Source organism: Microbulbifer agarilyticus, assembly GCF_001999945.1.
Classification (GTDB): domain Bacteria; phylum Pseudomonadota; class Gammaproteobacteria; order Pseudomonadales; family Cellvibrionaceae; genus Microbulbifer; species Microbulbifer agarilyticus_A.
Map to the genome: position 1 here is coordinate 1557127 of NZ_CP019650.1, position 56776 is coordinate 1613902.

53 protein-coding genes, 1 tRNA gene and 2 pseudogenes (2 of these 56 running past the window's edge) are annotated in these 56776 nt (G+C 54.9%); 37 read left to right on the forward strand and 19 right to left on the reverse strand.

The window, feature by feature from the left end:
• The 3 genes in view from Mag101_RS06115 to Mag101_RS06125 are tightly spaced (at most 33 nt apart) and all read left to right on the forward strand, a layout consistent with a single transcriptional unit that may run on beyond the window.
• Positions 1–600: the 3' portion of an SH3 domain-containing protein gene (locus Mag101_RS06115; RefSeq protein ID WP_077402232.1), read on the forward strand. Its footprint begins 858 nt before the window's first position; only the last 600 of its 1458 coding nucleotides appear in the window; the start codon falls outside the window, past its left edge; its stop codon occupies positions 598–600.
• Positions 601–611: 11 nt separating this feature from the next.
• Positions 612–1706, forward strand: a complete 1095-nt coding sequence (locus tag Mag101_RS06120; protein WP_077408108.1) for a dipeptide epimerase — start codon at positions 612–614, stop codon at positions 1704–1706.
• Between the two features lie 33 nt (positions 1707–1739).
• Entirely contained in the window at positions 1740–2525 is a 786-nt protein-coding gene (locus Mag101_RS06125) for a MurR/RpiR family transcriptional regulator (protein ID WP_077402235.1), read from the forward strand.
• 164 nt (positions 2526–2689) lie between these two features.
• Here the strand turns inward: Mag101_RS06125 and Mag101_RS06130 are convergent, their stop codons facing one another.
• Complete coding sequence (locus Mag101_RS06130; protein ID WP_232325162.1) at positions 2690–4180, reverse strand: transglutaminase-like domain-containing protein; 1491 nt, start codon at positions 4178–4180, stop codon at positions 2690–2692.
• Between the two features lie 150 nt (positions 4181–4330).
• On the opposite strand from Mag101_RS06130, the gene Mag101_RS06135 reads away from it, so the two are divergent.
• The 11 genes and pseudogenes from Mag101_RS06135 (at position 4331) to glcF (ending at position 17676) form a co-directional block, all read left to right on the forward strand.
• On the forward strand, positions 4331–5947 hold the full coding sequence (locus Mag101_RS06135) for a serine hydrolase (protein ID WP_077402237.1): 1617 nt from the start codon (positions 4331–4333) through the stop codon (positions 5945–5947).
• A 47-nt stretch (positions 5948–5994) separates the two neighbouring features.
• A complete protein-coding gene (locus Mag101_RS06140) occupies positions 5995–7071 on the forward strand; it encodes a S66 peptidase family protein (RefSeq protein ID WP_077402240.1) in 1077 nt (358 codons plus the stop codon).
• A gap of 169 nt (positions 7072–7240) precedes the next feature.
• Positions 7241–8635 carry a Na+/H+ antiporter NhaC family protein gene (locus Mag101_RS06145; RefSeq protein WP_077402242.1) on the forward strand — a complete coding sequence of 465 codons (1395 nt, stop codon included), beginning with the start codon at positions 7241–7243 and terminating at the stop codon, positions 8633–8635.
• Positions 8636–8708: 73 nt separating this feature from the next.
• On the forward strand, positions 8709–10787 hold the full coding sequence (locus Mag101_RS06150; protein ID WP_077402245.1) for an aminotransferase class I/II-fold pyridoxal phosphate-dependent enzyme: 2079 nt from the start codon (positions 8709–8711) through the stop codon (positions 10785–10787).
• A 155-nt stretch (positions 10788–10942) separates the two neighbouring features.
• Positions 10943–11491: pseudogene (locus Mag101_RS18295) on the forward strand (M15 family metallopeptidase); the annotation flags it as partial.
• Positions 11492–11644: 153 nt separating this feature from the next.
• Positions 11645–12118 (forward strand): annotated as a pseudogene (locus Mag101_RS18300) (exo-beta-N-acetylmuramidase NamZ domain-containing protein); the annotation flags it as partial.
• A 15-nt stretch (positions 12119–12133) separates the two neighbouring features.
• Complete coding sequence (locus Mag101_RS18305; protein ID WP_418287763.1) at positions 12134–12625, forward strand: hypothetical protein; 492 nt, start codon at positions 12134–12136, stop codon at positions 12623–12625.
• Between the two features lie 3 nt (positions 12626–12628).
• A complete protein-coding gene (locus tag Mag101_RS06160; RefSeq protein ID WP_077402250.1) occupies positions 12629–13816 on the forward strand; it encodes an acyltransferase family protein in 1188 nt (395 codons plus the stop codon).
• Positions 13817–13875: 59 nt separating this feature from the next.
• On the forward strand, positions 13876–15294 hold the full coding sequence (locus tag Mag101_RS06165; RefSeq protein WP_077408112.1) for an FAD-linked oxidase C-terminal domain-containing protein: 1419 nt from the start codon (positions 13876–13878) through the stop codon (positions 15292–15294).
• Positions 15287–16366 (forward strand): FAD-binding protein, encoded by a 1080-nt coding sequence (locus Mag101_RS06170; RefSeq protein ID WP_077402253.1) that lies wholly within the window; start codon positions 15287–15289, stop codon positions 16364–16366. The genes Mag101_RS06165 and Mag101_RS06170 overlap by 8 nt, the downstream gene beginning before the upstream one ends.
• Positions 16366–17676, forward strand: coding sequence for a glycolate oxidase subunit GlcF (gene glcF / locus Mag101_RS06175; RefSeq protein WP_077402256.1), 1311 nt, complete (start codon positions 16366–16368; stop codon positions 17674–17676). The genes Mag101_RS06170 and glcF overlap by 1 nt, the downstream gene beginning before the upstream one ends.
• 154 nt (positions 17677–17830) lie before the next feature.
• On the opposite strand, the gene murQ is transcribed toward glcF, so the two are convergent.
• Genes murQ through Mag101_RS06190 form a run of 3 tightly spaced genes read right to left on the reverse strand, consistent with a single transcriptional unit; the run spans position 17831 to position 21369 of the window.
• Positions 17831–18805, reverse strand: coding sequence for an N-acetylmuramic acid 6-phosphate etherase (gene murQ / locus Mag101_RS06180; protein ID WP_077402259.1), 975 nt, complete (start codon positions 18803–18805; stop codon positions 17831–17833).
• A 48-nt stretch (positions 18806–18853) separates the two neighbouring features.
• Positions 18854–19762: a BadF/BadG/BcrA/BcrD ATPase family protein gene (locus Mag101_RS06185; protein WP_077402264.1), complete on the reverse strand. Its 909-nt coding sequence runs from the start codon at positions 19760–19762 to the stop codon at positions 18854–18856.
• On the reverse strand, positions 19759–21369 hold the full coding sequence (locus Mag101_RS06190) for a sodium:solute symporter (protein ID WP_077402267.1): 1611 nt from the start codon (positions 21367–21369) through the stop codon (positions 19759–19761). The genes Mag101_RS06185 and Mag101_RS06190 overlap by 4 nt, the downstream gene beginning before the upstream one ends.
• A gap of 230 nt (positions 21370–21599) precedes the next feature.
• Here Mag101_RS06190 and Mag101_RS06195 point away from each other — a divergent pair, with 230 nt between their 5' ends.
• A complete protein-coding gene (locus tag Mag101_RS06195; RefSeq protein WP_077402269.1) occupies positions 21600–22451 on the forward strand; it encodes a MurR/RpiR family transcriptional regulator in 852 nt (283 codons plus the stop codon).
• Positions 22452–22733: 282 nt separating this feature from the next.
• Here Mag101_RS06195 and ppnN read toward each other — a convergent pair whose 3' ends face one another.
• The 3 genes from ppnN to Mag101_RS06210 all read right to left on the reverse strand — a co-directional run bounded on the left by ppnN (position 22734) and on the right by Mag101_RS06210 (position 25692).
• Positions 22734–24116 carry a nucleotide 5'-monophosphate nucleosidase PpnN gene (gene ppnN / locus Mag101_RS06200; protein ID WP_077402272.1) on the reverse strand — a complete coding sequence of 461 codons (1383 nt, stop codon included), beginning with the start codon at positions 24114–24116 and terminating at the stop codon, positions 22734–22736.
• Positions 24117–24333: 217 nt separating this feature from the next.
• Positions 24334–24410, reverse strand: a tRNA-Arg gene (locus Mag101_RS06205).
• A gap of 238 nt (positions 24411–24648) precedes the next feature.
• Positions 24649–25692, reverse strand: a complete 1044-nt coding sequence (locus Mag101_RS06210; protein WP_077402275.1) for a tRNA dihydrouridine synthase — start codon at positions 25690–25692, stop codon at positions 24649–24651.
• 304 nt (positions 25693–25996) lie between these two features.
• Between Mag101_RS06210 and Mag101_RS06220 the strand changes: the two genes are divergently transcribed.
• From Mag101_RS06220 to Mag101_RS06255, 8 genes are all read left to right on the forward strand, one after another.
• On the forward strand, positions 25997–26245 hold the full coding sequence (locus Mag101_RS06220; protein WP_232325163.1) for an OadG family protein: 249 nt from the start codon (positions 25997–25999) through the stop codon (positions 26243–26245).
• Positions 26246–26334: 89 nt separating this feature from the next.
• Positions 26335–28143, forward strand: a complete 1809-nt coding sequence (oadA, locus tag Mag101_RS06225) for a sodium-extruding oxaloacetate decarboxylase subunit alpha (protein WP_077402285.1) — start codon at positions 26335–26337, stop codon at positions 28141–28143.
• An 11-nt stretch (positions 28144–28154) separates the two neighbouring features.
• The gene (locus tag Mag101_RS06230; protein ID WP_077402288.1) at positions 28155–29468 is read left to right on the forward strand and encodes a sodium ion-translocating decarboxylase subunit beta; all 1314 of its coding nucleotides are present in this window, start codon (positions 28155–28157) and stop codon (positions 29466–29468) included.
• Between the two features lie 188 nt (positions 29469–29656).
• Positions 29657–30445, forward strand: coding sequence for a co-chaperone DjlA (djlA, locus tag Mag101_RS06235; RefSeq protein WP_077402291.1), 789 nt, complete (start codon positions 29657–29659; stop codon positions 30443–30445).
• 36 nt (positions 30446–30481) lie between these two features.
• Positions 30482–30787 carry a BolA family protein gene (locus tag Mag101_RS06240; protein ID WP_077402294.1) on the forward strand — a complete coding sequence of 102 codons (306 nt, stop codon included), beginning with the start codon at positions 30482–30484 and terminating at the stop codon, positions 30785–30787.
• A gap of 413 nt (positions 30788–31200) precedes the next feature.
• Positions 31201–31974 carry an OmpW/AlkL family protein gene (locus Mag101_RS06245; protein ID WP_198040114.1) on the forward strand — a complete coding sequence of 258 codons (774 nt, stop codon included), beginning with the start codon at positions 31201–31203 and terminating at the stop codon, positions 31972–31974.
• A 102-nt stretch (positions 31975–32076) separates the two neighbouring features.
• Positions 32077–33069, forward strand: coding sequence for a DnaJ C-terminal domain-containing protein (locus Mag101_RS06250; protein WP_077402300.1), 993 nt, complete (start codon positions 32077–32079; stop codon positions 33067–33069).
• A 14-nt stretch (positions 33070–33083) separates the two neighbouring features.
• Entirely contained in the window at positions 33084–33398 is a 315-nt protein-coding gene (locus Mag101_RS06255; RefSeq protein ID WP_077402303.1) for a chaperone modulator CbpM, read from the forward strand.
• Between the two features lie 21 nt (positions 33399–33419).
• Here Mag101_RS06255 and Mag101_RS06260 read toward each other — a convergent pair whose 3' ends face one another.
• Entirely contained in the window at positions 33420–34406 is a 987-nt protein-coding gene (locus tag Mag101_RS06260) for a calcium/sodium antiporter (protein WP_077402305.1), read from the reverse strand.
• Between the two features lie 213 nt (positions 34407–34619).
• Between Mag101_RS06260 and Mag101_RS18245 the strand changes: the two genes are divergently transcribed.
• The gene (locus Mag101_RS18245) at positions 34620–35549 is read left to right on the forward strand and encodes a DUF533 domain-containing protein (RefSeq protein ID WP_077402308.1); all 930 of its coding nucleotides are present in this window, start codon (positions 34620–34622) and stop codon (positions 35547–35549) included.
• Between the two features lie 30 nt (positions 35550–35579).
• On the opposite strand, the gene Mag101_RS06270 is transcribed toward Mag101_RS18245, so the two are convergent.
• On the reverse strand, positions 35580–36932 hold the full coding sequence (locus Mag101_RS06270; RefSeq protein WP_077402311.1) for a serine hydrolase domain-containing protein: 1353 nt from the start codon (positions 36930–36932) through the stop codon (positions 35580–35582).
• An 84-nt stretch (positions 36933–37016) separates the two neighbouring features.
• On the reverse strand, positions 37017–38876 hold the full coding sequence (gene recQ / locus Mag101_RS06275; RefSeq protein ID WP_077402314.1) for a DNA helicase RecQ: 1860 nt from the start codon (positions 38874–38876) through the stop codon (positions 37017–37019).
• A gap of 162 nt (positions 38877–39038) precedes the next feature.
• Between recQ and Mag101_RS06280 the strand changes: the two genes are divergently transcribed.
• Positions 39039–39503 carry a hypothetical protein gene (locus tag Mag101_RS06280; RefSeq protein ID WP_077402317.1) on the forward strand — a complete coding sequence of 155 codons (465 nt, stop codon included), beginning with the start codon at positions 39039–39041 and terminating at the stop codon, positions 39501–39503.
• Positions 39504–39577: 74 nt separating this feature from the next.
• Here the strand turns inward: Mag101_RS06280 and Mag101_RS06285 are convergent, their stop codons facing one another.
• Entirely contained in the window at positions 39578–40381 is an 804-nt protein-coding gene (locus tag Mag101_RS06285) for a glutaminyl-peptide cyclotransferase (protein WP_077402320.1), read from the reverse strand.
• Positions 40382–40452: 71 nt separating this feature from the next.
• On the opposite strand from Mag101_RS06285, the gene Mag101_RS06290 reads away from it, so the two are divergent.
• Positions 40453–41082 (forward strand): DUF502 domain-containing protein, encoded by a 630-nt coding sequence (locus tag Mag101_RS06290; RefSeq protein ID WP_077408114.1) that lies wholly within the window; start codon positions 40453–40455, stop codon positions 41080–41082.
• Here the strand turns inward: Mag101_RS06290 and mnmC are convergent.
• The 4 genes from mnmC to Mag101_RS06310 all read right to left on the reverse strand — a co-directional run bounded on the left by mnmC (position 41079) and on the right by Mag101_RS06310 (position 44935).
• The gene (gene mnmC, locus Mag101_RS06295) at positions 41079–43166 is read right to left on the reverse strand and encodes a bifunctional tRNA (5-methylaminomethyl-2-thiouridine)(34)-methyltransferase MnmD/FAD-dependent 5-carboxymethylaminomethyl-2-thiouridine(34) oxidoreductase MnmC (protein ID WP_077402323.1); all 2088 of its coding nucleotides are present in this window, start codon (positions 43164–43166) and stop codon (positions 41079–41081) included. The two genes, Mag101_RS06290 and mnmC, sit on opposite strands and share 4 nt — an antisense overlap.
• 52 nt (positions 43167–43218) lie before the next feature.
• Positions 43219–43758, reverse strand: coding sequence for a flavodoxin FldB (gene fldB, locus Mag101_RS06300; protein ID WP_077402325.1), 540 nt, complete (start codon positions 43756–43758; stop codon positions 43219–43221).
• A 3-nt stretch (positions 43759–43761) separates the two neighbouring features.
• Positions 43762–44226 carry a tRNA (uridine(34)/cytosine(34)/5-carboxymethylaminomethyluridine(34)-2'-O)-methyltransferase TrmL gene (trmL, locus tag Mag101_RS06305; RefSeq protein ID WP_077402328.1) on the reverse strand — a complete coding sequence of 155 codons (465 nt, stop codon included), beginning with the start codon at positions 44224–44226 and terminating at the stop codon, positions 43762–43764.
• 178 nt (positions 44227–44404) lie between these two features.
• The gene (locus Mag101_RS06310) at positions 44405–44935 is read right to left on the reverse strand and encodes a glycine cleavage system protein R (protein ID WP_077402331.1); all 531 of its coding nucleotides are present in this window, start codon (positions 44933–44935) and stop codon (positions 44405–44407) included.
• Positions 44936–45141: 206 nt separating this feature from the next.
• Here Mag101_RS06310 and Mag101_RS06315 point away from each other — a divergent pair, with 206 nt between their 5' ends.
• The 3 genes from Mag101_RS06315 to Mag101_RS06325 all read left to right on the forward strand — a co-directional run bounded on the left by Mag101_RS06315 (position 45142) and on the right by Mag101_RS06325 (position 46999).
• On the forward strand, positions 45142–45948 hold the full coding sequence (locus tag Mag101_RS06315; protein ID WP_077402334.1) for a class I SAM-dependent methyltransferase: 807 nt from the start codon (positions 45142–45144) through the stop codon (positions 45946–45948).
• A 164-nt stretch (positions 45949–46112) separates the two neighbouring features.
• Positions 46113–46343, forward strand: a complete 231-nt coding sequence (locus Mag101_RS06320) for a YheU family protein (RefSeq protein WP_077402337.1) — start codon at positions 46113–46115, stop codon at positions 46341–46343.
• A complete protein-coding gene (locus tag Mag101_RS06325; protein WP_077402340.1) occupies positions 46343–46999 on the forward strand; it encodes an alpha/beta family hydrolase in 657 nt (218 codons plus the stop codon). Before Mag101_RS06320 ends, Mag101_RS06325 begins: the two co-directional genes overlap by 1 nt.
• On the opposite strand, the gene Mag101_RS06330 is transcribed toward Mag101_RS06325, so the two are convergent.
• Entirely contained in the window at positions 46929–47261 is a 333-nt protein-coding gene (locus Mag101_RS06330; protein WP_077402343.1) for an antibiotic biosynthesis monooxygenase family protein, read from the reverse strand. The two genes, Mag101_RS06325 and Mag101_RS06330, sit on opposite strands and share 71 nt — an antisense overlap.
• 216 nt (positions 47262–47477) lie before the next feature.
• Here Mag101_RS06330 and tusA point away from each other — a divergent pair, with 216 nt between their 5' ends.
• Positions 47478–47711 carry a sulfurtransferase TusA gene (gene tusA / locus Mag101_RS06335; RefSeq protein WP_077402345.1) on the forward strand — a complete coding sequence of 78 codons (234 nt, stop codon included), beginning with the start codon at positions 47478–47480 and terminating at the stop codon, positions 47709–47711.
• Positions 47712–47798: 87 nt separating this feature from the next.
• Here tusA and Mag101_RS06340 read toward each other — a convergent pair whose 3' ends face one another.
• Positions 47799–48485 (reverse strand): hypothetical protein, encoded by a 687-nt coding sequence (locus Mag101_RS06340; protein WP_077402348.1) that lies wholly within the window; start codon positions 48483–48485, stop codon positions 47799–47801.
• A gap of 599 nt (positions 48486–49084) precedes the next feature.
• On the opposite strand from Mag101_RS06340, the gene Mag101_RS06345 reads away from it, so the two are divergent.
• From Mag101_RS06345 to Mag101_RS06365, 5 genes are read left to right on the forward strand one after another with little or no spacing between them, the layout of a single operon-like run.
• On the forward strand, positions 49085–49621 hold the full coding sequence (locus tag Mag101_RS06345) for an elongation factor P hydroxylase (RefSeq protein ID WP_232325164.1): 537 nt from the start codon (positions 49085–49087) through the stop codon (positions 49619–49621).
• Positions 49618–50523: a 5'-3' exonuclease gene (locus tag Mag101_RS06350; RefSeq protein WP_077402351.1), complete on the forward strand. Its 906-nt coding sequence runs from the start codon at positions 49618–49620 to the stop codon at positions 50521–50523. Before Mag101_RS06345 ends, Mag101_RS06350 begins: the two co-directional genes overlap by 4 nt.
• A gap of 44 nt (positions 50524–50567) precedes the next feature.
• The gene (locus Mag101_RS06355; RefSeq protein WP_077402354.1) at positions 50568–51737 is read left to right on the forward strand and encodes a 4-phosphoerythronate dehydrogenase; all 1170 of its coding nucleotides are present in this window, start codon (positions 50568–50570) and stop codon (positions 51735–51737) included.
• Entirely contained in the window at positions 51734–52933 is a 1200-nt protein-coding gene (locus Mag101_RS06360) for an ATP-NAD kinase family protein (protein ID WP_077402357.1), read from the forward strand. The genes Mag101_RS06355 and Mag101_RS06360 overlap by 4 nt, the downstream gene beginning before the upstream one ends.
• Positions 52934–52965: 32 nt before the next feature.
• Positions 52966–53910, forward strand: a complete 945-nt coding sequence (locus Mag101_RS06365; protein ID WP_077402360.1) for a class I SAM-dependent methyltransferase — start codon at positions 52966–52968, stop codon at positions 53908–53910.
• On the opposite strand, the gene Mag101_RS06370 is transcribed toward Mag101_RS06365, so the two are convergent.
• Both Mag101_RS06370 and Mag101_RS06375 read right to left on the reverse strand, forming a co-directional pair.
• Complete coding sequence (locus tag Mag101_RS06370) at positions 53901–54290, reverse strand: hypothetical protein (RefSeq protein WP_077402363.1); 390 nt, start codon at positions 54288–54290, stop codon at positions 53901–53903. The genes Mag101_RS06365 and Mag101_RS06370 overlap by 10 nt on opposite strands.
• A 44-nt stretch (positions 54291–54334) precedes the next feature.
• The gene (locus Mag101_RS06375; protein ID WP_077402366.1) at positions 54335–55549 is read right to left on the reverse strand and encodes a pyridoxal phosphate-dependent aminotransferase; all 1215 of its coding nucleotides are present in this window, start codon (positions 55547–55549) and stop codon (positions 54335–54337) included.
• Between the two features lie 280 nt (positions 55550–55829).
• On the opposite strand from Mag101_RS06375, the gene msrB reads away from it, so the two are divergent.
• Positions 55830–56237 carry a peptide-methionine (R)-S-oxide reductase MsrB gene (gene msrB, locus Mag101_RS06380; RefSeq protein WP_077402369.1) on the forward strand — a complete coding sequence of 136 codons (408 nt, stop codon included), beginning with the start codon at positions 55830–55832 and terminating at the stop codon, positions 56235–56237.
• A gap of 38 nt (positions 56238–56275) precedes the next feature.
• On the forward strand, positions 56276–56776 hold the 5' portion of the coding sequence (locus Mag101_RS06385; protein WP_077402372.1) for a DUF1499 domain-containing protein. 378 nt of this gene lie beyond the right edge of the window; only the first 501 of its 879 coding nucleotides appear in the window; it begins with the start codon at positions 56276–56278; the stop codon falls past the right edge of the window.

Consider the following 56776-nt stretch of genomic DNA (forward strand, 5'->3'; position numbering starts at 1 on the left):
GTTGGCCACAACGTGAATGGGCAAAATCCCCATGCCAGCTACATTGTGTCGCTACCGGTGCGTGACGCAGAGGGTAGGTTGGAGTTTGAGCCGACACTGATTGGGCGTGGGCAGGACGTCACGGTCGGTTTGCTCGAGTATCGCCCCTCTCTTGTTTTGCAGCAGGCATTCAAGTTCCTCGGTGAGCGCTACGGGTGGGGCCATGATTATAACGGCCGCGACTGCACAGGCTTTGTTGGTGAGGTGTACAAGTCCTTCGGTATCTTGATGCCACGCAACTCTGGGCAGCAGGGTAAAAGCGAATTTGCTCCAACCAAACGCTTTGCTGCGGATGATCATGTTGCCAGAGCCGAGGCGTTAGGAGAGTTGCAGGTAGGCGACCTGATCTATATTCCGGGACATGTAATGATGTTTATCGGGGAGGTCGATGGTGAGCCTTATGTCATTCACGATGTGACCGGACTGAGCTATTACCAGAGTGACGAGTCCTTTTATAAGGGCACTCTGTCAGGGGTGTCGATTACACCGTTGACGCCGCTGTATTTGAATAAAGAAAAAAGTTTTGTGGATGGCATCTACGCCATAAAAACCATAATTTGATCGGTAAAGCCATGAAGATTGTTGACGTAAAGCTGGGCATGCTGCGGGTTCCACTCATTACTCCATTCAAGACCGCGTTGCGGACCGTTGAGTGTGTAGAGGATGTTGTGGTGATGCTGGAAACCGATACCGGGCACATAGGCTACGGTAACGCGCCTGCTACTGCAGTAATTACTGGGGATACACACGCCTCTGTGATTGAGGCGGTGCGCAGTGTGTTCACGCCACTATTGCTGGAGCGCAATGTTGCAGATCTGAACCAGCTTACACGGCAAATTCAGGGGGCGATGATTAATAACACCAGCGCCAAGGCGGCGGTGGAAATCGCGCTGTTTGACCTGTTTGCGCAGAGCCATCAAACACCCCTGTACAAAATTCTGGGCGGCGGTGAGAGTAGTCTGACCACGGATATCACCATTAGCGTCGACTATATCGACAAAATGGTGGCCGATGCGGAAAGCGCCGTGGAGCGGGGTTTTGAGATTCTCAAGTTGAAAGTGGGTAAAGATATCGGTCTTGATATCGAGCGCATTAAAGCAGTCTATTCTGCGGTTAAAGGGCGTGCCCTGTTACGGCTGGATGCCAACCAGGGGTGGACACCGAAAGAGGCGGTGCTCGCCATTCGCGGTCTTGAGGATGCCGGGGTGTTGCTTGAACTGGTCGAGCAGCCGGTTAAAGCCAGCAACCTGGAGGGTATGCGCTATATTGCCGAGCGTGTGAGAACACCAATAATGGCCGATGAAAGCGTGTTCGGCCCACACGAGGTGATACAGGTAATCAACCAGCGCGCCGCCGATATTATTAATATTAAGTTGATGAAAACCGGTGGTATTTCCAATGCGCTCAGAATCGCGGATATCGCGGATTTGAATGATGTGGACTGCATGGTGGGCTGCATGCTGGAAACTAGTATTGGTGTGTCGGCGGCAGCGCATATGGCTGCGGCGAAGGCACCAGTGGTCTCCAAATTGGACCTGGATGTGCCCTCTTTGTGCAAATTTGACCCCGTGGTCGGTGGCGCTACCTATAAGGATGCGGATATCATTCTGAATGAAACCCCGGGCCTGGGTATTGAAAAAATTGAGGGCCTGCAGCTTCTGGCCTGAGTGCCAGTGTGACGCGGAGTAAGTTGGTACCCCATGAACTGTTTGTTAAAAATGCGCGCTATGCGCGAACAGTTATCGGTAAATGAGCGCAAGCTTGCCGATTTTATTCTGGATAATACGCAGTTGCTGCGCGATTACTCGTCTTCGCAGCTGGCCGATGCCGTGGGGGTAAGCCAGTCTAGCGTGGTGAAGTTCTCTCAGAAGCTCGGCTATCGAGGCTACCCAAGCCTCAAGCTTGCCGTATATGAATCTTATGCTGGTGCAAGTATCGCGAGTGATGAGGATCAAGCTCGCCACCTGGGGCAGGCAAACAGCCCATTGAGCACTTTGGGGCAGAAGAAACTCGAGGTGCTGGAAAATACAGTCAATATCAACGAGTCGGAGCAGTTGTCAGCTGCAGTCAAAGCAATTCGCTCTGCCCGCTGTATTCAGGTTTCGGCGTGCCCGGGATCCGTTTCCGTTGCGCGTTACCTGACCCATCAATTGCTTGAATTGGGCTGCTGGGCAGTATTTGATGAGGGTGGCCAGCTACAGCACAAGATTGCGGACTCGCTCAGCGATGATGATTTGCTGTGTATCCTGTGCGATTTTGGTGGTGAGGAATCCCTGGTTGAGGTCGCGAACCGTGCTCGCGAGCATGGCGTAAAAGTATTGAGTCTTACCCGCTACAACTACAACGCGGCCAGCATCCATTCGGATATTCGACTGTACGTGGTGCCTTCTGAAGACGATGAAGCGCTGCAGCGATTACTGTTTCGCTCTGCGCAGTTGCATGTCATTGAAGGGCTGATCAGTGGCGTGTTGGAAGAAAATGGATAACTAGCGTTGTAGGACCCAGCTCCCGCTACAGAATTGTCAGACAAAGTCTTCGCTAGTTGATTGCATCGATAAGCTCAAAGACTCTACAAACTAAAAAGGCCGCCAGATCATACCTGGCGGCCTTTTTAGTGGGCTGCGTATAGTAGGCTGCGTGTTTGCCTGCATTAGTGCGCGGCGGCTTCTACCGGCTTCCAATCCATGTTGTAACTCCACTGGTCAAAGTAGAGGTTGCCACCGCGCCACTCAACTTCACCGCGCTGGCTGTCAACGGTCTCGGAGCGGAAATGCTGTTTGGCCGGGAAAAATGGTTGGCTGTAATCCGTGTTAAAGATCAGTCGATAGCTATCGAGCCCACCGAGATAGAACCAGCGCTCAGCGTCTTTCTCGCTATCCAGCACGCCATGGGTGACGTCCATGGGCATCCAGCCATATGGGGCCAGATAGAACTCCCCCCAATCATGCATTGTGTCGAAGCCCTCCGGGGAAAATTCCCAGCCGGACTCCCAGCGCGCGGGTATGCCATTCATGCGCATGAGTGTGATTAGCAGTAGGGTCTGTTGTCCGCAGTCTGCATGGCCTGCCTGCGCAGCGTATTGGCTGATATTGCGGATCGTGGAATATTCACGGGCACCCGCCCAGGGGATCTGGTCGACGTAGTTAAACAGCTTCTGGGCGATGCGATAGGGGTTGGTCTCATTCCCTACGATGCGCTCGGAGAGGGCGCGCAGTTCGGGGGTGAACTGGATATGTGGTGCGCGTTCTGCGAGGTTGCTTGCCAGGTTTTCGCTGGTTGCTGCCTGATTGCTCAATGGCTTCACCAAGTTTGCTTCAATGTCGGTAAAGCGGGAAAGGCTGTTGAACGTATAGCGCACGGAAAATTCTGTGGGGACTCCCTTTTCTGCAGTGCGTTCCATGTAAATGGTCCGCTGGGCCTGAGTCTCCGGTGCCAGTTGATTCTTGGCTGGTGAGCTTGAGATTAGCGCAATCTGTTCCTGTCGCCCTGAAATTTCCTGCGGGAAGGGGAGCCAGGCGCGAACCACTTCTCCAGCCGGCACCGCATCGGCATCGACGGTGAGTGAGTAGGTCACTTCAAAGCGCTGCTCCAGGGGTGCTTTGGTTTGTTGGTGGGTATCTACTACCGCAGCGTGGTGTGGGTGCAGGTGATACAGCGGTGCTTTATCCGTAAAGCGGCGGTAGTCATTAGTGCGAGCGGCCGCTTCACTGGAGATGTGGACTAGGTTGTAAGCGGCTTTGCGGAAGTAGCGGCGCTCACCATTGATGATCTTGTACTCGAGTAATCCTGCGGCATTCCATTTGGCAATGTCGTCTTCGGTCGCGTCAGGGATGTAGCGCTGGATAGAGCCCAGCAACTCTTCCGGCTTCAGTGTGAATTCCATCTCAATTCTGCGCATGCGTTCCGCTTCGAACTCGAGTGCCGAATCGTCTTCCTTATTCGTCTCGTTATCCCGCATTTCTTGAATTACCGATTTTGCACTTTGATAGTTGCCCTGATCTACCTGTGTGCGCACTGATGCGAGGCTGTAGCCGCTTGTTTCACTGCTGTGTGCGACGCCGGTGGAGAGCATACTTATTGCCATCGCCAGAGGGCGGGCAAGCTTGCCCAGGTTGACGGGGGAGTGTTTGGTATCTTTCACGGCATGCTCCGGCAAAAATTCGTCAGGAATAATTTATTATTTACATAAATTTCACTGCTTGATAAATTATTCGGATGTTGGCGATACGTCAAGGCCGAGACGTGACGATTTAGCCCTTCCTTATATCAGCTTGCGGAGTACATCCTGACAATGCGCCGTTTTACCACGATCAGCCTGTGTGTTTTTTCATCACTTGGATTGAGTTTACTTGGTGGGTGTGAAGACCAGCTGCCTGGTCGCGAGGATACCGTGTCTTACATAGAAAAGGTGCTGGAACAGGAGCGGGTGCCTGGTGCGGCGGTTGCCATCTGGCATCGCGGCGAGCCGGTATTGATGGAGGGGTTTGGAGTTACCAATGTAAATGACCCGCGCCCAGTCGACGGGCAAACCTTATTCAAACTTGCGTCGACCAGTAAAGCGTTTACCACGGCGGCACTCGGCCTGTTGGTCGAGGACGGCAAATTGGACTGGGATGGTCGTGTGGTGGATTACCTTCCGCAATTTCGTCTGGGTGACCCCTGGATTACAGCGGATTTCCGCGTGGTGGACCTTCTTACGCACCGCTCCGGCCTCGGGCCGGGAGCGGGTGACCTGATGTTGTGGCCACAACCGAATGCGTACAGTCGCGACGATGTGTTGAAAGGACTGGAATTCTTACCGATTACCCGGCGTTTCCGCGCGGACTATGCGTACGACAACTTGCTTTATATCGTTGCGGGTGAACTGATCGCCGAGGTGTCAGGCCTGAGCTATGAGGACTTTGTTCAGCAGAAGCTGTTAGAACCTCTGGGCTTGGAGAACTGCTATGCAGGCCCGGTACCGGCTGATGCCCGCGATAACCTTGCCGACCCTCATCGGCTGGAAGCGAGTGATGGCGAGCGCGGCAAATTGGTAGTGGATACGCCTAACCTGGCTGGGTTCGATCCGATCGTCCTCGCGGCGGCGGGGGGGATGCATTGTAGTGCGGGTGACATGCTTACCTGGTTGCGGACGCATTTGTCCGGTGGGCAAATGCCGAATGGAAGCCAATTGTTTACTGAGCAGACTCGTGACCGTTTGTGGCGGCCTGAGACATTAATGCCATTGTCACAGTCGCGGGCTGCCCGCGACGGCGGCCACTTTTATGCTTATGCACTTGGCTGGCGGGTGCAGGATATGCACGGTAAGAAGGTTGTACACCATACCGGATCACTGTCAGGGATGTACGCTTGGGCGGCGATGGTACCTGAAGAAGACCTGGCCATTGTTGTACTGATGAACCGCAGTGCCGGTGCGGCGCGACAGGCGCTGATTTATGGCCTGCTCAAGCCTTACCTGCAGGCATCGGACACCGACTGGCTGGCATACTTTCAGGAACTTTACGGTACGCCTGCCGAGGCCGTTGAGCCCGAAGAACTCACTGCACCGGTAGGTTTTACGCGCGTGTCAGCCCAAGAGCTTTTGGGGCTCTATCGTGATCCCTGGTTTGGTGACATAAAGATTGTCGAGGAAGAGGGCGTGTTGCGTTGGTATGCGCTCAAGTCGCCGCGCCTGACCGGCACCATGACTGGTGCAGGGGAAGGGGTGTGGGGCGTGGACTGGGATGATCGTAGCCTTAATGCTGATGCGTGGGTGATGGCCGATCGAGCAGAATCCGGTGTGATACTGCTAACCATGCAGGCGAAGTCCCGGGGTACCGATTTCAGTTACGGCTTTCACGACCTGAGGTTTGAGAAAGTTTCCGGGGTCGAATCGGCAGAAATACCGATACTCTCCTCAATACAATAATTTTCCCAAGATATAAATTGCGAACAACGCTTTTGTAGGAGGCTGATATGCAACGGCGCAAGCTCATTCAATCCCTGGTTTCTGCGCCCCTGCTGGCTGCTGGGGTTTCCGCTGCTTCTGCTGGCGAGGCCGATACAGTGAGTGCTGGTTACAGCAGCCAAATGGAGGGGGAAGGGCTGTTGCGATCGAAACGCCTGAAGTCTGGGATGACCGTTGGCTTGGTGACACCGGCCAGTAACGCCTGGGAGGATGAAGATATCCGCTTTGCCGGTGATGTGGTGCGGTCGTTAGGATTTAAGGTGAAGGAAGCAGCGAACCTGTATCGTCGCTCCCAATATCTTGCCGGGCCAGACGAAGCGCGTGCACAAGATCTCAACGCGATGTTTGCAGACCCCGATGTAGATGCTGTGTTCTGCCTGCGTGGGGGCTACGGCACGCCGCGAATCCTGCCGATGCTCGACTACGGGCTAATTCGCCGCAATCCAAAAATCTTACTGGGGTATAGCGATATCACGGCATTGCTGAATGCGATTTATCACCGCAGTGGGGTGATGACTTACCACGGACCTATTGCCGCGCAGAATTTCACCGACTACACCCTGTCTGAGTATCAAAAAGTACTAGTGAACGCGCAATCCAGAGTGCCCCTCGGTACGCCTCCGGTGTTTGAGGCCTCCCCGGGACGAGTGGAAAACCGTAATCGAATTACCCGTTTTGCCGGTGGCAATGCCCGGGGACGCCTGATTGGAGGCAACCTGTCTTTAATGGCGAGCCTGGTGGGTACGCCGTTTGAACCAGATTACCAGGGCAAAATCCTGTTCCTCGAAGATGTCGGCGAAGCACCTTACCGGGTGGATCGAATGCTCACACAGCTTTGGCTGGCGGGCAAATTGCAGCAGGTTGCCGGAATTGTATTCGGCAAGTTCACCGAGACGGGGACCGATGGTAATACATTCAGTATTGAGCACGTTTTGCGCGAGCGCACTGCGAGCCTTGGTATCCCGGTTGTCCGCGGCCTGATGATTGGTCACGTGGATGACCAGACGGTTGTACCGGTCGGTGCCCTGGCTGAGCTTGATGGTGATGAAGGTGTCCTGACCTTGCTGGAGCGCCCCGTCGCCTGATAGACCCTTGCTCTGGTTTAGGTATCGGTCGCGGCGATAAGTGCCGACATTTCCCCTGTGTGGTCTACTGGTAGCATGCGGTAACGTGCAATATTTTGTGGTGCTTGCCGGTGGGCCCGACACAAATCGTAAATAAATTATAAAAAGATGCTTTTAGGCTCCTGTTCCTATGAATGAACTCTCCTGGTTGACGTTATTACCCCCGTTTATCGCTATCGGCCTGGCGCTTCTGACCCGCCAGGTGTATCTGGCCTTGTTTGCCGGGATCTGGCTCGGGTTTTTCCTGCTCAATGGCTCCGGATTCTTTCCATCGCTAGCGGAGGCTCTGGATGGGGTACTAGCGGTCCTGGCGAACCCGGGTGATGCGCGTGTAGTGATGTTTACCCTGGTAATCGGCGCCTTCATCATCACCCTGGAGCGGTGTGGTGCAGTGAGCGGATTTGTACGCTTTCTTGAGCGCAGCCGCTGGGTCACCAACGGCAAGCGCGCCCAGTGGATGGCCTGGCTGACGGGGATTGTAATCTTTATCGAATCCAACATTACCGTGTTGGTTGCCGGTACGGTTTCCCGCCCGCTATTTGATCGCTTTCGCGTGGCTCGCGAAAAACTCGCGTATATCATCGATTCAACGTCCGCCCCCGTGTGTATGTTGATACCTCTTAATGCCTGGGGCGCATTTAATCTCGGTTTGCTGGACGGTCTGGGAGTGCAGGACCCGCTCAAAGTGTTGCTGGCAAGTATCCCGCTGAACTTGTATGCCATCACTGCAGTGTTACTCACTGCGTACACGATTTCCCGCGATTATAACCCGGGTCCTATGGCCAAAGCACAGGCGCGCACCAGTGGCGGTGATACTGATGGAATTGATATCAGTAGCAGCATGGGTGAAAAAAGCCATGTAAAGCCACGGCTGCTCAATATGTTGTTGCCGGTGCTGGTGCTCATTTTGGCGATGCCGGTCAGTCTGTGGATCACCGGCGATGGAAAAATTTTCCAGGGCTCCGGTTCTACCTCTGTGCTCTGGGCTTCACTTGCCGCATTGGCTACGGTTTCTTTCCTGGTTTTACTCCAGCGTACGATGACGCTGGATGAACTCAGCCACACGTGGATGGAAGGTGCAGGGCGCATGCTTCCGCTAGCGATCATTCTGATTCTCGCGCTGGCGCTTGGCGCTATTTCGAAAACCCTCGGGACCGGCCAATATGTTGCGGGTCTGGTAGGCGACACCATTCCACTGGCCCTGTTGCCTGTCGTCATTTTCCTGGTGTCTGGCGTGATTGCCTTCTCCGTTGGCTCTAGCTGGGGCACATTCTCAATCATGCTGCCGATTGCAATCCCTGTGGCGAGCGCTCTGGGCGCCGAACCGGCACTGTTTGTCGCTGCCGTGTTGTCTGGTGGGATTTTCGGGGATCACAGTTCACCGATATCGGATACCACCATCGTATCTTCGCTCGCCGCTGGCACAGAGCATATCGACCATGTCCGTACCCAGTTACCTTACGCAATGCGCGCCGGTGTGGTGAGTGCGTTTGGCTTTATCGCGCTTGGCTATCTGATGCTTTGACCCACTGATACGCGCTTTTTCCCGGCACGCATCTGGCTATTTGGGCACGCAAAATATTTAGAGTTACGAAGTGATGAAAAAAAGTCCGTGTGAAATCGTCTTGCTTACCTTGGATGGTGAATTTGCATCCCGCTGGTTAAGTGAGTTGACCCCCCTGGCTGAGAACGATGCCGAGGCGCCGCTTGCCCTCACTTTTGCGCATGCGGAGTACCAGGCGCTAAATTCTGTTTTACGCGGTGGTGACACACAGATTCTTGTAATTGATGATGCCAGCCTGGGAGACCAAACTGTGCGTGACGCGCTGAATGCGGTGCGTACACAAAGAGCGGAAATTGATTGTGTATTACTTACAGGCTCCAGTGACGCCCAGCAGGAAGGTTTCGAGTGTGTTATTTCCCGCGGCGAATCCAATTACGGCGTCGTGTATCGCACCTTGCGGCGGATCCTATTGGAGCGCATTGCAACACCGTTTGCTGATGCGTTGCGGGAATACGTTTACGCCGCACGCGACTCCTGGCACACGCCTGGACATTCCAGCGGCGATAGCCTGAGTAGTAGCCCCTGGATATCTGATTTCCATCGATTTATGGGCGAGCATGTTTTCAATACGGACCTTTCCGTCAGTGTGAAAATGTTGGATTCACTGATGGATCCAATCAGTGTTATTCGCCAGGCACAGCAGCTGACCGCCAAAACCTTCGGTGCTCGCCATAGTTACTTTGTCACTAACGGTACCTCTACCTCGAACAAGATCGTGCTGCAACACCTGCTGCGCCACGGTGACCGGGTGGTGGTGGATCGCAACTGCCACAAGTCGGTGCACCACGCCATGATCATGAGTGGCGCGGTGCCGGTCTATCTGGAGTCCGCGGTCAATCAGCGCTACGGAATCTATGGGCCGGTGCCGCAGCGTGAAATTTTTGCCGCAATCGATCGCACCCCGGGTGCGCGTCTACTGGTACTTACCTCGTGCACCTATGATGGGCTGCGTTACGATCTCAAGCCCATTATTGAGTATGCCCATGCCGCAGGTCTTTTCGTACTGATTGATGAGGCCTGGTATGCCCATGGTCGTTTCCACCCGGAAATGCGTCCAACCGCACTGGAATGTGGGGCGGATTTTGTCACACAGTCCACGCATAAAATGCTCTCTGCCTTCTCTCAGGCGAGCATGATTCATGTCGGCGACTTTGGATGGCGAGAGGTGTCTGATGGCGATGCCGAGTTTGACGCGGCGGGCTTCCGAGAAGACATCAATATGCATACTTCCACCAGCCCGCAGTACGGCATGATTGCGAGTCTGGATGTCGCACGTAAACAAATGAGTATTGAAGGATTTAGCGTACTGGAACGCACCCTCGGGTTTGCAGAGGAAATCCGGACATTTGTGCGCGACAACACTGTATTCAGTAATTTGTCTGCACGCGATCTGTGTGATGATTCCCTTGCCGACGATGGCATTCGCCTTGACCCGACTAAGGTCACGATTGATGTTGGCTGTGCCGGTTTGAACGCCCCTGACGCGCAGGCGCAATTGTTTACCGAATTTGGTATTCAGGTAGAGAAAAACACGCATAACACCTTGTCCTTCCTGGTTACGATAGGAACCACAGAGAGCAAAGTGCTGCGCTTGAAGCAAGCCTTACGTAGCCTGTCGGAACAAGCGGATAGCGGCGCGAAGCAAAAGCCCAAGGCTGCTTCATCCGAAGACACTGTTGGCCAGAATCTCCCAGCACTCAGTGAGATTGTTGCTTTGCCAAGAACCGCATATTTTGCCCGTGGCGAAAAGCGTAGCTGGGAGGGCGATAAACGGGAATTGTTAATTGGTGCGATCGCTTGTGATGAAGTTGTACCGTATCCGCCGGGTATTCCATTGCTCGTACCGGGCCAGCGGATTACCACTGAAATTCTCGATGCGATTGCTGCATTTACTTCCGATCGCACAGATCTCGAAATGCATGGGCTGCGCTCGCTGAATGGTGAACCCGCCATTCGCGTGTTAACCGAGCAGGAGGCGCAAGACGCGCTTTCTGAGTTTCAGGTTGTTGCAAAACTTATCGACGGCGATGCCGAAAAGAGGCTCCCTAGTCAAAACTCCGTTGAGAAAAAAGATAATGCAGCGGTTTCTACCGGCGCCAAGGAGATTGTATGAACAGATTATGGAAGTGTGCCGCGGCAATTTTTGCGGTCGGCAGTTTGATTGCCGCCTGTCAAGACAAGCCGGTGGACATACCACAGAGTGGTATCGAAGAATCCCAAGCTACCTCACAATTTGTTTCGATTGACGCCAGCAATATCAAGGTGGCGATGCGTTATTTTACCAAGGACAACCTTGTAGGTGAGCCGCTCGATGGTTATCAGGCGAACGTATGCCTGTTGGCTGCGGAGGCGGAAGCGGCGCTGCAGAAAGTGGCGGACTCACTTGCCCGCGAGGGGCTTGGGATCGAAGTATTTGACTGCTATAGGCCGCAAAGCGCGGTGAATCATTTTGTACGCTGGGCGGCGGCACCGGAAGATCACTCGACGAAGGCGGATTTTTATCCGCGGGAAGAGAAGTCTCAAATGTTTGAGCGTGGCTATATCGCCGAGCGTTCCGGGCATAGCCGTGGCTCTACCATTGATTTGACCCTTTACCGCCTCGACAGTGGTGAGGCGCTGGATATGGGCACCGGCTTTGACTTCATGGATGAGCGCTCGGCCACAGAGTATCCGTTGGGTGATGCCGAAGCCATGGCCAATCGATTCAAGCTGCGCGATGCGATGAGCGCTGAAGGGTTTGTCAATTATTCTCAGGAATGGTGGCACTACACTTTCAAGCCAGAGCCGTATCCCGATCGCTACTTTGACGTACCGGTAGATCACGTATCCATATGGCAAGTGCAGTCGGGTTCATTACGTAATGGCGCAGAACAGCCGGAGCTTTATTTACCCTTGGTAAAAGATCAGCGTGTTGGTCTGGTTGTAAACCAGACCTCACGAGTCGGCGATACCCACCTCATTGATTTCCTGCGTGACAAAAATGTCGGTGTAGAGCGCATTTTCGCGCTGGAACATGGCGTGCGTGGCAATGTGGAGAATGGTGGCAAGGTGGATGACGGTATCGATGGCCCCAGTGGCTTGCCGATTGTCTCACTGTACGGGGGAAAGTATACGCCCACAGCGGAGAGCCTGGCAGATTTGGACTGGCTCGTTTTCGATATTCAGGATGTGGGGGTTCGCTTCTACACCTATATCAGCTCGTTGCATTACTTGATGCAGGCCTGTGCAGACAATGGTGTTCCTTTATTGGTGATGGACCGACCAAACCCGAACGGTGACTATGTCGACGGCCCGATTCTGGAGAGAGAATTCCAAAGCTTTGTGGGTATGCACCCGATTCCGCTTGTCCATGGCATGACCGTAGGCGAGTTGGCGCAAATGATAAATGGTGAAGAGTGGCTGCAAGGTGAGAACCGGTGTGCGCTTACCGTGATTCCCGTTGCCGGTTACCGCAAGAGCATGGCATACGGATTGCCGGTAAAGCCTTCACCCAACCTACCCAATGATCTTTCCATTCGCCTGTATCCCTCGCTGGGGTTGTTTGAGGGCACCACCGTAAGTGTAGGACGTGGTACCGAATTTCCATTCCAGGCCCTTGGACATCCCGCCGATCGCGAGGGTGCTTTTGTATTCACACCGCAGCCGGTTGCGGGTGCCAGTGAAAACCCAAAACACAATGGGCTGGAACTGCATGGTGATGACCTGCGTTCGTCAGACCCGCAGAGTCGTTTTAGCTTGGAGCCTTTATTGAGTTGGTCCAAGCGCACCGGAGAGGCCCCGCAGGACTTCTTTTCCCGCGCTGCATTTTTTGACAAGTTGGCGGGTACCGACGCATTACGTAAAGCGATTATCGCCGGGCAGGATGCGGATCAGATTCGAGCCACCTGGCAAGAAGGGTTGATGGCGTTCCGCACGCAGCGGCAGCCTTATCTACTCTATCCGGAGGATTGAGCAATGAGACAGCATCTCAATAGAATCCTCGCGCAGGTTCCCCGGGGTCGCTTGATGTCTGTAGATCTGCTGCGGGGAATTGCCATTGCCGCCATGGTCCTGGTAAACAATCCGGGAAGCTGGTCGTTTGTTTATGCCCCGATGGCGCATGCGCAGTGGCATGGTTGGACACCAACGGATGTTATTTTTCCGCTGTTCCTGTTTGTGGTGGGCGTATCCATGGTGTTGTCTACCGGTAAGAAAGGAAGCTTTCCGGTGGTGGGCTGGGCCCAGTGGAGCAGGGCGCTCAAGCTTTTCGCGCTCGGGCTTTTTCTAGCCATCTTTTTCTACAACTTTCGCGATTCGTCGTACAACTGGATAGAGGATCGTCTTGAAGGAATTCGCTGGATGGGCGTGCTGCAGCGCATCGCGCTGGTGTACATCCTGTGCTGCTATCTAGTGCGCTGGTTACCCACAAAAGGACTATTGGTTGCCGCAGTCCTATGCAGTGTGGTGCCATGGGCACTGATGCTGATAGTGCCTTATGAGAGTGCCAGTGGTGAAATTTTCCAGGGGCAGTTGGCTTTCGGGAATCACTTCGCGGCCTGGCTGGACCAGATCCTACTGGGAAGTGCACATGTGTATCACCGGGATGCCCAACCTTTTGCCTTTGACCCGGAAGGTGTGCTTACGACGTTTTCTGCGGCTTCAACGTGCCTGCTCGGTGTGCTTGCGACCCTCGCCTGGAAGTCGGCGGATAGTGACCGCGAAGCACAGCTCGTACTCTGTCGTAATTGGTTGGTTGCCGGAACGCTGATGGTGTTGGTGGGGCAGTTATTGCACCCTGTGGTACCCATCAACAAGGTGTTGTGGTCTCCCAGTTTTGTGCTGGTAACGGCAGGGGTGTCCATGCTGCTAATGGCCGGCCTTTATTATCTGGTTGATATTCGCGAGCGTCGCCGCGCACTAGCCCCGCTATTGGTGTTTGGTGTCAATGCGATTGCGCTGTTTATGCTGGCCGGTGTTGTCGGCCGGATTCTGATCATGATTCCGGTAGGCGATGGGACCTTGAAGGGCTGGTTATTTGGCACGGTGTTCCAGCCCATTTTCGGTAGTTATGGTGGTTCACTCGCTTTCGCAATCAGCTGTCTGGTCGTGTTTTACTGGGTTATGTGGCAAATGTACCGCCGTCAAATTATCTGGAAGGTTTAACTGCAGAGGTAACTGTGAGCCATATTGACTCCGCTCATGAAACGGATGAACAAGCTTTTATGGCCGCACTGAGAAACGTATTTCACGGTGAGCGGCTGTTGGTGAAGCGTGAGAATCTAGCCCCGTATGAATGTGATGCCTTGCCGGTGTATACCACTCAGGCACTTGCTGTGGCGTTAGCGGAATCAGAACAGGATGTGGTGGAAGCCTTAAAGCTTTGTAAGGAGTTTGGGATTCCACTTGTGTCTCGCGGTGCCGGCACTGGTTTATCTGCCGGTGCCAAGCCGATTGCGGGAGGCCTGCTACTGGTGACGGCACCGATGAAGCAGATTCTGGAAATAGATCAAGTAGCGATGACTGCTCGGGTACAACCCGGAGCGATTAATCAGCAGCTTTCCATTGCATCTGCACCGCACGGGCTTTACTACGCGCCAGACCCATCATCGCAAATCGCCTGCTCGATTGGTGGCAACGTGGCAGAAAATGCTGGCGGGGTGCACTGCTTGAAGTACGGCGTTACGGTGCAGAACGTTCTTTCGGTGCGACTCGTGTCCGCTGCCGAGGAAAATTTCGGCGAAGTCATTACTCTCGGGAGCAGTTGCCTCAGCCAACCAGGCTTTGATTTGTTGGCTCTGGTGCATGGTAGTGAAGGTGGTCTGGGCGTGATTACGGAGGTGACGGTCAAGCTTACGCCGGTACCTGAGCAAACCCGAACATTGATGGCGGATTTCGCCAGTGTTCGCCAAGCGGCAGATGCGGTATCTGCAATTGTGCGCGCAGGTGTTATTCCCGCAGCTTTGGAAATGATGGATAAGCTCGCCATCTCGGCAACGGAAGCGTTTTGCAAAGCGGGATATAACCTGGATGCGGCTGGTATTTTGCTGATCGATCTCGACGGTCATCCTCTCGAAGTCGAGGCGGAACTGGCTATCGTCGAGAGGGTGCTTGGGGAATCCGGCGCAATTGCTGTGCATCTTGCGTCGGATGATGAACAACGAGCGCACTGGTGGAAAGGACGCAAAAGTGCCTTTCCCGCTATTGGCCGTTTATCGCCGGATTACTACTGTATAGATGGCACCGTGCCGCGACATCGAATTGGTGACGTACTGGAGGCCACCGAGCGTTTTGCGGAAAAATACGCACTACGTGTGGCTAATGTATTTCATGCCGGCGATGGCAACCTGCACCCCATCATTATGTTTGATGGAAGAGAACCAGATGCACTCGAGCGCACAGAAAAGCTCGCAGCGGATATTTTGGAGTATTGCATTGAGGTCGGCGGCACAATTACTGGTGAACATGGCGTGGGTGTCGAGAAAATCAATCAGATGGCGGTGCAATTCAGTGATGCCGAACTTGCACAGTTCCGCGCTATCAAGTCGGCTCTTGATCCCCACAACCTGTTGAACCCCGATAAACAGATTCCAACCTTGGCACGTTGCCAAGAGTACCGTGCATTGAGGAGTTGTTGTGGCTGAGGTTACTTCTCATGCAGTGACGCGTGATATTTCTGATGTGATTGCGGCACAAGTGGCTGCCGCTTACCGAGGTGGTGAAGGCGACATAGCGTCCATTTGTCTTGGGGGGAGTGGTTCCCGCGGGGCATTTGGCGTGGATGATCAAGCAACCGTGTCTCTCGCTGATCACACGGGTATTGTAGATTACCAACCTGATGAACTGACTCTGCGCGCTCGTGCGGGAACACCTATTTCTGAAATTGAGGCATTGCTGAGGCAAAACAACCAATGTTTTGCAGCGGAGATTCCCAGCCCTTCTACGGGTAGTACCTTGGGCGGAGCAATTGCCTGCGGTTGGGATGGACCCGGCCGGGCTTTTGCTGGCGCACTGCGGGATATTGTATTGGGTTGCCAGCTGGTGAATGGCCGCGGGGAAACGGTGCGGTTTGGTGGCCAGGTCATGAAGAATGTCGCGGGGTTTGATCTCGCGCGCTTACAAGTTGGCGCACTTGGCACGCTGGGCGCAATGCTGGATGTCACCCTTCGTTTGCAGCCACGACCGGAGTGTACCAAGTCTGTAGTGTTTGATGTCTCCCCGATTGAGATTGGGGAATGGTGGCAGCGCACTCGCACTCTTCGGCCGCTATTGTCTGGGACCTGTTATTTGGAAAGGCGCCTGCATTTGCGGTTTAGTGGGCGTGAACTCGCTGTGAACGACGTTCTGAAGCGGATTGGTGGGGAAGTGAGTGCGCTGGATTGGCATGCTCTCAGAGACCTCAAAACAGAATTTTTCCATGGTGAGCGATTGGCCTGTGCCTATTTACCTCGGTATTCCTCGTTGCCACTGACCGCTGGGCAGGCACTCGTTGAGTGGGAGGGAGCGCGTGTTTGGGTTCGCAATGGCGATCATCTTACTCTGGCGCGCGACGTTACCGAACTCGGCGGGTTTGTAAGGGTGATGCGTGGTCAAATGGTAAGTACTCGGGGTATTACCCCCGCCTGGCATCGCGCTCTGAAATCGGCACTAGACCCGAAGGGTGTATTTAATCCAGTCCATTTCGAACGATGTTTCACTGGCGAGGGGTTCGCATAGTGCAGGTCAATCTGATTGATGGGTTGCTGCAGGAAGGCGAAAAACAGCGTGCAGAGCAGGTGCTGAATGCCTGTGTCCACTGTGGTTTTTGTACTGCTACTTGCCCCACCTACCTCCAGCAAGGGAATGAGCTTGACAGCCCGCGTGGGCGTATCTACCTCGTCAAGGAGATGCTCGAACGCGGTGAAGCGACGAAGGCGACACGCCAGCATCTGGACCGATGCCTAACCTGTTTGAGCTGTGAAACGACCTGTCCATCCGGGGTGGAGTATCACAAGCTGGTGGCGATCGGGCGTCATACCATTGAGCGCCTGGCACCCCGTGGAAAGCTCGACATCTTCGTGCGCTGGGGTTTGCGTAAACTTATGGTAACGCGGGGGCTGTTCGCGGGATTTTTGCGTGTAGGACGGCTTTTTTCTGGGCTTCTTCCTGCAACAATCCGCAGAGTGTATTTCCCCGTGGTCCCGCGGTTTGACGTCAAGGCAGCTCTGGATTCGGCGGCTGCCCCGCGTAGTCTGCTTCAGAAGGGTACCGTATTGATTGTACGCGGCTGTGTGCAACCAGCATTGCGGCCACAAACAGACTTGGCAATGTCAAAGATCCTAAATTACTTTGGTGTGCCCATTGCTGAAAGTACTTTCGCCAGCTGTTGTGGTGCTGCGAGTTTCCATACCAGCGGTGAAGAGGAGGCCAGGAGACTGGCGCGCACCAATATTGATGGTTGGTGGAAGTTGAACCAGGGCGTGGATGGCCCGGTATTGCGTGCAATTATTTCAACTGCATCAGGCTGTGGCGTGCATCTGAAAGATTATCCTCACTTGCTGCAGGACGATGAGGAATATAGGGAAAAAGCAGTCCAGTTGGCCAGCTTGGTGAAGGATCCTGTTGAATTACTGGAAGAGTTGTTTTCAGAGAGCACCCCTACGCTGTCTTCAGTTGCGCAGGAGCAGCGGCTGGCATTCCACTGTCCGTGCACGCTTCAGCATGGGCAGGGGCTCAATCAGCGCGTGGAGCAGTTGTTGGGGCACTTGGGCATTAGGCTCCCCCAAATTGCCGACAGTCATCTTTGCTGCGGTTCGGCAGGTACCTATTCGGTCTTGCAACCGTCGATGTCCAAGCTTCTACGCGGGCAGAAGTTAACACAATTACTGGCGACGGATCCCGATACGGTCATAACCGCAAACATAGGCTGTCAGCTGCATTTGCAGAGTGGTACGGAAAAGCCTGTGCGTCACTGGTTAGAGGTTGTCGCGGATGCATTGTCACCTCCGACAAACGTGAAGAATGTACGCGAAGCGTGTAATCGGTAATTGAGCTTGCTATGTCGATGAAAGAATTTTTGTTGTTGTCTGTATTGTTGCTGAGTGCACCAGACACAAAGAAAAAACCGGGGACATTCCCCGGTTTTTTGTAAGCTATTACTAAGCTCAACTACTTCTTGTCTAGTTTGTACCTGGTTTGTATTTAGGCAGGCGCACGGATCCTTTCTTTCGCTATGGCAGCGCGTGTAGGCTTGTTGTCCTTTTTCGCCAGCTGCAGTGCCTTGCGCAGGAAGCCGTTGGCCTGATCCAGCGCCAACTCGGATGCATTCCTGTCTAACCCGCTCAAAATAATCATGATGGCAAGCTTTGCATTGTGTTCACAGCTTTTAAGTACGCGATCGGCTTCTTCCAACTCGACGCCGGTGGCTTCCATTACAATGCGTCGCGTGCGGCTGACGAGTTTTTCATTGGTTGCTTTCACATCAACCATTAAGTTGTAAAAGCTTTTCCCAATACGAATCATGCTGGCGGTTGTCAGCATGTTCAGTACGAGTTTCTGCGCGGTACCCGCTTTCATTCGGGTAGAGCCGGTAAGGATCTCCGGGCCCACTTCCGGAAGAATCGCGATATCGGCTTCAGCGGCAATGGCTGCGGTTTTGTTGCAGGAAAGGGCTACGGTAGTGCATCCCTTTGCATGGGCGTGGCGCAGTCCACCGATAACATAGGGGGTACGTCCACTCGCAGCGATGCCGACGACGACGTCTTCCTTGCGCAGGTTGATCTTGTCCAGGTCCTCACCCGCCAGCGTGAAGCTGTCTTCCGCGCCTTCCTGTGCCCGGTACACCGCTTCTTCCCCGCCGGCAATCAGTGCCACAACCATGTCTTCTTCTACCCCGTAGGTGGGCGGGCATTCCACTGCATCGAGAATACCCAGGCGACCACTGGTACCAGCACCCATATAAATTAGCCTGGCACCTGACTTAAAGGCCTCTGCAATGGCATCTACCGCGCGCGCGATTTGTGGGATTTCGCGATGAACGGCTTCTGGTACTTCGCGATCGGCATTATTTATTTTCTCGAGAATTTTCTCACTGGATAGGAGGTCGATATCGAGCGTATCGGGGTTGCGTGCTTCGCTGGTCAGCGTTGCCAGTTCATTAAGCAATTGTGCATTCATGGCTTAGTTGGACTCCAATGTCGTCGCCAATATTCAGAAGCCGCTCAGTTACGAGCCGTGCTGTATTGAGTTCTTTTTTCTGGTCTCGGTGCTCGGTTCACCACATTGGCGAGCCATTATGCAGGCGCCGTCCAGTGCAGTTCCCAGCGCGGGAATTTGCCGAGCTTGATGTGCAGGGCGCAAATGTGGAGCTAGTTTGTCTGCCAGCCCCCCAAGAAGAGCGAGTGGCAAAGTCTCCCCGTCGCTGGCCGCTTCGATCAGGCGATCGACTTCCGCAGCAGTTTTGCGGACGATCTCACCAGCTAATGCGCAGTGGGGCAGGTGTTTGAATACAGTTGGGGCCAGGGCGGCATACTCCCGTGAACCCGCGCTTTGCAGCCAGGGCAAGATCTGCGCGCGCTCTTGCCCTACAACCGACATGACCTCTTGGCAAACCGAACTTTTCGCGTGGCCATGGATATCCAATTCCCATAGCAGCGCGCGCACCAGACTTTTTCCGATGGCGGCACCACTGCCTTCATCGCCGACCGCCAGTCCCCAGCCACCAAATTGACGGGTGATACCGTCTCTCCCCAGCTGCATCGCTACAGAGCCGGTACCGACCGCAACCATTACGATTGGAGTACCCGCGCCGGCCCCCACTAGTGAGGTCTTGGCATCAGAAGTGACCTGCACACTTCTGAAGCCCTCTGCCAACAGAGCTTGTTGCAGCTTGGTTGCAGAAGTTGGGTTGCCGGCACCTGCCACGCCGCAGACGACATGGGTCTGCTCAGCGGCAATTGGTGTGCTGGCCAACAATTGTCGACTGATCTCGACAACGTTTGTGATGGCACCATTTAGATCTTGGGTGAGGGAGCTGGCCCCAGATTTTGCCGTGGTCAGGGTTCCATTCGCGTCTTCAAGGCGCGCCAGGGTTTTGGTGCCGCCGCCGTCGATCCCTATAAAGTAGCTGCTCATTTTGAGTGTGCTGCGTTGAGTTCCTTGTTTTCCGTGCCCGAGGGCCCAGTGGTGTCGTCGACTTCAATGGGAGCAGCGGCCGGGCTACCAAGGTTACATACGGCAAAAGAAACGAGCGTGCCGAGACATAGCTGCCATGGGAACGCAATGATCGGCGGCTCGCTGGTTCCGGTAACCATGGTGATCATCCAGGGTTGCTGCAGTAGGGTGACGGTAAAGCCTGCGGCCAAGGCCCAGCCCACACTGGTTGCATTGCCACGGCCAGTGAAGAGTGCAGTAAAAAACACGCCCAGAAGGCCGGAGTAGGCGAACACCATCACCGAGAGTGCAAAGGTAATCAGTGGCAAATCGCTGATTTGTTGCCAGTAGAAACAAAGTACTGCCATCAGGCCAAGTGCCGCGGCAACAAGGGTCATGCCCCAACGACCCGCAACAACAAAATGTTGTGCATTTCTCTCAATGCCCCGTTGCTGAAGTCGATGACGGTAAAGGTCTTCGATCAATACGCTGGCCATTGAGTTGAGGCTGGAATTCAGGGTAGAGAGAGCGGCGGCAATCACACCGATAGTCACCAGGCCGCGAAGGCCCGCGGGCATTTCGTGCAACACATAGTGCATAAATACGGTGACATCTCCCCCTGTCGGCATGGAAGCTGGATCGCCGCCCATGAGCGAAGGGTTTTGGTAGAAAATATGCAACAGCAGTCCGATACCCATAAATACGGCCATCACTGGGATTACCATAACCACAGAGAAGAGCACCGCGCGTGCGCCTTCCCGGGGTGTCTTGCAGGTGAGGACGCGCTGCGTCACGTCCTGATCCAGCCCAAAGGCGGCAATGTTCAGCAGGACAAAACCGGTAAGGGTTGCCCATAAATTAAATGGATCACTCAAGTCCCAGCTGGTATCGATCAGTGTCAGTTTGGATGGCCCCTCCGCAGGGGCGCCCAGTGCAGCAAAAATTTGACCGAAATCCGCAGGGATCTGGGTAATCAGTACGGCCAGCACGGCAAGCGCTGCACTGACATATACCGCACACTGCAGCACATCACTCTGGATGACTGAACGCACACCACCGATGAAGGTTTGCAGGAGGCCTGCTGCGGTGAGCAAAACAACCGCTGCAATCACGTGGTCTGCAGCAATGTCATTAAACAGAATCATCGAGACGGCGATTGCGGCCATATACAATCGGGCACCGCTGGCGAATACACGGCCGAGAAGATAGATACCACCGGCACGATGTTTGGCTTTTTCGCCAAAGCGTGATTGCAGGAGTTCGTATACGGTCGTCACCCGATTGGCGTAGAATTTGGGAATTAAAACACTCGCCACAATGAACGCCGCGATGATTGCGCCGACGTTGGTGAAGAGGTAAGTGAGGTCGCCGCGGTAACCCAAGTCGGGCCCGCCCAGGAAGGTGGCGGCAGATTGGGTGGTCGCCAGAGTGGAAATAGCCACCATCCACATAGGCATGCTGTTGCGAGCGAGGAAGTAGTCGCGGCTATCTTTTGCACGATTCTGGCTGAAATACCACGCGGAGGCGGCCAGGATTGCCAAGTACAGCGCAAATATTCCCCAATCCAAACCGGTAAACTGCAATTCCATCGAATGTCACTCGCTTGAAAATAAATGGCCTTCGTAAATACGATACCAATTTTTTATTCCTGATTTTAGGTACAATTGGTATCATTTATTCTTGCTTTGCGCAAAGTATTTTCTATCGGCGCTACCGATAAGCCCCCGATTTCCGGGGCTTGGCAGGTGTTTTTCGTGGCGCGCGGCAATGATGAATACAATTGCGGAATTTTTTTGTAGCAATAAGGTTCGATCATCTCATGAGCACCTTGGTTAAAATTCGCGCCATGCGCGACAGCATGTCCAATCACGAACAGCGCATTGCTGATTTCGTTTTGGAAAATGTCGACGCTGTTCGCGCGCAATCTTCCAAGGCGTTGGCCGAGCAAGTGGGGGTTTCCCAGTCGAGCGTGGTGAAGTTCAGCCAAAAACTTGGCTACAAGGGTTATTCCGACCTGAAGCTGTCTTTGACCGAATCTGTTGCGCGTTCTGCGATGTTGCCGAAGGCGATTCATGGCGATATTGCGGCCGATGACGACCTTGCGACGGTTGCACAAAAATTGATTGCCCGGAAAAACCTGGCCTTGAACGAAACGGTGATGGCGAATTCTGAGAAGGTTTTACTGCAATCTGCAGAGTCCCTGCTCAGTGCCAAGCGCATTTTGATGTTCGGGGTAGGGGCGTCCTCTCTTGTCGCAAGAGACGTGGCCTACAAGCTGATGAAGTTGGGTAAATCGGTATTGGTTGAAAACGATACCCATGTACAGGTTGCCAATGCTGCTACGCTCGGTCAGGGGGATGTGGTGTTCGCAATTTCCGAGTCTGGGGTAACCCAGGACGTGATCCGTGTCGCGCAAGCGGCCGCATCACAGGGGGCTGAAGTTATCTCGTTAACGCGTTTTGCCCGTAATCCTCTCACCGAGCTGGCAACGCACAGTCTTTTCTGTGTGGCCAATGAATCCGAGGCGCGCAGCTCCTCTATTTTGGCGCGCACCGCTCAATTCATGATCACTGACTTGCTATTTATTTTGATTTCCCAGCGCGATGAAAAAGCGAATGAGCTTTTTGACCGTAGCCGACAAGCGGTAGAAGTGTTGCGCCGCGATTCTTAGCTTCTCAAGACGCTGAATTCGGGCCCGCAATAAAAAATGCCCGATCGGGGTTGAATTCCCAAATAAGGAATAATATATTCTGATTTCTCGTGTGGTTGTGGAATTATTGTTTTTGATAGCGACAGTACCTGCGACCTCGCGGGCTTTGACGCTGGTTCAGTAAGTGAGAGTTTACCGTCCCGGTGTCATTCACCTTGTACTTCCAATTCTGATTTCCTCTTTTGTTGAATTGGCTTTGGAGCCCTGCAGGGCTCCGGTTTTTTCCCCTTCCAACTTTTCATATTATTCGGCACTGATTCGATAGCAGGGTTTGTATGCGGTGCCTGGAAGCTTCATACGCTGTTGCTTTACGAACGAGTTCAGTAGCGTATCCATACTTTTCATCAGGGATGGATCACCACGGAGCTCGTAGGGACCATGCTTTTCAACGTTGCGGATGCCTTCATCTTTCACGTTGCCTGAAACGATACCGGAGAATGCGCGACGCAAGTTGGCGGCAAGTAAGTAAGGCTGCTGGTGATTGTGCAGAGCGAGATCGCGCATGTTTTCGTGGGTTGGGGTGAATGGACGCTGGAACTCCGTGGAAATCTTGAGCTGCCAGTTGTAGTAGTAGGCATCGCCGGTTTCTTTGCGGAATTGGCGAACTTTTAAGATCCCCGCCGACATCTGCCGCGCAACTTCTTGCGGATCATCAATGATGATCTGATAGCGGGAGCGGGCTTCTTCACCGAGAGTCTCGCCAATAAACCGATCGATTTGGAAAAAATACTCTTCCGCACTGGCCGGCCCGGTAAATATGAGCGGGAAGGGCTGGTGCTTGTTTTCTTCGTGCAAAAGAATACCGAGTAAGTAGAGGATCTCTTCGGCAGTGCCTGCGCCGCCGGGGAACACAACGATACCGTGCCCGGTACGCACAAATGCTTCCAGCCTTTTTTCAATGTCAGGCATGATGACCAGTTGGTTGACGATCGGGTTGGGCGCCTCTGCAGCGATAATGCCTGGCTCGGAAATACCAAGATATTGCCCATCACGATCCCGTTGCTTGGCGTGGCCAATGGTTGCGCCCTTCATTGGGCCTTTCATTGCCCCCGGGCCACAGCCAGTACAGATATCAAGGCTGCGCAGGGCAAGCTCATAGCCGACTGTCTTGGTGTATTCGTATTCCTCGCGTGAAATTGAGTGACCACCCCAGCATACGACCAGGCGCGGTGCCCGGGCGCGGTCGAAGGTGCCCGCATTCCTGAGGATATGGAATACCGCATCAGTGACCCCTTGTGCCGAAACCAGGTCGTAGCGTGGGTCCCCGGTTATCTCACTCCTGACGTAGATGATGTCTCTGAGAACCGCAAAGAGGTGCTCCGCAATACCTTGAATCATGCGTCCGTCGACAAACGCACTTGCGGGTGCGTTACAGACTTTGAGTTTGACCGAGCGCTCTGTCGGGATGACGGAGATATTGAAGTCGGCGTATTGCTCCAGAAGTTCCTTGCCGTCGTCCTGGTAGTTGCCGCAGTTCAGGACCGCGAGGGCGCAATTGCGAAAAGTGGTGTTTTCCGGCCCGCGACTGGTGTCGGTAAGTTTATGGATTTCGTATTTCGAGAGGATATCGAACTGACCCGTAGGCGATACACGCGCGTCAACGAGATCGATAAGTTCAGTGGTCATACAGCCCCCATTAATGCTCGTTATTCAGTAACCGTTATGTTCAATGCCTGGGGCGCCGGTTTGCATTGAATGGCGGGCGCCTCGGGGCAGAGGTTTTATTAATAGGTGTCTGATTAAGGATAGCTGACGGGGAAGTCGTGGTTGGGGTTGGGGGGAGCAATTTGAAGTGGGGGAAATGAAAAAGCCCCGAACTCTTTCGAGTTCAGGGCTTCTTGTATGGCGCGCTCGGGAGGATTCGAACCTCCGACCGCCTGGTTCGTAGCCAGGTACTCTATCCAGCTGAGCTACGAGCGCGTCGTTGTGGTTGCGAACTATAGTGACTTGCCTTGGCTTCGTCAACATTTTTTTTAAAAGATTTTTTAAAAACTCTTTTAAAATCCGCAAGTTACCGAGCTTTCGCTGTTGGCCGAAACCTGTGCTTCAGCTCGATAGGGCGCGCATCATGCCGCGCCTTTTCTTCCAATGCAAGCAGTTTTTTTCACTTTTTCGGTGAGGCCTGAAATGTGGGCTGTGAGGAGCCTGTTTCTGGGGGTCAGGCGGCGTTTTCTTCACTCAAGCGGGCTGATGTGGGCGCCTGCGTATTCAGGTGCATGGCAAATGCCCGCTCGATGATTTCGTGGTCCCGGTGTCGTTTGATCTCTTCAAAGAAGCTCTGCGCTTCCGGAAAACTGAGCTTCAGGTAGGCCAGCCACTGCTTGACCCGGTTACCCAGATATTTGGCCGGGTAGAGATCTTTGGTGGTGATGTAGTACTCGTGAAGTATTCCAACCACTTGAGTCCAGCTCATCGGAGTCACTTCCTCGCCCGCGCACAGAGACCGAATTTGCAGGCCGATATCCGGGCGCGCGAGTAGGCTGCGTCCAAACATATAAGCATCGCATTGGGTAACCTCGCGGCAGCGCTCAAAGTCCTTGAGTGTCCACAGGTCACCGTTGGCGATTACCCGTATACCCAGTTCTTGGCGGATCTCACCAATGTATTCCCAGTAGGCGGGTGGGCGGTAACCATCGACCTTGGAGCGTGCGTGTACTGCCAGTTCAGATGCACCACCAGCCTCGGCGGCACGGGCGTTATCCATGTAGGAACTGCGGTCGTTGAACCCGAGGCGAATTTTTGCAGTTACGGGTATTGAGTCGGGTACCGCCTTGCGCACCGCAGCCACAATTCCTTCTACCCGCACAGGAGATTGGAGCAGGCAAGCGCCGCCGTCACTGTTATTCACCTGTTTGGCCGGGCAGCCAAAGTTCAAGTCGATAGCCTTTGCCCCAGCTTCCACCGCACGGGCTGCGTTATACCCCATGGCTTGTGGGTTACCGCCCAGCAGCTGTAGGCGCACCGGAATACCGGAAGGTGTTTGTGCGCCCCGGTCTAGCTCGGGGCAAAGGCGGGTAAAGACCCGGCGTGGGAGTTTTGTTTGGGTAACTCTTACAAACTCGGTAACGCAGACATCGACCCCACCAATTTTTGACAGCAGCGCACGCACGTGGTGGTCAATGACGCCTTCCATTGGAGCTTGGTAGATGAGTGGAGCCGGGTTGGAAGGTGCCGTTGGCTTGGGGTTGGATTTTGTGGTCATGAAATAGCGTGACATTGCGGTACAACAGGGTGGCTATTGTACGAGAAATTTCGTGTATTGGTTAGTTATTGTGCAGTGTCGCTTGTCTGGCCTCGGAAACTCGCTACTCATCGGGTGTGAAAAAGATAGATGGTCAGATCTGGCAGGTAAAATGGTCGAAAATGACGCTTTTATATGGGTTCTTGGTTGCTTCTGTAACTAATAAGTGTTTGATTTTGAAAGGTTCTTTTACCGATAATATCGCCCGCTCAATCATTGGTATGAAATACCGCATCAATAAATTACAAAAATCGAGGGAAAAACCGTGCAAGAAGCATTAATGCAGCAGGGCCTGGACATCACATTGTTCGGCATGGGCATTGTATTTACATTTCTGCTGTTGCTGGTGATTTGTACCACCATCATGTCACGCGTGATGACCCGTTTTTTCCCTGAGGCTGAGCCCGCTGCCGTTCGGTCTTCTGCACCCGCTGCGCCATCGGCAGCCGGGAACGCGCGTCTTCGTAAAATCATTGAAGAAGCCGTTAAGCAACATCGTAATCGTCGTAAGTAGTTTTCACATAATGAAAGCACCGGTACATACCGGTGCATATAACGACAACATTCATTTTTCCAAGATCAATTTTCGAAGAGAGATCAGCTATGACTGAGGTTAACTCTTTAGCTAAAAAATCCCCGCTTGGGATTACCGACGTAGTCCTGCGTGACGCCCACCAATCGCTTTTTGCTACCCGCCTGCGCTTGGACGACATGCTGCCGATTGCAGAGAAGTTGGATAAGGTCGGGTTCTGGTCTCTCGAGTCTTGGGGTGGTGCGACATTCGATGCGTGTATTCGCTACCTTGGTGAAGATCCTTGGGAGCGTATTCGCGAACTGAAAAAAGCGATGCCCAATACGCCGCAGCAGATGCTGTTCCGCGGCCAAAACATTCTTGGTTACCGTCACTACGCGGACGATGTAGTGGAGAAGTTTGTTGAGCGCGCGGCCACCAACGGTGTGGACGTATTCCGCGTGTTCGATGCGATGAATGATATGCGCAACCTGAAAACTGCACTGGCTGCAGTAAAGAAGCAGGGTAAACATGCGCAAGGCACCATTTCTTATACCGTAAGCCCGGTCCACAACATGGATATGTGGATAGACCTGGGTCGCCAGATCGAGGATATGGGGGCGGACTCCATTGCCATTAAAGATATGGCTGGCCTGTTACGCCCCTATGAAGGCTATGAGCTGGTAAGCAAACTGAAAGCCGCGGTGGACATTCCAATTCATATGCAGTGTCACGCGACTACCGGCCTGTCTACTGCGACCGCGCTGAAGTGCGTGGAAGCGGGCATCGACAATATCGACACCGCGATTTCCTCCATGTCCATGACTTATGGCCACAGCCCCACTGAATCGGTGGTAGCAATTCTGGAAGGTACCGATCGCGATACCGGTCTCGACATTAACCTGCTTGAGGAAATTGCGGCGTATTTCCGTGAGGTGCGCAAGAAATACGCGAAGTTCGAAGGCTCCCTGCGTGGTGTTGACTCTCGAATTCTGGTTGCACAAGTACCTGGCGGCATGTTGACCAATATGGAAAACCAGCTGCGTGAACAGGGCGCCGGTGATCGTCTGGACGAAGTGCTGGAAGAAATTCCGCGTGTACGCAAAGACCTGGGTTATATCCCGCTGGTTACCCCAACTTCACAGATCGTTGGTACCCAGTCGGTATTGAACGTTCTGACCGGTGAACGTTACAAATCAATTTCCAAAGAAACCGCTGCCGTGCTGAAAGGCGAATACGGCGCGACGCCAGCAGACGTAAATAAAGAGCTGCAAGACAAGGTTCTGGAAGGCGGTGAGCCGGTTACCTGCCGCCCGGCGGACCTGATTGCACCGGAACTGGACAAACTGTCTGCAGAATTGCAGCAAAAATCCTCCGAAGACGATATCGCACTCACCGCAGGTGACGGTCAGATTGATGATGTACTGACTTACGCACTGTTCCCGCAAATCGGCCTCAAGTTCCTCAAGAACCGCGGCAATGCGGACGCATTTGAGCCAGTTCCCACTGGTAATGAAGGCTCCGAAGTGAAAAACGATGCGGGCGAAAGTGTTTATACCGTCTCTGTGGAAGGTGAGAGTTACACCGTGACCGTTGCCGACGGCGGCGATGTCACCGGAATGGTCAAAGTTGGTGGCGAAGCGGTTGCAGCACCTGGCGCTGCCGCCGCACCAGTTGCCGCAGGCTCCGGCGAGCCGGTAAAAGCACCGCTGGCTGGCAATATCTTCAAGGTATTGGTGAAGCCTGGTGATCAGGTTGCCGAAGGCCAGACCATCGTTGTGCTGGAAGCCATGAAAATGGAAACCGCAGTCAGCGCGCCCCGTGCAGGCAGCGTGACCGGTGTCACCGTGAAAGAAGGTGATGCCGTGGCGGTGGGTGACGACCTGCTGACCATCGCGTAACGGAGGCCAAAGTGGAAAATTTAGCAAATCTCTGGCTGTCATCTGGGGCAAACCAGATGACCATCGGGCAGTTCTCCATGATGGTGGTGTGCCTGGGGCTTTTGTTCCTGGCGATTCGTAAAAACTTTGAACCGCTGCTACTGGTGCCGATCGGTTTCGGTGGAATCCTGGCGAATATTCCAGGTGCGAACCTGGCGCTGCCAGCGGTGGAAGCGGCAATGTATTCCGGCGACGCTGGAGTGCTAGCGCAACTTTCACAGGCGCTTGGACTCAGCGGCTTTGAGTCGATGGATAGCCTCAAGGTTGCGTTTGAGAACGCGCCGGCGGCTGCTGCGGAACGCGCTGCTCAGGTTGCGTCGGACGCGGGCTTTTCCAATGGCATGTTGTACAACTTTTATAACGTTGCCATCGCCTCCGGTGTTGCACCTCTGGTGATTTTTATGGGCGTAGGTGCAATGACGGACTTTGGTCCGCTTCTTGCGAACCCGCGCACCCTGTTCCTTGGTGCGGCCGCCCAGTTTGGTATTTTTGCCACAGTGCTCGGTGCGGTTGGCATGTCTGCCATGGGCATTATGGATTTCTCCATCGCGGATGCGGCAGCTATCGGTATTATCGGTGGTGCGGACGGCCCTACCGCGATCTATGTTTCCAGCCTGCTGGCTCCAGACCTCTTGGGTGCGATTGCGGTAGCGGCGTATTCCTATATGGCTCTGGTGCCACTGATCCAGCCCCCAATCATGCGTGCTCTGACGACCGAGCAAGAGCGTCGCATCGAAATGGTTCAGCTGCGTCATGTGAGCAAAAGCGAAAAGATCGTTTTCCCGCTGGTGTTGCTGATTCTGGTTGCGCTATTCCTGCCGGATGCTGCGCCACTGTTGGGTATGTTCTGTTTCGGTAACCTGATGCGTGAATGCGGTGTGGTTTCTCGTCTATCCGATACCGCACAGAATGCACTGATCAACATCACCACCATCTTCCTGGGGCTTTCTGTCGGCTCAAAGCTGGCCGCAGACAAGTTCCTCGACCCGAAAACTCTGGGTATCCTGGCGCTGGGTATCGTTGCGTTCTCGATCGGCACTGCGGCCGGTGTATTGATGGCCAAGCTGTTGAACATGGTGAGCAAGAACAAGGTGAACCCACTGATCGGTTCTGCGGGTGTATCTGCGGTACCGATGGCTGCGCGAGTTTCCAACAAGCTTGGCTTGGAGGCGAATCCGCACAACTTCCTGCTGATGCATGCCATGGGCCCCAATGTGGCGGGTGTTATTGGCTCTGCCGTTGCGGCGGGCGTCATGATTACCATGGTTCGGGCGATGGGCGGCTAATAGCCTCGTATGCTCCCGAGAAAGAACCCCGCACATGCGGGGTTTTTTATTACTCAATTTTCCGGGTGACTGATTAGTTTTGTCTTTTAATGGGAAGCTGCGTGAAATAGGGGGCTTGCCTCCCTCGTGGTAAGATGGCTGCCGATTTAGTGTCTGTGGTCCTTTATATGGGGCCGGAAGGAGAGGTTATGTCCTGGTTGGGAGCGGGTATCGGTGCTGGTATCGGCATGATGTTTGGTGGACCGATTGGTGCCGCACTGGGTGCCTGGGTGGGTAGTTCGTTTAGCTCCGGGCTTAAGAAACTGAGCGAGCAAGGCATCCCGCTCAATCGTGATGGGGCGCAAACGGTGTTTATCGTCGCGCTCTTCTCCATGCTGGCAAAGATGGCCAAGGCTGACGGTCAGGTCTCAAAAGCTGAGGTTCAGCTTGTCGATGATTTCATCAACAACAATCTGCGCCTGAACGCAGAGGACCGCCAGCAGGCGATCAAGATTTTTCAGAATGCCAAATCAGACCAGTTTTCTATTTACGACTATGCCCGCCAATATCGCCAGTTGATTCGCAATCAAGCGATGCGGGAGATGGTATACAGGTTGTTGTTTGCGGTGGCCTTTGCCGATGGTGAATTGCACCCGGCAGAAGAGGAGATATTGCGTAAAATCCCTGAAGAGCTGGGTTTGCATGCCTCTATTTTTACCGCGATGTTTAATGAGTTTGGCCATGGTGGTCCCGCCACTAGTGAGGGCAGCCTCAAGGCGCATTACGATGTGCTCGAATGCAGCCCGGACGCCAGTGACCGAGAGCTTAAGTTGGCTTATCGACGTAAGGCCGCGGAATTCCACCCGGACAAAATCGCTTCCAAAGGTTTGCCGGACGAATTTATGCGCCACGCGGAAGATCAGATGAAAAGTATTACCGTGGCATACGACACGATTGTTGCCGCGCGTAAGCGCGAGGCGGCGGTGAACCAGGCCTGATCTAAGCAACCCCAATTCGTTATCCAAGAGAAGACTATGTCACTTGCACAACAGATTCAGGAAAAACTGTCATCAGAGCTGGCACCCTCCCATATAGAGGTGCAGTGCGAAAGCCATATGCATAACGTACCGGAGGGGGCGGAAATGCATTTTCGTGTCGTTCTGGTGAGCAGTGGCTTTGATGGCTTGAGCAAGGTACAGCGTCACCAAAAAGTGTACGGCGTACTTTCTGAAGAAATGGCAGGCCCCATCCACGCGCTCGCCCTGCATTTGTATACGCCGGAAGAGTGGCAGGGGCAGGCCCCAGAGAGTCCGCAATGTCTTGGTGGTGGTAAGGGATAAGCAGAACCCAGCTAGCTTCCTATCTCGAAAACATTTCTTTACGTTCACCGTTTTTCTATTTTTAGGGTGTATGTCGCCTGAATAGCTGACGGAAAATTTCCTCTTCTCTCTGTGTGCCAGTTGACGCGATCGCTCCGCTGGCACGATCTTCATTTTTATCTCGGGTTTTGGCGTCTTTTTTATCAAAAGTGGCGCGTTTTTTACTCTCCACCATATCCGCTCAGGCCATGTCGATTTATGTGTCCGGCGTGTAGTTATTTCTAATTAACGAAGTGAACGACAGAAACGCGCAAAAGTTCCACAACTGAAGATTTTTTTTGGTTGTTTTTTCTACAGTGGTTCGCTTCCGTGTCTAGACTGACAAGTGATTGGGTTAATTGCTGTTTAATTTGCCGAATACGATGGAGTTCTCAATGAAAATGACACGCGTTCTGACACCGCTTGCGATCGCTGTTGCTGCCATGGTTAGTGCCCAGCATGCAGCTGCTGATTGGTTGAGTGATGGTGATTTTGTTGTTCGAGTTGGTGCCAGCTGGGTTGATGCCAATGACGACGATAAGCAATTCCGCCTGAGTGATAGCATTTATGGCGATAACTTCGATGTTGACTCGGACACCACTTGGAATATTTCCGGTGCATGGTTGCCTGCCGAGCACTGGGGTGTGGAATTGATGTACATCGGGTCTACAAATCATGATCTGGATATCAGGGGTATTCGTGATAGAGACGGTTTTACCTATACAGATGAGCGTTTCCGGGTAGGCAGTTTCGATGCAGATTATGCCAATGCATTTGTAAACTGGTATCCGCTGAGCCGTGACTGCTTGGGTCAGCCATACATTGGTATTGGTGTGAACTATACCGACTTCAGTGATGAGAACATACGGCGTGCACTATCTGACACAATTAATGACCCGCTACTGGGCTTAGATATTCGCGATGTGAGTTATGGTCTCGGCCATTCGTGGGGTATTGCTGGTCAGGCGGGCGTAGACTTTCGCTTTGGCCGTGACAGTGCCTTCCTGGTGAATGCGGCGGTGCTGTATATCGACGCCGATACTGACCTGACTACCTACTTTACTGAAACAATAGTTACTGATCCCTTGACGTCTCGGCGTCGCGCAGTGACCTCAAGCGTTGACTACAGCCCATGGATCTTCAACCTGGGTGTTGGCTACTCTTTCTAATTGCTCAGGCAGTTAAAAGATAGCGTTCACGGAAGAACGGAAAAGGCACCTGCGGGTGCCTTTTTCTTTGCAATTTTTTAAAGCTAAGAGACTGGTCTGTTCATGGAGTACCGCGATTACTACCAGATTCTCGGTGTCGAACGCACCGCGGCGCAGGATGAAATCAAGCGCGCCTATCGGAAATTGGCGCGGAAGTTTCACCCGGATGTAAGCAAGGAAGACGATGCGGAAGAGCGCTTCAAAGAGGTGAGTGAAGCCTACGAAGTGTTGAAAGATCCAGAGAAGCGTGCGGCCTACGACCAGTTGGGTAAAAGCTGGAATAGCGGCGAGGACTTCCGTCCACCACCGGACTGGGATCAGGGGTTTGAGTTTCGTGGGGGTGGCTACACAGATGCGGACCCGGAAGCGTTCAGTGATTTCTTTGAAAGCTTATTTGGCCGCGGTGGCTTCCAGCATGGGGGCGCGCATCAGGGAGGTTTCCATCAGGGCGGATACAGTCAGGGTGGTTTTCATCAGGGCGGTCGGCAGTTTCACGCGCAAGGAGAGAATACACACGCGAAAATTGCCATCGATGTTGAAGACAGTTATCGCGGAAGTAAGCGGCAGATCTCGCTCAAGCATTCAGAGCTCGGTTCCGATGGGCGTCCAGAAATCAAAGAAAGAAAGCTCAATATCACGATTCCAAAAGGGGTGACGGAGGGGCAGCAAATTCGTCTCGCTGGCCAGGGGCAGCCGGGAATTGGGGACGGTAAGCCCGGTGACCTTTATCTGGAGATCGTATTCAACGCACATTCCCGCTTCAGTGTTGAAGGAAAAACGGTATATCTCGACCTACCGATAGCGCCCTGGGAGGCCGCACTTGGTGGGAAGGTGCCGGTACAAACCCCAGACGGCACGCTTAATCTGACTTTGCCGGCCAATAGTAGGAATGGTGGCAAACTGCGTTTGAAGGGGAAGGGATTGCCGGCGAAAGAACCGGGTGATCTGTATGTGGTTCTGGATGTAGTAACTCCTCCTGCAAATACGGACGATGAGAAAGAGGCGTATCGTAATTTTCAGAACGCCTTCCAGTTTGACCCTAGAAGCGGCGTATAAAGAGAGACTCGAAAATGCAATCTGATGATCAATGGGTTGAGCAAGTCGAAATTCTGGATGAGCAAAGCCGAATGACGCTCCGCGAGCTGTGTGCTGCGTGTGAGCTATCTGCAGAGCAAGTGATGAGCCTGGTCGATCAGGGCGTAATTGATGTGGATACGCAGGGTGGTGGTGTGCGCTTCAGTGGGATCTGTGTGCGCCGGGTTCGACGGGTATATCGCCTGGAAAGGGATTTGGGGGTGAACCACGCGGGCGCCGCGTTGGCACTGGAGCTACTCGATGAGATCGAGCAGCTCCGCTCGAGGATTCGGCGGCTCGAGCGCCGTTGATCACCCTGCAGTTTGTCGCGCTTACGCGACCGCCTTGGAGGTGATTTCGTAGGCGAGATAAGATGTGTAGGCCAAATAGGCGGCGAGCAGGATGGCGCCCTCCAGGCGATTGATACGTCCTTGGCGCCCGCGAAGCCCGTAGCCAAATATGAACAGTGCAATGGTAAGCCCCATTACCATTGGCCAGTCCCGGGTGATCAGCTCATGCGGGACCTCCGGCATTGGTGCAATGGCACCCGCAATGCCGACCACGGCGAGCAGGTTAAACATATTTGAGCCAACCACATTACCAATGGCGATATCGTGCTGGCCTTTCTTTGCTGCAACCAGGGTGGCAGCCAGCTCCGGTAGTGATGTACCCAGAGCGACGATGGTCAGGCCGATAATAAGATCGCTTACACCGAGCTGCTGGGCAATGGTCACCGCGCCCCATACCAGCAAGCGCGAACTCACGATCAGTAGTATCAGCCCAGCCACAACCCAGAACAGCGCTTTGCCCAGTGGCATATCGTGCTCTTCCAGGTTTTCTTCCATGCCACCTTCGATTTCGTCGCCTTTTCCTTTGATCGCAGAATAGATGGACCAACCGATTACCCCGAAAAAACCGGCCAATAAAATGAAAGATTCGGTTCGGCTTAGTCCGCCATTCCAGAAAAACGCGGCCGTTAAGCAGGTGATCGCCAATAACAAAGGCAGCTCTTTGTGGATGATCTTGCTATGTACGGTAAGAGGAATAAAGAGCGCCGTAGTACCCAGAATCAGGCCGGTGTTAGCGATATTGGAACCGTACGCGTTACCCAGTGCCAGGCCCGGGCTGCCGTCCAGTGCGGCCATAGCGGATACCACCATTTCCGGCGCTGAAGTGCCGAATCCCACAATCACCATTCCGATTAGCAGTGGCGGCATGCCGGCGTGTTTTGCCGTTGCAGCGGCGCCATCGACAAATCGATCAGCACTCCACATAAGCAGGATAAATCCGGCAACGATGGCGATCAGGGCGAGAATCATAGCGGTCCTTAAACGTTCTGAATGTCCATTCATCACTACCGATATAGCGGCTGTGACTCCAGGGGTAAAACTGGTGGCCGATTGTAACCACAAAGACAAGCAGTTCCAGTGCAAAAATCAAGAACACACAAATCTGGTGGCTGAATCTGGCGGACTCTACAGTTTGGTCTGATTTTATCTCGGCTGCCGAGGCTGAACAGGAGGCGTTGGGCGATGAACAAGAAGCTATTGTTAGGTGCCTTAATTGGTGCAGGTATGTCCATGCTGAACAAAAAAATTCGGAAACAATCGGCGCCTGCGCCCGGTACGCCACCGCCGGACTTCTCCAAGGTGCCGCCACCGAAACAGCCGGGTGCGACTGATGGTTCCCCCAGCCTGGATGACATTCTCGCCCGCGCCGGGCAGCCGGGTGGGCTAAAGCCAGGCAACTCAGGAAGTGCTGCGGCGCCTGGTGGCGATATCTTTGGTGGTGCGATACCCGCCGGTGCTGGCGCCGGCGGTGCCGCGGTACTGATGGAAATGGCCCGGCGAATATTTGCCCAAATGCAGCAGTCTGGTGGTGCCGTCCCGGGAGGGATGCCTGGCGGGGCACCCGGTGGTGCCGCGCCGAGTGGTGGCGGAGGTATGGGCGGACTGGGTGAGATACTTGGCCAAATTTTTGGCGGTGCCGGCGGCAAGTTCGGTCAGCAGGGACCTCAGGGGCCGCAAAACAACCCGGGTGGGTGGAACAGGGTGGAGCCTCAGGGCAAAGGAGGTTTGTTTGGCTTTGTGAACACCGAGGCCGCAGATGGTGCTGCCGGTGGTGAACAGGCCGAGGTGATGCTGAAAGCCATGGTAGCGGCGGCCCAGGCCGATGGGCGCATTGATGAAACGGAGCAACGTAACGTTATGCAGGCCCTGGAAGGCCAGCTCGATAGCAGCGAGCTGGATGGCTTGCGGAAGTTCCTCACCACGCCAATCAGCATGGATGAAGTGGTAGAGGCGGTGGACGACCCGGCCACCGCATTTAATCTCTATCTGGTGTCTGCCATGACGATCAACCCAGACAATCTGCAGGAAAAAGCCTACATGGCGGCGCTAGCGGAAAAATTGGGCATCTCAGAGCAAGCGGCACAAGTGGTTGAAGCACAACTGCCGCGTTAGGGCCCGACGCTTTAGCGCCCTGAGTGTTCTTTACGGCAGTAGCTGGGCAAAGTTTTCACCGGTGGGGTAGGTCTTTTTGGACCACCCCAGTCGCACCATAACCGTATTGGTAGATGGTGAGATCATTACAATTTGCTCGCGATTACCCAGCATAAAGTAACTGTCGTCCGGCAACTCCGGGTAGCGCAATTCATCGCCGCCACTGTTTAGCCAGAACTGATAGCCGTAGCGGGGCTCATTCTCACTCTGGTTGGGTTTCTGGGCGTCAGTCACCCAGTCAGGGTTCAGTAACTGCTCGCCATTCCACTCACCATTTTGCAGCATGAGCAGCCCAAGACGCGCCCAATCCCTGGCAGAAGCGTAGATATAGGAACTGCCCACAAAAACGCCGCTGCCATCCACTTCAAACGTGGTATGACCCATACCCAGAGGGGTGAGAATCTGCTGATAGAAAAAATCTACGTTGCTTTGCGGTGTTGCACCTACCCGGTCGTAGATCCAGCGAGACAGCAGGTTCGTGGTGCCCGAAGAGTAGGAGAAGTAGTCACCGGGAGCCTTGGTCAGCGGGCTTTGCAGAGCGATATCTGAGGCGCTGTGGGCGCGGAACAACATCTTGGTAGCGTCACTGCCGGGAGCGTAGGTTTCGTCGAATTCCAGCCCCGATGACATCTGCAGCAAATTTTCCATACTGATGTCACGGCGGTCATCGCTCCACTGGGGAAACAGTGGTTGCGACATGTCGACCTGTGGGTTAACGGCTTGCAGGCGACCCACCATCATGGCCGTAAGACTCTTGCCCATCGACCAGCCGAGCAGTGGTGTTTCCGGGGAAATACCCTCACCGTAGGCTTCCGCTACAAGTTTCCCATCCTGAACCACCAACAGGGCGCGGGTGTTAAGCCCCGCGAGGTTATCTTTTTGTAGGATCTCTTCCAAACGTTGCTGTTGCGTAGGCACGATATTAGTGACGGTGTTCCCCTGAGGCCAGGCCGCGGAAGAGTCGACGATGGGGGTGGTGGTCACTGCGTTCAGAGCGCTGGTATCGCCAATATCCAGTGTGCAACCCAAGCCCGGTCGATAGGTAGCGCTGGTTTCACCCATGCCCACAAGAGTGGCAGTTACGCGCTTAACTTCGTCGTCGTACACGAGGTCCAGCAGCCGGTTGGCTGGCGAGTAGGAGGCGAGATCGTCGAGGTTACGGGTGTGGCTAAAACCGGAAAGGTAGCGCCCGGAACAGGCGAGTTTGGCACCCATACCAGTGGAAACACGCACCGCGTTGCCCAGCTGGGTAATTGAGAAGCCGAGTAGAGTGGGGGCCAGCAATGACAGGAGGATGAGCAGCCCTGCGACGATGGCAAGCAGAGTCAGGATAAATTTTTTCATAAATTATTGTTTTCCAAGAGCGGTTTGCCGGGGTAACCCCAATGCGCTCCATCATTCCCTATGGCGAGTTTCGATTCTAGGTTATTAAGAGTCGGTATTGGTGACCGTTCCGAACTCTGCCAGTAGTGTCAGGAAGGGTTCACCAAAGCGCGCCAGCTTACTGTCGCCAATTCCGGAAATAGCCAGCATCTCTTCCTCGTTGTGGGGCCTCGCGCTCAGCATCTCCCGCAACGTAGCATCGTGAAATACCACATAGGGCGGCACGCCCAGGTCTTCAGCCAGTGATTTGCGCAAGGCGCGCAGCGCATCCCAGAGAGGCTGATCCTCTACAGTCACCTCTATAGTGGCGCGGGTTTGTCTGCCGTCTTTGCCAGAGCGCGTTCCTGTCTTCGGCGCCTTGGGCAGAGTGCGTAGGTGCAATGATTCCTCACCGCGCAAGACAGGCCGGCACAACTCGGTCAGTTGCAGGGCGTTGAAGGCCTCCGAATTGACTCGCAAGTATCCTCGGACCACCAGCTGGCGCACCACCGCACGCCACTCGTTGGCACTCATGTCTGTGCCGATGCCGTAAGTGGAAACCTGGTTGTGGTTGAACTGACGAATTTTTTCTGTGTCTGCGCCGCGCAGTACGTCGATCACATGAGCGGCACCGAAGCGCTGGCCAGTCCGGTAAATACAGGACAGGAGCTTGCGAGAAGCCTCACTGGCATCCCAGGTGACGGGCGGTGTCAGGCAGGTATCGCAATTGCCGCAGTCCTGCTCAAGTTCCTCGCCAAAGTAGCGCAGCAACGCACGCCGCCGGCAGCTGGTGATTTCACACAAGCCCAGCATTGCATCCAGGCGTTGCCGTTCCTGGCGTTTGTGCTCTTCACTGCCTTCTGAGCCGGCATTCATCTGGCTAAGTTTTACGACATCTTCCAGCCCATACAGCAATAGCGTTGAGGCCGACTCACCATCGCGGCCGGCACGACCGGTCTCCTGATAATAGGCTTCGATACTCTTCGGCAAATCCAAATGCGCCACAAAACGTACATCAGGTTTGTCGATTCCCATGCCGAATGCGATGGTGGCCACCACGATAACGCCTTCTTCACGCAGGAAGCGGCGCTGGTGTTCCGCACGCATTTCGCTGGAGAGACCGGCGTGATAGGGCAGTGCCGTGAATCCCTGTTCCTGTAGCCAGCTTGCGGTAGCCTCTACTTTGTTGCGTGACAGGCAGTACACCACGCCGGCGTTACCGCCGTGCTCCTGCTTCAGAAACTGCAGCAGCTGCCGTTTGGGATTGTCCTTGGCGGCGACCCGGTACTGGATGTTGGGGCGGTCAAAGCTGCTGACAAAATGCTGCGCGCTCTCCAGATCCAGGCGCCTGGCGATTTCCTGTTGGGTGCGCTGATCCGCGGTTGCCGTGAGTGCCACTCGCGGTACGTTGGGGAAGCGCTCATGTAGACACGAAAGGTGCAGATAGTCAGCGCGAAAGTCGTGCCCCCACTGACTAACACAGTGGGCTTCGTCGATCGCGAACAGGGAGATGTTCGCCTGGCTCAATAGATCCAGAGTACGCGGCTGCAGCAGGCGTTCTGGTGCAAGGTACAGAAGGTCAAGGTTGCCTTGCAGCAACTGTGTTTCCAGCGCCTGCGCTTCCTGGTAGTCGAGGGAGGAATTGAGAAACCCTGCGGCAACGCCTACCGCGCGCAACGCTTCCACCTGATCTTGCATCAGTGCAATCAGTGGAGAGACGACCACGCCGCAGCCCGGGCGCGCGAGAGCCGGAATTTGGTAGCACAGGGACTTGCCACCACCAGTAGGCATGAGCACTAGAGCGTCTTCGCCGTTCACCAGCGTATCAATGATGGCCTGCTGGTCACCCCGAAAATCGGTGTAGCCGAAGGTGTGCTCGAGAATATAGTGGGGTGATGTTTGGGGCGGGGTTAGGGCGTCATTCATGGCGTGAGTATACCGCCTGGGTTTGGCCGAATGCGAACTGGTACAGCGGTTTTGACTGATAAAAATTGGCGTTACTTGCCTCGTAATTGGCGCCCGGTTTATCCAAAAAGTGTGAACCTTAGCTATAATCCGGGCGAGGCCGACATAGACAAGGATAATGCTATGCGCGCAATGACAATGAAGTCTACGCCTACTTTTTACACACTGGCTGTCTTAATTTTGCTCAGTTTGACCGGCTGTGTTTCCAATGCGCCAGAACCAATCAACCCCCGTAGCCTTGCGCAGTCCGCAGTGGCAGACACCCATTTGGGATGGAAGCCTGCCCCCGCTCACCAGTTGAACTACTCCCTGGCGACGTCATCCGGGATTGCGCGCATGGAAATGCGTGCGCTGCCTGTGGACCTGCAGGCCCTGACGATCGAATTGCCGGGAATGCGCAACGTGGAAGGTGTGCAGTGGCGTGCGACGAATGGCCAACAGGCGATGTTGTTTGATGGTGACCAGGGAATGGATGGGGTCACGCTGGAGCGCCAGCGTCGCGGCTATCGCTTGCAGATGCGCGGGCCCGCGCTTGAATCCATCCGCAATGGCGGTTTCCTGACGGTGATTGACTATTACCGCAACTGAGACTGCACTGAGTTCGGAACTGAAACTGCCATTGACGACGGCTATGAATTCCCGCGCCCAGTGCTCTTTCGGCGCTACTCCAGCCCGCTAGCTTCCTCTGGGGAGTCAAAGCCGAGACCCTGAGGGCGCAGCAGGTAGAGATCAGGCCAGTACTTCCCAGTTACCCAGAGCCCATTGCGGCTTTCATCCCAGGCGATCCCGTTGGCAACAGCGTCAACATGCCTGCGGCCTCGTAGGCTCTGTTTCGCCAGTTGTGCGAGATCGAGCCAGCCTTGAACTTCCCCTGTCTCAGGGTCGATCGCGATTACCCGTGAATCCTGCCAGATATTGGCCCAGATCAGGCCGTTTACGTACTCCAGCTCATTTAACATTGCCCAATTTTGCCCACCTCCGGTGACCTTGAGGTGGCGTGTGACCTCAAAGCCGTCTGGTGTGCGGAAGGTGAGGGTATCGCTGCCGTTACTCATGATCAGCGACTCCCCATCGCTGGTGAGCCCCCAGCCTTCGCCCTTGTAGTGGAGCAGGTGCACCAGGTTGAAGTTGCGAAGGTCGTAAATTTGCAGCTCGCCGGCGCGATAGGTGAGCAGGTAGAGGTAATCGTTAAACACCGCGAGCCCTTCGGCAAAGCGGTTGCCCGCGAGCCATTTGCGTCTTACCGGGTTTGCACTGGGGTCGGTATACTCCGCCAGCCAGGAACGGCCATACAGCCCGCTGCTTTCCAGCCAGCGCTCACCGTCAAAGTAGAGGCCCTGGGTAAAGCGGTCGGCAGGGCGGGATTTGCGCTCCAGTACCTGGAAATCCACCGGGCCGGGGTCAGCAGCGGCGAGTGCCGGAGTAAACAATGTGAGCCAGAGCAGCGCCGCGAGAGTCGTTTTCATGGTTTGATACGGATATTCCAGTGTTCTCTGGTTGTGTCGGGTTTTTGTCAGTTTTCGATCAAAATAGTTTTATGACCAAAATAAAAGCATTCATCACATTGACCCTGCTGGGTGGGTTGGCCGTCGTACTACCGATCGCCATTTTTGTTTTGCTGTTCCAGTGGCTGTTTAGCCAGATCAGCGAACTGGTGGCGCCGGCTACCCAATGGATGCAGGCGCATACGGAGTTTAAGGATAACTTTGCCCGCCTGATCGTCATAGCCCTGATATTGGGGATCTGTTTTATCATCGGCCTGCTGGTCAAGACCAGCATTGGGCGCTGGGTGCACAAGCACCTGGATTTCTGGCTGGGCAAGCTGGCACCGGGTTACAACACCATCAAGGATCTGGTTTTGCAGTTTATTGGTGGTGGTGGCACCGAGGGCGTGTTGTCCGGGCCGGTGGCACGGGCGCGGATTCACGGGGCGAATAACCCATTGTCGGTAACTGCGATCGTTACCTCTACCCATGCCAATGGCGATTACACCGTGTATGTACCCACGGCTCCCGTACCCACTTCGGGTTTTGTGTATCACCTGCCACCCGACTGCGTGGAAATTTTGCCGCACGTATCCGTTGAGGCCGCGATGAAATCGATTGTTGCCTGCGGCTCTGGTAGCAGCACCTTGCTGCAAGTGCCCGCACTTGCGGAACAGGGTTAAATTTCTCGGTTCTTGCCCAGTGCGCGAATGGCAAAGCGCATTGGGTGCAAGGACTTCACCAGGTCTTCCGATACCGGCATAGCCTCCCGATTTATCCACGCCGCGAGCACTTCTGCGGCCAGTGGCGCATAGGTGAATCCTCTCGACCCCAATCCAGCCAGAACATACAGGTTTGGTTGGTAGGGCGTACGCTTTCCGACTAGCTGCTTGCGATTTTTGCGCAGGGCACCATAAGTATTCTCAAGCTCTTGCCATTGCGCGACGGGTCCGACCATTGGCAGATAATCGGGTGTGGCGGCGCGCAGTGCAGCGCGCCCCCGTAGCGTTTGCTCGGAAAATTGCTGAGCAAACTCCGGCAGCAGTGATGCGAGGGTTGCGAGGTTCTCTTGGTGCTCTTCCTGGCGAATTTCTGTCGCCGACTGCTTGAGTTTGAAGGTGGCGCCGAAGCTGTGTTGCGCAGAGGCTTCCTTCTCAAATTGAGTTCCTGCCGGAGCAATGTAGCCTTCTCCACACAATGCGATCTTCAGCTTCTCTGACGTGGTGGTTGCCTCGGCGAAGGTGACCTGCCCGCGAATCGGCTGTAGGGGCAGGGGCGCTGTTTGCGGAAACTGGCGGTTGAAGTTGGCGGTACACAGGATCAAAGCATCAAACGATTGGGTTTGCTCGACGCCATCAAAACGTAGCTTCCATTGGGATTTGCCGTCAGAGTTTTCTTCGTACACAGCATCACTGATGCGCGTGTGAAAGTGCGTTTGGATTTTTGGGTGCTGCAACAGCGCTTCACAGACTTGGCGTGGGCGCAGCCAGCCGGCGCGGGGGAAATAAAGCCCCGGGAATTGCAGGCTGACACCGGCGTGTTCGGATGCTTGCTCTCCGCTAACTGGTCGCGCGAGTAGGCTCGCAGTATCGAGTTGCAGTTGCTGGCAAATTTGCCGCTGCAACTGCTGTTCTTTTTCGGTCTGTGCAAGCTGCAGCAAGCCGTCAAAATGTGCCGCTTGCGGACATTGGCTCGGATAGAAGCGCTGCGCAAACTGCAGTGCCTGAAGATTGAAATCGCCATTTGGGCCCGGTTTGGGCGAAAGCTTCGCGTACAGGATTCCCTGATCATTACCCGAGGCGCCGCTGCCGGGATGCTCTCCCTGCTCAAAGACGGTAACCTGGTAATTGCGCGCAGCCAGTGCACGTGCAGCAGAGGCTCCGGCGATTCCTGCACCGATAATGGCCACGGTTTTGGGCTTTAGTGTTGTGCCCAATTCTGGAGGTAGATGCCAAGGGGTGCTCTGGTAAGTTGGGGGCGTGCTTGCTGTGGAATCGGTGGCGGATTCGTCAGCGTCTGCAAAGCGGCCGCGCAGCATTTCCCGCTTGCGCCCAAAGCCGGGCACTTTTTCCTGTGCAAATCCTACGGACTTCAGTCCGCGCTTTACGATCCCTGCACAGGTAAATGTGGCAAACGTGGAGTCCGGAGCACTTAGCGCCGCGATCGACTGAAACAGGGCCTCGCTCCACATCTCGGGGTTTTTCGACGGGGCAAAGCCATCCAGAAACCAGGCGTCGACCCAGCGATCGCGATTGGCGTCATCCAGGGAAAGGGAACGGAAACCATCACTGGCCTCACCAACGACCAGAGTCAAATGGACATTGGGCGTGAGGTTAATACGGTGTACCCCGGGGGCAAGATAGGGTGGATATTGCGCAATAAGCTGGCAGCTCAACGATTCGAGTTGTGGCCACATCGCCAGCGCCCGAGCCAGATCCTTTGGGTGGAGGGGAAATTTCTCTACGCTGACGAAATGCAGGTGTGCCGATGCTGGCGCTATGTCATTCCATAGTTGCCAGGCAGCGAGAAAATTCAAGCCGGTGCCAAAACCAGTTTCGCCGATGGTGAATACTGCGTTTTCTTTTAGCTCTGCCCAGCGTTCCGGCAAATGATTCTGTGCAAGAAAAACGTGGCGCGTTTCTTCTAGGCCCGAGGCCGTAGAAAAATAAATATCGTCAAATGCACTCGACACAGGTTGGCCGTTGTCGCGCCATTCTAGTTGTGCGTGGCTTACCGGTTTGTTGTCTGGTTGAGTTTGATCGCCCATGTGGCTGTAAATTACTGTAGCGAACTACTTAACAAAGAATTTTGGAAAAGCGTTACTGCAAGCCGAATTCGCGCATGACCTGCGCACACCACTGGTCCAGGCGCTCATCGGTGCGGTCAAATTCGTTCTCTTCGTCCAGCGCCAAACCTACAAACTGGCTGCCATCAGGGGTCAGTCCCTTGGACTCTTCGAACTCGTATCCGTCTGCAGACCAGTAGCCCACAGCTTTTGCGCCTACGGCAACCATCTGTGCATGCAGGTAGCCAAGTGCGTCCTGATACCACTGTGGGTAGCCTTCTTGGTCACCCAGTCCGTAGCAGGCCACTTTTTTGCCACTCAAATCCAGTGCAGTCAGCTGATCCCAGCAGTTTTCCCAATCTTCCTGGAGCTCTCCATAGTCCCAGGTCGGGATGCCGAGAATCAGAAAGTCGTACTCCTGCATCTCGGCGACATCATCGCTGGCGACATTGTGCAGGTCGATCCACTCGTCACCGATGCGTTCGCGAATTTTTTCCGCGGCCATTTCGGTGTAGCAAGTACTGGATCCGTAAAACAGCCCAATCGGGGCTCGTGAGGTGTCTGTTGGTTGCATGATCTACTGAGCGTTCACATAGCCAAGCTGTCGCCAGGCCTCATAAATAACAATCGCCGCGGCGTTGGACAGGTTGATGCTGCGGCTGTTGGCGCACATGGGGATGCGCAGGGTGTGCTCCTGCCCCGTCATGGCGAGAAACTCGGCGGGCAGGCCACGTGTTTCCGGGCCAAATACAATCGCATCATCCGCGCGGAATTCGATTTCAGAATGGGGTTTGCTGCCCTTGGTGGAGAGTGCCAGCACGCGCTTGGGCTGCTCTGCGGTCACAAAAGCTTCCCAATCCCGATGGCGCACCACCCGGCTGTACTCGGCGTAGTCGAGCCCAGCGCGGCGCAGGCGCTTGTCGTCCATGGCGAATCCCAACGGTTCAATCAGGTGCAGCTCGGCACCGGTATTGGCGCACAGGCGAATAATGTTGCCGGTGTTTGGGGCAATCTCTGGTTGGTAGAGAACGATTTTGAACATAGCTAATGGGTAGTTAAGGGCACTGCTTTTCGAATGCGTCAGTGTCGGTGGCGTCGACACTGCTATTGTCAGAAGTTGACGTTATAGCCAGACGCTGACGTTAAAGAAAGTATCGAGTGCCCAAAACCAAGATAAGATCAGCCGGGCCCGCAACCGCGTGGGTGATGACGGGCGCGGATTATAACGCGGAGGAGGTTTCTTCGCAGTCTATCTCGACCCCAAGCTCATCGGCGATTTCGTCAAGCTCGTCGTACAGGCCGTCAATACTGACATCTTCGCTGACGCTGATGGCGCATTCTGCGGAAAACAGCGGCTCGCCACTCCACGGGGTGCTGCCGTAGCGGGTATCCAGGGTTTCCACATTGATCTTGCGGGCAGCCAGCGCGCGGGAGATCTCTTTTACGATTCCCGGGCGGTCATTGCCCACCAGCTTCAGCTGCAAGGTCTGGCGGTTATCTGCTGCCACGGCCAGGGCATCCTCGATTTGCAGCTTGAAGTCGGCGCCGGCCAGGTTTTGCAGTGCCGCTTTCAGGCGCGGGCTGTCTTGCGCGGTGGCGCTCAAGCGAACAATGCCGGCGAATTTCCCGGCGAAATGGGCCATGCGGCTGTCTTCCCAGTTGCCGCCGTTCTCTGCCACTACGGCGGAGAGCATCTCCACTACGCCGGGCTTGTCGTCGCTGATAATCGAAATGACGAAGTGCTGTTGCATGAGGGCTTCCTTACTGGCGCTTGTAACACTGTGCAATGATTCGTGTGATGAATTGTAGCCAGTGTGACCCCCGGGGGGCAAAAAACGTGAATAGCGCTCATTTAGTCGATATTCGCGCCGAAGCGACTTTACATGGGGGTGGGTAGGGTGTTGAATCGGGCGGTGAAGAAAATAATTCTAACCAGGCCCAATCGAGGAGACCCCTGATGAAATTGACTCACTGGCTTGCCGGCATTGCATTTGCGGCGACCACAGCTGGCGCTGTACAGGCCGACGCGATCAAGGATGCGGTGGCGAGCGATAAGCGCACAGCGGAATATGCCGCGCGGGACGGATTCCGTCACCCGGCGGAAACCCTCGAATTCTTCCAAGTGAAGCCAACGATGACCGTGGTGGAAATTTGGCCAGGCGGCGGTTGGTATACCGAGATCCTGTCTCCTCTTTTGCAGGCTGAAGGCAAGCTGTACGCGGCCCACTTCCCGAAAGAGACCGAGGTTGGCTACTTCAAGCGTTCACGCGAAAACTTCGAAAAGAAACTGGCCGATAACAAAGATGCTTACGAGAAGGTCGTAATGACCGAGTTTGCACCGGGTCAGGACCTGGAAATCGCTCCGGCGGGTACTGCGGACGCGGTGTTGACCTTCCGCAACGTGCACAACTGGATGCGCGGCGACAATGAAGCGGCAGCCTTCAAGACCTTCTACAAGGCACTGAAGCCAGGTGGCGTATTGGGTGTGGTTGAGCACCGTGCCAAACCGGATACCTCCCGTGAGGACATGATGTCCAGTGGCTACATGACTCAGGACTACGTAGTAGATCTGGCGACCAAAGCCGGTTTTGTTCTGGAAGAAGCCAGCGAAGTGAATGCCAACCCGAAAGACACCGCAGTGCACCCGAAGGGTGTCTGGACGCTGCCACCGCGTCTAGCATTGGGTGACGAAGACAAAGAGAAGTACCAGTCCATCGGCGAGAGCGACCGTATGACCCTGCGCTTCCGCAAGCCCAAGTCCTGATTCTTTAAGGATTCAGTGATGAAAATGCCCCGAAATCTTCGGGGCATTTTTTGTTCTGGGCTTTGCCGAGGCTTGTTGGTAGGTGGCCACCACCTTTTGATTCGAGACGCATGACTGCCGAATCTGATATGTTCTGCTTCAGAACTTGCCTTATATAGATCCCGATGATTATTCCATTCAAGCAACTCCCACCCGAAACCCTGCAAAACCTGTTGGAAGAATATGCGACCCGCGATGGCACCGACTACGGCGAGCGGGAAGTAAGCCTTGTCGATAAGGTTTCCAGCCTGCGCCGTCAGCTGGAAGACAAAACCATCGTGATTTGGTTTGAACCCGGTGAGGAGTCGGTCAACCTCATTCTTGCGGAAGACATTCCCAAAGAGGATGACCACTGATGGCGTTGCCGGGTGATTGGTTGATTGATCAACCGGAAGCGCCGCCGATCGGCTGGTTTCTGTTTGCCCACGGTGCCGGCGCCCCAATGGATAGCGACTTTATGCAAGCGCTGACGCAGTTACTGGTAGAGCGGGACCTGGGGGTTGTGCGGTTTGAGTTTCCGTATATGGCCGAGCGTAGGGAAACCGGTAAGCGCCGGCCGCCTAACAAGATGGAGGTGTTGCTGGATTCCTTCCAAACACAGATTGATCGTGTGCGGTCCGAGCTTGCCCAGGCGCCCCTGTATATCGGTGGCAAGTCTATGGGCGGGCGCGTGGCGAGTATGCTGGTGCAGGATAATTTTGACTGCGGGAAAGTGGCGGGGGCCGTCTGTCTCGGATATCCCTTCCACCCACCGGGTAAGCCAGAAAAATTACGCACCGAACACCTGCAGCCTCTGACCAGTCCAACCCTCATTGTGCAGGGCACCCGGGACAAACTCGGGAGCCTGGAGGAAGTAGAGGGTTACGCTCTGGCCAACGCGATTCAAGTGCACTGGCTTGAAGACGGGGATCACGACTTCAAGCCACGCAAGGTCAGTGGTTTTACCCAGTCACAACACTGGCAGGCCGCGGCTGACCAGATGCGACAGTGGATGCATCTTCAAGAATCGTAATCTTTTCTTCGTGGGCGAGCATGGGGGCGAGCTGGGCCATTTGGTCCCGCCGCTCTTCACTGTCATACCAGTGTTGCCAGTGCAGGATCGACTTCCAGCGCGACATGGTGAAGCGGCGCAGTGGGTTACCCATTTCGGTATAGGTATGGCCGTCTACAAACCCGGTGGTTTGATAGGCGTTGGTGAGCAGCCGGCGCGCGGCCTCCTCGTAAGTAGACTCCAGGTCCAGGGCAATTTCCCGTTCAATCAATACGTAAATCATCGCAATTCATACACCATTCGCACTTACATCATTCAAAGTTACGATCGACTTTAGAGTACCAGGCAAGTGACTGGCAAGTACCTGTGTCCAACAGAGTTTATGGGACGTGGTGATCCCATACACAGCAGTTTAGCCTTCAGTGAACTCAGTAGCGGAGACTGGCCAGTCTGAGCGAAGCGGATGACGCGGCTCGGTAAATCCCCGACAATAGCCATTATGAAGTCACAACATACCCTTGATGCCCGCGGCCTGCTGTGCCCGGAACCTGTAATGATGCTGCATACCGCTGTGCGAAAAGTCAGCGCTGGTGAGGTATTGCAGATGTTCGCCACAGACCCATCCACTCAGCGGGACGTGCCCAAGTTCTGCCAGTTTCTCGGTTATGAGTTGGTGAAGCACCTGGAAGAAAATGACGAGTTCGTTTACTGGATTAAAAAAGCAGATTCCTGAGGTCTACGTGCGGTGTAGGCAGCGGCGGAAATAACAAGGGCGACCACTGGTCGCCCTTGTCTTACATGATTTGTAGGGAAGTAATTTTTAGGGCGAAGTGACAAGCGCCGCGATCGCAGCAAGGGCCTCTGGGTCCTCAGATTTGATCTTGTTGGCGATGTGGTGTTGGAAGAAGTAGCGGAAACATTCGGACCCTTGAGCCGGGTACAGGCATTCGTCCCCTGGCAGGACCGGCGTGGTCTCCACACTATTGTGATCAATCAGCATGCCGTGGATCTCTCCGCTGGCAAATAGACGCCAGCTCACGACTTCAGTAAGGGTCAGGTTTTCCTTGTCGGCATCCATAAACACCGCGTGGGTGCCAATGGTGTCGGGAACCTCCTGAACAACCTCATCCGCCTGATTGCTTTCATACTCGAAGTATTCCGCCGCAGTCTCCAGCTCGACGATTTTATGGATGGGGGGCTCGTGGAATATTTCCTCGATACCCGGGTCGTAATAGCCTTCAAACCGTCCATCCAGGGGATCCTGAATATCCGGGCAGGCCACAATGGAGTTTAACCAGGGAACCAACCCGACCACCTCGCCGTTGGCACGCAGGCCCCAGCAAAGGATTTTCAGGCTGTAGAGATCTGTCCCACTGGAATTGTTGGAGTAGAGCATTTCCAAGCCGTCGAGCTCCGGAGACAGGCGGATAAACCGCAGGCTCTCTGAAGTTTCGATTGGCTTGCCGGTGAAGAGGTCAACCACGTTGTTGGTACTGTGGTCGGTCATGGAGCACCTCCTTGCAGGGCCGGTAGTAGGGCGGGAAGGTCTTGTACTACTTATTGAGGTGCAACCGGCGTAGAGATACCGTGCGAGGGCCGGGCGGCCATCGCCGAATCCAGACTCCGGGAGCAACTTTTTTGCCTCCCTGGGAAGCCGGTACCGCAACCGAAAACAACCGCTGAGCGCTGCAAAAAACATCGCATCGAACGGAAGTAGGTTTCCGGTATCCCTATGTCCAAAGGTATATTCTGATCCGCAGAAATACAACCAGCGGAATGGGGTTGTTTACTACTAAATGTCTCCTTTTTGATTGAATGGACAGGTAGCGGCTACGGACTTGGTATTCGACCATTTTTTGCCGCCCATGTTCCCGATCTAGTCCCCGATCTGGCTCCTGGCCTTGATCCCGGCGCACTCACTGATATAGTCCGCGCCAACCGGGCAGTTTCGCAGGAATTTCACTGCCAGTTTTGAATGAAGAGCAGTCCTTGGCAGCTCAGAGCAGAGAGCAACCACACGTTTTGTCGAATACGGTTATAGATGAGCAAGTTCTATACCATCCTGAGGCGTCTCGGGAGGAAATAGGTGACGTTTCGCCGAGCTCGGTGACTGAATGTATAGTCACCGTCTTCAATACGTGCTTTGCTGCCGTCGATAGCCTCAATACCCGTCTCGAGGGTGGTCACCCTGAACCTTACTATCGCCCAGGCACCTGTGAAGGCGAGGTGCACCGTGTGGAATTTACCCGGGATTATCCCGCCAGTGCGCTACATGAAGCGGCGCATTGGTGCGTGGCGGGCGCTGAGCGGCGCAAGCAGCCGGACTACGGCTACTGGTATGCCCCGGATGGGCGCAGTGCCCAACAGCAAGCGGAATTTGAGCGGGTGGAAGTAAAGCCCCAGGCGCTGGAGTGGATTTTCGCGCGCGCCTGCGGCCTGGGTTTTCGCGTAAGTGCGGACAACCTGGATACGGGGCTTGGCCCAAGTGATGGGTTCAAGCGAGCGATCTGGCAGCAAGTGCAGAATTACTGCGCGGAGGGCGTCAATGGGCGTGCTGAGCTGTTTGCGCAATCCTTGGCACAGGCTTTCGGCCAGCCAAATCCGTTCAAGCAGGCGCAATATCGACTGGAGGATCTCGGGTGAAGCAGATTTATCTGGTGGATGCCTCTGTCTATATTTTCCGCTACTACTTTGCGTTGCCCCCGAATTGGGAAAGCCGTTCCGGTTACACCACCGAAGCGGTATACGGCTTCAGTAATTTCCTACTGGATCTTTTGGCACGCCGGCCCGATGGTATCGCTTGCGCATTTGACGAGTCCCTCGGCAGCTGCTTCCGCAACGAAATTTATCCAGACTATAAGTGCAGTCGGGCACTACCGGACGAGGGACTCGCGTTTCAGCTGGCTGCGTGCCGGGAAATGGCTGAGGCCCTCGGCATCGCCAGCTTCGCCAGTGAGCGCTATGAGGCAGACGATATTCTCGCCACCCTGACCAGGATCTGTGCCGAGCAGGGGGAAGCGCCGGTGGTCGTTACCCGGGATAAAGACCTTGGGCAGTTGCTTAGTCGTGGCGCATCCAGCCTGTGGGACTTTGCCGCCGATGCGCATATGGGAAGCGCTGAGATTGAAGCGAAGTTCGGTGTGCGCCCCGAACAGATTGCCGACTATCTGGCACTGGTTGGTGACAGCATTGACGATATCCCCGGTGTACCCGGCATCGGTGCCAAGACGGCAGCGGGCCTACTAAGCGAGTTTCGCTCTGTCGATGAATTGCTGGCGAACCGAGAGCGCGTAGCGGGCCTTAAAATACGCGGGGCCAAAGGCTTGGTGGATAAGCTGGCTGAACATGAGGGTCAGATTCGCATGGCATTGCAACTCGCGCAGTTGGCTTACGATGTGCCAGTGGGGGTGGCATCTGAAGCACTAGCCCATAACCCCTCAGGGCCTGATTTGGCGATTGCCCTGGCTGAGGAGTTTGGTATTGGTGGACTTGCCAACAAGATTTCCCGCACGCTGACGAACAAAAGTGCAGAGCCTGTAACCTGACTCGTCTGGATTAGATACTGATTTTTAATGATATATGAGAAGTCATGAGTCTTAACGCCACCGCAACAATGCCAATAACAACACCGCTCAATATCGTCGCCGATGAAAACATTCCCGGGCTTGAGCAGTGGTTTGGCGATCTCGGCACGATTGTACGCGCGCCGGGACGCAATCTTTCGCCATCGCAATTAGCGGATGCCGATATTTTGCTGGTGCGCTCGGTCACCCAGGTGAACGAAGCGCTGCTGGCGAACACGCCGGTGCGTTTTGTCGGTAGTTGTACGATTGGCACCGACCACTTGGATACGCACTGGCTGGAGCAGCAGGGTATCGCCTGGAGTGCGGCCCCAGGCTGTAACGCCAATTCGGTAGTGGAATATGTGTTTTGCGCACTGGCAGCGTTGGATGTCGATTGGCGCGGGCGCAATTTCGGCATTGTTGGTTGTGGCAACGTCGGTGGGTCGCTGCAGCGCAAACTGCACGCGTTAAATATCCAATGCAAAATTTATGATCCCTGGAAAACCGATAACCCGGATAGCGCGACGCTCGAAGAAGTCCTGCAGCAGGATGTGATCTGCCTGCATGCTCCTCTGGTGAAAGATGGCCCGCACCCCAGTCTGCATATGATTGATGGTGAGGCGTTGGATCGTATTCGTCCCGGTGCGGTGCTGATCAGCGCCGGCCGTGGTGCAGTGATCGACAATCACGCGCTGCGCGAACGGGACACGTCGTTTACCACGGTGCTGGATGTTTGGGAAAACGAACCGGATATGGATGCGGAGCTGCTTGAACGTGTAAACCTCGGCAGCCCGCATATCGCCGGCTACAGTCACGATGGCAAGCTGGCGGGGACGCGAATGATCCGTGAAGCACTTAACCAGGCGCTGGACCTGCCTGTGGCAGAAACCGCGCAAGAGGCCAGCTCAGCGAGTTCGCCGGAGCAACCGCGGTTGACTACCGACAAGTCGGGCTTTGCGGCAATGCGTGAATTGTTGTTGTCGATGTACGACCCGCGCCAGGATGACACCCGCCTGCGTGCGGCGGCGCAGTCTGCGGCCACCGGTGGGGAATCTCTACCGCTTGCGTTTGATCAGCTGCGCAAGCAGTACCCGAAGCGTCTGGAATTCTCACATTACACTTTGCCATCGTCCGCGCAGTTACCGAATCTCGACCAAGCGGTGTGTGCGCAATTGGCAATATTGGGGCTCAAGTGAAGCTTAAAAAACTCGGACTTATCATCAACCCCTGGGCGGGCGTTGGTGGCCCCGCCGGGCTCAAGGGGAGCGATGGTGCAGACACCGTGACTCGCGCACTGGCGGCGGGTATTGAGCCGCAATCGCACAAGCGCGCAGCGATCGCGCTAGGCGCGTTGCAACCGTTTAGCGAGGCGTTGCAAATTGTGACTTTTGCCGGTGATATGGGCGAAGAGCTGGCAGCCTCCTTAGGCTTTACTGTAGAGGTGATTGGTAAAGCTGGCGGTAAACGCTCCACGCCGATGGACTCCGAGTTGGCCGCTGCAGCGATTCGCGATGCCGGTGCGGATTTAATTGTGTTCGCCGGTGGCGATGGCACCGCGCGCAATATGGTCAATGCGCTAGGCGATGGCTTTCCTGTGCTGGGGATTCCGGCCGGGGTAAAAATGCATTCCGCATGCTTTGCCATCTCCCCACGTGCGGCGGGCGAAGTGCTGCGTCGTCTGATGTCCGGTGAGCTGGTAGATTTGCACCAGCGCGAAGTGCGCGATATTGACGAGAAATCCTTTCGTGAAGGGCGGGTAAGTACCCGCTATTACGGCGAGTTGCTGGTGCCGGAAGAAGGGCACTTTTTGCAGGCGGTAAAAAATGCCGGGCGCGAAGTGGAAGAGCTGGCAGTGGCAGACATCGCCGCGCAGATGGTGGAAGAAATTGACGAGCTGGACCCGGAGACCCTGTATGTATTCGGCCCCGGTTCTACGACCCTTGCGGTGTTGAACGAGCTGGGCGAGAAGGGGACCCTGCTGGGGGTGGACCTCTGGCGCAATGGATCCTTGGTGGCGGCAGATGTCAGCGCCCCGCAAATTGTGCAGGCAATCGCGCAACACCGTGAATCCCACCCAGAGCGCCCGGTAAAAATTATTCTTACCGCCATCGGTGGTCAGGGCCATTTAATTGGTCGCGGCAATCAGCAGCTAAACCCGCAGGTTCTGACCAGTGTTGGTCGGGAAAATCTGTTGGTGGTTGCCACAAAAACAAAGGTCACCGAACTGGGTAGCCGACCGTTGTTGATTGATAGCGGTGATCCGGCACTGGACGAAGCCTGGAGTGGCTTTGTGCGGGTAGTCACAGGCTACCGCGACGAAATTCTCTACCCATTGTCTGGTGACGGCAGCGGTATTGCGCCAGATCATTCGTCTGCCACACGCGACGAATAACACTCAGTAAAGAACTAAAGAGTACAAGTACATTGAATTGGGAACCCTTGCTGCAGGTAGTGCGCAGCAAATTGCAGGAAGAACAGTCTCAGGGTGAAGCACCCGATAGCCGCCGCCTGTTTCATGGCCGTGGGCACTGCTATGCGGGTCTGGACCGGGTGTGTGTAGACAGATATCACCCCGCTATTCTGGTCACTTTGTTTGACGAATATCCCGAGGAAGATACGCTCGCGGACCAGCTGTGGTCACTGGTGGAGCCACTGGGGTACAAGGGCGTGGCCGTGCAGCGACGCTACCAGCGCGGTGCCCCCATTCAGTGGCAGTGTGGCGAAGAAGTGGAAGCACCCGTGGCCCGTCGCGGCGCGCTGAAGTTTCCACTCACCTTTGATCGTCAGAACGTGGGCTTCTTTCTGGACATCGAACCAGGCCGCCAATGGTTGGAGCAGCAGGTGCGGGAAAAGGCCGGCAAGGTCGACAACCTCAAGCTGCTGAACCTGTTCGCGTTTACCTGTGCGTTTTCTGCGGTGGCGCGCGCCGCGGGTGAGCTGGAAGTACTGAACGTGGATCTGAACAAGGGCGTGCTAAAGCGCGGGCAGGCCAATCACCAGCTAAACAACCTGGCCAGCAAGGGTATTCGCTTCCTCGCCATGGATGCACTGCGGGACTTCAAACGCTATGACCGACGCGGGCCATTTCAGTTGGCTGTAGTAGACCCGCCCACCCGACAGCGGGGCAGTTTCGATGCGGCAGAGAACTACGCGCGGCAGTTGGAGCTATTGCCCGGCTGCCTGGCTGATGAGGCAGACTTGCTGCTGGTGTTGAATTCACCGGCCCACAGTGAGCAGTATTTCAGAGAGTTGATTGAAGCGGCGAACCCGGGTTTTTCAGTGGTAGCGCGGTTACCGCAGAATCCGGATTTCCCGGATAGCGATTCCGACGCAGCATTAAAAATGTTGCATGTGAAGTTTCACAGGTGACGCATTAAATCCACTACCAGCGCTTCCAGCTCAGGTGACGAGCCTCCGCGTACAGCCTCGTTAAGCTTTTCCGCATTGCTCATCCCGTCTTCGCCGCGGCTTACCATAAGCAGGAAGCTGCGGTGGGACAGGGTGGCTTCCTCCACCGCCTCCTGACGCACAATTTGGGCGAAATTAATATAGCCGCACTCCTTGAGCCAAGTCATTGCGCCCAGGCAGGCGAGGTGGCGGGGGGAGTGCAGGCCGAATTCGTCCGGGGTGTCAGGGCCGGAAATGTCTTCCACGTAGATGGTCGCCGGTACGGGGAACTGCTGGAATAGTGCCAACAGAATACGCCCCGCATCGCGGTAAAAGTCGTGAATGTGCAGATCGTCCAGCATGTTGCTCTATTGCCAGTATTCTTTTGCCAGTACTTAGCGGCTAATTATTTGCTGTAGTGTTCGAGGAAATTGCCCAGTCGTGCAATTGCGTGCGACAGGTCGTCGGCCCGCGGCAGAAACACGATGCGTAAGTGGTTCGGCTCATCCCAGTGGAAGGCGCTGCCCTGTACCAGCAGAATCTTTTCCTTGCGCAGGAACTCAAGCACAAAGCGCTCGTCGTCTTCGATCTTATGTCTATTCAGATCCAGCTTGGGGAACAGGTAGATAGCGCCCTGTGGCTTCACGCAGCTGACTCCGGGAATGTCATTCAGCATGCGATAGGCAAGGTCGCGCTGCTGGCGCAGCCGGCCTCCGGGGAGCACCAGGTCGTTGATACTCTGGTAGCCGCCCAGTGCAGTTTGCACCGCAAACATGGCCGGTACGTTGCTGCACAGGCGCATGGAGGAAAGAATATCCATGCCCTGAATGAATCCTTTGGCGCGCTGCTTGGCACCGCTGACAATCATCCAGCCAGAGCGGAACCCTGCCAGACGGTAGGATTTAGACAGGCCGTTGAAGCTCAGGCACAGCACGTCTTGTGCCAGTGAGCCCATCGGTACGAACTCAGCGTCGTCGTACAGAATTTTGCTGTAGATCTCGTCGGCAAAAATTATCAGATTGTGCTGGCGTGCCAGCTCGACGATTTGCTCCAACAGCTCACGCGGGTATACGGCGCCGGTGGGGTTATTCGGGTTGATCACCACGATGCCGCGGGTGCGGGAAGTGATCTTCGACTTGATGTCTTCAATATCCGGCAGCCAGCCCGCTTGCTCGTCGCAGCGGTAAAGTACCGCATTGGCGCCAGTCAAATTGGTGGCGGCCATCCACAGTGGGTAGTTGGGCATCGGCAACAGCATTTCATCGCCGTCATTCAGCAACGCCTGGGTGGACATGGAAATCAGCTCGGAAACGCCGTTGCCGAGGTAGATGTCATCGATGTCCACATCGGGAATGCCCAGGGTCTGACATTCCTGCATGATGGCCTTGCGCGCCGCAAACAGGCCCTTGGATTCTACATAGCCCTGGGCCTGGGATAGGTTGTAAATCACGTCCTGCAGGATTTCATCGGGTGCGTCGAAGCCGAAGGGTGCCGGATTGCCGATATTCAGCTTCATGATCCGGTGGCCTTCTTCTTCCAGGCGCGTGGCCTGCTCCATGACGGGTCCGCGAATCTCGTAACAGACCCCGTGGAGTTTTTCCGACTTGTGAATATCCTTCATTGCAGCGTTCTTTAATTAGGCTCAGTAAATTGGGTTTGTGTGCATTGGCCCGGCTGTATTCGATGAAACTGTTTCCGTGGAACTGCCGGGCGGGCAAATTCGTTTCTCTCCAACGCTCGGACCTAGTAGGCTGTACTGCTCGTTAGTAAGGCAATCAGCGGCTGGTCGGTCCAGCGATTGGGTGGGCGCCCCGGGGTATGAGGTGCTGCCACAAAGCGTTTTGCCGGGGCAGGGTAATGCCGCTGGATACTGACTTTTCAGGCAAAAAAGGAGGCACAGTATGGCAAAAGAAAAAGACGATAACTACTGGCGTGAACGCCTGACTGCGGAAGAATTTCGTGTTTGCCGGGAAGCAGGGACCGAGCGTCCATTTACCGGTGAGTACTGGGACAGCTTTGAAGACGGCAAGTACCTATGTCGCTGTTGTCAGGAAGTGCTGTTTCATTCCTCATCCAAGTTTGACGCCGGATGTGGCTGGCCCAGCTTTGATGCGGAGGCGAGTGCGGGGGTTGTTGAGGAGCGCGCGGACCACAGCCTGGGGATGCGACGGGTTGAGATACTGTGCGCCAACTGCGGCAGCCACCTGGGGCATGTATTCCCCGACGGGCCGACCGACACCGGCTTGCGCTATTGTGTTAATTCACTGTCGGTAAAACTGGATCCGGATACCGAACCACAAGATGACTGAGCCCGCGCCAGGGTAGAGGGTAAGGCAGGAGGCTGACTATGCTGCGTTCCGGGCGTCCACGTCACTGGAGTCGCTGGTTGTACCGCATCCAGTGGATACTGCTTGCGCTGATTGGCTTGGCGATTGTTGCGGTGCGGGTAGGGGTGCTGAAGCTCGACTCGACGTATTCCGCGTTCACCGCCCTCGGCCTGGCAATGATCGCTGTCGCGCTCATTGCTATGCTGGTGTTCCTGTGGGGTATGGTAAAACGCAATGCAGAGGCGCGGACCTCGGCATTGTGGGCCATGCTGCTGGCGGTGGTCCCCGTAGCCGTACCGATGATGTTGGTGGGCCAGCAGAACCTGAATATGCCGGCTCTCTACGACATTACTACCGACCTGAAAGACCCGCCCGAATTCGACATGCTGATCTCCCTGCGCCGGGAGGGCGATAATAGCCCGGATTACCCCGGGCGAGTCGCTGCCGATATTCAGGCCGCCACCCCCGCCTATGCCGATATCAAACCGCTTATTGTGGATGTGCCAACACGCACCGTAATT

Bases quoted from the DNA above. Each gene is read 5' to 3' on its own strand.
- Mag101_RS18305 (WP_418287763.1), top strand. From the start codon at position 12,134: ATGGCATACGGATTGCCGGTAAAGCCTTCACCCAACCTACCCAATGAT.
- trmL (WP_077402328.1), bottom strand. From the start codon at position 44,226: ATGTTCAAAATCGTTCTCTACCAACCAGAGATTGCCCCAAACACCGGC.
- Mag101_RS06250 (WP_077402300.1), top strand. From the start codon at position 32,077: ATGGAGTACCGCGATTACTACCAGATTCTCGGTGTCGAACGCACCGCG.
- Mag101_RS06210 (WP_077402275.1), bottom strand. From the start codon at position 25,692: ATGACCACAAAATCCAACCCCAAGCCAACGGCACCTTCCAACCCGGCT.
- Mag101_RS06320 (WP_077402337.1), top strand. From the start codon at position 46,113: ATGATTATTCCATTCAAGCAACTCCCACCCGAAACCCTGCAAAACCTG.
- Mag101_RS06240 (WP_077402294.1), top strand. From the start codon at position 30,482: ATGTCACTTGCACAACAGATTCAGGAAAAACTGTCATCAGAGCTGGCA.
- Mag101_RS06280 (WP_077402317.1), top strand. From the start codon at position 39,039: ATGCGCGCAATGACAATGAAGTCTACGCCTACTTTTTACACACTGGCT.
- Mag101_RS06135 (WP_077402237.1), top strand. From the start codon at position 4,331: ATGCGCCGTTTTACCACGATCAGCCTGTGTGTTTTTTCATCACTTGGA.
- Mag101_RS06260 (WP_077402305.1), bottom strand. From the start codon at position 34,406: ATGATTCTCGCCCTGATCGCCATCGTTGCCGGATTTATCCTGCTTATG.
- Mag101_RS06160 (WP_077402250.1), top strand. From the start codon at position 12,629: ATGAGACAGCATCTCAATAGAATCCTCGCGCAGGTTCCCCGGGGTCGC.
- Mag101_RS06195 (WP_077402269.1), top strand. From the start codon at position 21,600: ATGAGCACCTTGGTTAAAATTCGCGCCATGCGCGACAGCATGTCCAAT.
- Mag101_RS06340 (WP_077402348.1), bottom strand. From the start codon at position 48,485: ATGACCGACCACAGTACCAACAACGTGGTTGACCTCTTCACCGGCAAG.
- Mag101_RS06245 (WP_198040114.1), top strand. From the start codon at position 31,201: ATGAAAATGACACGCGTTCTGACACCGCTTGCGATCGCTGTTGCTGCC.
- Mag101_RS06165 (WP_077408112.1), top strand. From the start codon at position 13,876: ATGGCCGCACTGAGAAACGTATTTCACGGTGAGCGGCTGTTGGTGAAG.
- msrB (WP_077402369.1), top strand. From the start codon at position 55,830: ATGGCAAAAGAAAAAGACGATAACTACTGGCGTGAACGCCTGACTGCG.
- ppnN (WP_077402272.1), bottom strand. From the start codon at position 24,116: ATGACCACTGAACTTATCGATCTCGTTGACGCGCGTGTATCGCCTACG.
- Mag101_RS06270 (WP_077402311.1), bottom strand. From the start codon at position 36,932: ATGAAAAAATTTATCCTGACTCTGCTTGCCATCGTCGCAGGGCTGCTC.
- mnmC (WP_077402323.1), bottom strand. From the start codon at position 43,166: ATGGGCGATCAAACTCAACCAGACAACAAACCGGTAAGCCACGCACAA.
- Mag101_RS06355 (WP_077402354.1), top strand. From the start codon at position 50,568: ATGAGTCTTAACGCCACCGCAACAATGCCAATAACAACACCGCTCAAT.
- Mag101_RS06290 (WP_077408114.1), top strand. From the start codon at position 40,453: ATGACCAAAATAAAAGCATTCATCACATTGACCCTGCTGGGTGGGTTG.
- djlA (WP_077402291.1), top strand. From the start codon at position 29,657: ATGTCCTGGTTGGGAGCGGGTATCGGTGCTGGTATCGGCATGATGTTT.
- Mag101_RS06310 (WP_077402331.1), bottom strand. From the start codon at position 44,935: ATGCAACAGCACTTCGTCATTTCGATTATCAGCGACGACAAGCCCGGC.
- Mag101_RS06375 (WP_077402366.1), bottom strand. From the start codon at position 55,549: ATGAAGGATATTCACAAGTCGGAAAAACTCCACGGGGTCTGTTACGAG.
- Mag101_RS06255 (WP_077402303.1), top strand. From the start codon at position 33,084: ATGCAATCTGATGATCAATGGGTTGAGCAAGTCGAAATTCTGGATGAG.
- Mag101_RS06145 (WP_077402242.1), top strand. From the start codon at position 7,241: ATGAATGAACTCTCCTGGTTGACGTTATTACCCCCGTTTATCGCTATC.
- Mag101_RS06315 (WP_077402334.1), top strand. From the start codon at position 45,142: ATGAAATTGACTCACTGGCTTGCCGGCATTGCATTTGCGGCGACCACA.
- Mag101_RS06330 (WP_077402343.1), bottom strand. From the start codon at position 47,261: ATGATTTACGTATTGATTGAACGGGAAATTGCCCTGGACCTGGAGTCT.
- Mag101_RS06150 (WP_077402245.1), top strand. From the start codon at position 8,709: ATGAAAAAAAGTCCGTGTGAAATCGTCTTGCTTACCTTGGATGGTGAA.
- Mag101_RS06285 (WP_077402320.1), bottom strand. From the start codon at position 40,381: ATGAAAACGACTCTCGCGGCGCTGCTCTGGCTCACATTGTTTACTCCG.
- Mag101_RS06190 (WP_077402267.1), bottom strand. From the start codon at position 21,369: ATGGAATTGCAGTTTACCGGTTTGGATTGGGGAATATTTGCGCTGTAC.
- Mag101_RS18245 (WP_077402308.1), top strand. From the start codon at position 34,620: ATGAACAAGAAGCTATTGTTAGGTGCCTTAATTGGTGCAGGTATGTCC.
- Mag101_RS06185 (WP_077402264.1), bottom strand. From the start codon at position 19,762: ATGAGCAGCTACTTTATAGGGATCGACGGCGGCGGCACCAAAACCCTG.
- tusA (WP_077402345.1), top strand. From the start codon at position 47,478: ATGAAGTCACAACATACCCTTGATGCCCGCGGCCTGCTGTGCCCGGAA.
- Mag101_RS06370 (WP_077402363.1), bottom strand. From the start codon at position 54,290: ATGCTGGACGATCTGCACATTCACGACTTTTACCGCGATGCGGGGCGT.
- Mag101_RS06120 (WP_077408108.1), top strand. From the start codon at position 612: ATGAAGATTGTTGACGTAAAGCTGGGCATGCTGCGGGTTCCACTCATT.
- Mag101_RS06125 (WP_077402235.1), top strand. From the start codon at position 1,740: ATGAACTGTTTGTTAAAAATGCGCGCTATGCGCGAACAGTTATCGGTA.
- fldB (WP_077402325.1), bottom strand. From the start codon at position 43,758: ATGCAACCAACAGACACCTCACGAGCCCCGATTGGGCTGTTTTACGGA.
- murQ (WP_077402259.1), bottom strand. From the start codon at position 18,805: ATGAATGCACAATTGCTTAATGAACTGGCAACGCTGACCAGCGAAGCA.
- Mag101_RS06325 (WP_077402340.1), top strand. From the start codon at position 46,343: ATGGCGTTGCCGGGTGATTGGTTGATTGATCAACCGGAAGCGCCGCCG.
- Mag101_RS06140 (WP_077402240.1), top strand. From the start codon at position 5,995: ATGCAACGGCGCAAGCTCATTCAATCCCTGGTTTCTGCGCCCCTGCTG.
- oadA (WP_077402285.1), top strand. From the start codon at position 26,335: ATGACTGAGGTTAACTCTTTAGCTAAAAAATCCCCGCTTGGGATTACC.
- recQ (WP_077402314.1), bottom strand. From the start codon at position 38,876: ATGAATGACGCCCTAACCCCGCCCCAAACATCACCCCACTATATTCTC.